We start from the raw sequence: 57,671 nt of genomic DNA on the forward strand, positions 1-57,671 counted from the left end.
GACGAAGACGCTGGCCGCGCCGATGTTGGTGTGCTCGCCGATCGTCGCGTCACCCACATAGCTCAGGTGCGGCACCTTGGTGCCCTCGCCGATGCTGGCGTTCTTGATCTCCACGTACGTGCCGGCCTTCGCACCCCTGCCCAGCCGCGCCCCCGGCCGCAGGTACGCGTACGGGCCGACGTTCGCCCCCGGGCCGATCTCCGCGCTCTCGGCGACCGCGTTAGTCACCCGGGCGCCCTCGCCGACCACGGTGTCGGTCAGCGTGCAGTTCGGGCCGACCTCGGCGCCGGCCGCCACCCGGGTGGCGCCCAGCAGCTGGGTGTGCGGGTGGATCAGGGTGTCGGGCTCCAGCACCACCGCGTGGTCCAGCCAGGTCGAGGCCGGGTCGACGATGGTCGCGCCGTCCAGCATGGCCTGGTGCAGCAGCCGGTCGTTGAGCACCCGGCGCGCCTCGGCCAGCTGCACCCGGTTGTTGACCCCGGCGATCTCCCGGTGGTCGCTCGCGGTGAAGGCGCCCACCCGGTGGCCGGCGTCCCGCAGGATCGCCAGGGTGTCGGTCAGGTACTCCTCGGCCTGGGCGTTGTCGGTGGTGACCTTGGTCAGCGCCTCGGCCAGCAGCACCGCGTCGTAGGCGTACACACCGGAGTTGATCTCGGTGATGGCCTGCTGCGCGGGCGAGGCGTCCTTCTGCTCCACGATCGCGGTGACCTGGCCGTCGGTCACATCCCGGACGATACGGCCGTATCCGGTGGGGTCGGGCACATGCGCGGTCAGCACCGTCACCGCGTTGCCGTCCGCCTGGTGGGCGGCGACCAGCGTCGCGAGGGTGCGGGCCGTCAGCAGCGGCGTGTCGCCGTACGTCACCACGACCGTGCCGTCCAGGACCACGCCGTGCCGGTCGAGCTCGGCCAGGCCGGTGCGGACCGCGTGGCCGGTGCCGAGCTGCTCCTCCTGCACCGCGGTCAGCGCGGCCGGGTCGCTCGCGGCCAGGTGCTCCACGACCTGCTCGCGGCCGTGCCCGACGACCACCAGCAGCTGCTCGGGGTCCAGCTCGCGCGCGGCGGCCACCACATGGCCGAGCAGGCTACGGCCGCACACCGGGTGCAGGACCTTCGGGGTCGCGGACTTCATGCGGGTGCCCTCCCCGGCGGCGAGGACGACGACGGCAGCCGGGCGTGTGGCGCTCACGGGGGAACTCCTGGACTTGGGTGCGGGACCCCCGCAGAATACCGAGCACCGCGGGGGACGGACCCACCACCGCTCCGCCGCCAGGACTCGAACCCGGACTTAAGGCACCAAAAGCCCCAGTGCTGCCATTACACCACGGCGGATCAACTCGGCCTGCCCGTCCCAGGGTCGGCCGCCGGATCCATCATGCCGTACGCGGTGAGGTGAGCGCGACGCGGATCAGGGTAAGCATCGTTGCGAGGCCGCCCGACACGGTCCTGTCGTCCGCGGGGGTGCCGCTGCAATACTTACGGCAGCGTAGGTTACGACGTAACCGCAGATAACAGCCCCCACAACCATCCGTGACGAGGGACAGACATGACCACACAGCCGGACGTGATCACCGAGTCCCGGGAACCGGATCCCGGGACCACAGGACCGCAGCCGCAACCCAGCGCCACCCGAGGTGGCGAGAACAAGCGCTCGATCGAGCAGATCGCGCTGCTGCTGTTCATCTGCATCCCCTTCGTGGCCCTGGTCGCCGCGGTGCCGCTGGCATGGGGACGCGGGATGAGCTGGCTCGACCTCGGCCTGATGGTGGGCATGTACTTCCTGGGCTGTCACGGCATCACCATCGGCTTCCACCGGCACTTCACGCACAGCTCCTTCAAGGCCAAGAGGCCGCTGAAGATCCTGCTGGCCATCGCCGGCTCGATGGCCGTCGAGGGCCCCATCGTGCGCTGGGTCGCCGACCACCGCAGGCACCACCGCTTCAGCGACGCCGAGGGCGACCCGCACAGCCCCTGGCGCTACGGCGAGACGCTGCCCGCGCTGATGAAGGGCCTGTGGTGGGCCCACATGGGCTGGCTCTTCGACGAGGAGCAGACCCCGCAGCAGAAATACGCCCCCGACCTGATCAAGGACCCGGCGATCCGCCGCATCTCCCGCGACTTCTGGCTGTGGACGGCGCTGTCCCTGCTGATCCCGCCGGTCGTCGGCGGCCTGGTCACCATGTCGTGGTACGGCGCGTTCACCGCGTTCTTCTGGGGTTCGCTCGTTCGGGTGGCGCTGCTGCACCACGTCACGTGGTCCATCAACTCCATCTGCCACGCGGTGGGCAACCGCCCGTTCAAGTCCCGCGACCGCTCCGGGAACGTGTGGTGGCTGGCGATCCTGTCCTGCGGCGAGTCCTGGCACAACCTGCACCACGCCGACCCCACCTGCGCCCGGCACGGCGTGCTGCGCGGCCAGGTCGACTCCAGCGCCCGCATCATCCGCTGGTTCGAGATGGCCGGCTGGGCCACCGACGTGCGCTGGCCGTCCCCCGAGCGGATCGCCTCCCGGCGTAAGGAAGACGTAAGTACAGCGGCATGATGGACCGGTGAGCGACGGCAGACAGGTCGACGGCGGACCGGGCGACGGCGGCAGACAGGGCGACGGCAAGCGGGGCGACGGCAGACGGGGCAGGGTCACCAGGACCAGCGGACCCCCGGCCGCGACGGCTTCCGGCCCGGCCGCCCGGCGCCCCCGCCGGGTCCGCATGACCGGCAAGGAGCGCCGCGAGCAGCTGCTCGACGTCGGCCGCGGCCTGTTCGCCGAACGCGGCTACGAGGCCACGTCGGTGGAGGAGATCGCGCACACCGCGGGCGTGTCCAAACCGGTCGTCTACGAGCACTTCGGCGGCAAGGAGGGCCTGTACGCCGTCGTGGTCGACCGGGAGATGCGCCGGCTGCTGGAGATGGTCACCGGCGCGCTCACCGGCGGCCATCCGCGCGAGCTGCTGGAGCAGGCCGCCTTCGCGCTGATGGACTACATCGAGCACTACACCGACGGCTTCCGCATCCTGGTGCGCGACTCGCCCGTCGTCCAGTCCACCGGCACCTTCGCCTCGCTCATCGGCGACATCGCCACCCAGGTCGAGGACATCCTCGGCCACGAGTTCAAGCAGCGCGGCTTCGACCCCCGGCTCGCCCCGATGTACGCCCAGGCGCTCGTCGGGATGGTCGCGCTGACCGGCCAGTGGTGGGTGGAGGTGCAGCGGCCCAAGAAGGCCGATGTCGTCGCGCACCTGGTCAACCTGTCCTGGAACGGCCTGTCGGGGCTGGACCCCAGGCCCCGGCTGATCGGCCACCGCAGGAGCTGACGTTTTACGCGGCGCTGTCCGCCGGACCCGGCCGCGTAACGCCTTGTCCGGTCGGGCAGACGCCGGACCCGGCCGCGTAAGAGAAAGGGCCGCCCCACGGCTTCGCGGGGCGGCCCTGGTACGTCGTGCGTGTCAGCCGGTGTTGCGCAGGCCCGCCGCGACGCCGTTGACGGTCAGCAGCAGCGCCCGCGACAGCAGCGGGTCCGGGGTCTCGCCGCGCTCGGCCGCCTGCCGCTGCCGGGCCAGCAGCGTCACCTGGAGGTAGGAGATCGGGTCCAGGTACTGGTCGCGGATCCGGAACGTCTGCGCCAGCACCGGGCTCGCCGCCAGCAGCTCCGACTCGCCCGTCAGCCGCAGCACCTCGCGCACCGTCAGCTCGTGCTCGGCCTCGATCACGTCGAAGATGTGCCGCAGCTCGTCGGGCACCAGCGTCTCCACGTAGTGCCGGGCGATCCGCAGATCGGTCTTGGCCAGCGTCATCTCGACGTTGGACAGGAAGTTGCGGAAGAAGTGCCACTGGCCGAACGCCTCGTCCAGCACCGAGTCCAGGCCCGCCTCGCGCGCCGCCTTCAGGCCCGAGCCGACACCGAACCAGCCCGGCACGATCTGCCGGGACTGCGTCCAGCCGAACACCCACGGGATCGCCCGCAGCCCGTCCAGGCCCGCCCCGGAGTCCGGGCGGCGCGAGGGGCGCGAGCCCAGGTGCAGCTCGCCGAGCTGGTCCACCGGCGTCGAGGCGAAGAAGTACTTCGGCAGGTCCGGGTCCTCCACCAGCCGGCGGTAGGCGCCGTGCGCGGCCTCCGAGACGATGTCCATCGCCGCGTCCCAGCGCGCCAGCGCCTCGTCCGACTGCCGCGGCGCGGTGTGCAGCGCCGACGCCTGGAGCGTCGCCGCGACCGTCAGCTCCAGGTTCTCCCGGGCCAGCGAGGGGATCAGGTACTTGTCGGAGATGACCTCGCCCTGCTCGGTCACCTTGATCTCGCCCTCCAGGGTGCCCCACGGCTGCGCCAGGATCGCGGTGTGCGACGGGCCGCCGCCGCGGCCGACCGTGCCGCCGCGGCCGTGGAAGAGCCGCAGCCGCACCCCGTGCCGGTGCGCCACGTCACGCAGCCGGCGCTGCGCCCGGTGGATCTCCCACTGCGAGGTGGTGATGCCGCCGAACTTCGAGGAGTCGGAGTAGCCGAGCATGACCTCCTGCACGTCCCCGCGCAGCGACACCAGCCGCCGGTAGGACGGGTCGGACAGCATCTCGTCCAGCAGCTTGTCGGCGATCTTGAGCTCGTCGGTGGTCTCCAGCAGCGGCACGATGCCGATCTTCGCGACCTCGGCGTGCAGGTCGATCAGCCCCGCCTCGCGCGCCAGCACCGCCGCCGCGAACACGTCGTCCGAGCCCAGGCACATCGAGATGATGTACGACTCCACGACCTCGGGCCCGAACCGCTCGAACGCCTGGCTGATGGTGTGGAAGACGCCCAGCGTCTTCGCGCCCGCCTCGTCCAGCGGCGCCGGCGTCGGCGCCAGCGGGCGGCGCGAGCGCAGCTCCTTGGCCAGCAGCTTGCGCCGGTAGTCGCGCGGCATGTCCGCGTACCGCCAGGACTCCTCGCCGAGCCGGTCGAAGAGCTGGCCGAGCGCGTGGTGGTGGGCCTCGGCGTGCTCGCGTACGTCCATCGTCGCCAGCTGCAGGCCGAACGCCGACAGGGTGCGGATCGTGCGGTCCATCCGCCCGTCGGCGATCAGGCCGCCGCGGTGGGCGCGCAGCGAGTCCTGGATGAGCTGCAGGTCCTCCAGCAGGCCCGCGGTGCCCAGGTAGTCCCGGCCCGGCACGTGCGGGGTGCCGGCCGCCAGCCGCTCGCGGGTGTTGAGCAGCTTCTGCCGTACGCAGGTGGCCTTGAGCCGGTAGGGCTCCTCGGCGTTGAGCCGCTTGTAGCGCGGGCTGATCTCGGGCAGTGCGACCAGGTCGGTGGCCAGCGAGTCCAGCAGCTCGTCGCTCGCGCCGGAGTTGCGGATGGAGTTCGACAGCGCGCCGCGCAGGAAGTCCACCAGCTCCAGGGCGTCGCCGATGCCGTGCTCGTGCTGCAGGATCAGCACCTCCCACGTCACCTCCGGGGTGACGTTGGGGTTGCCGTCCCGGTCGCCGCCGATCCAGGTGCCGAACGTCAGCGGGCGGGTGCCCGAGGGCAGCGGCACCCCGACCCGCTCCAGCTCCGCCGCCAGGTCCTCCAGCACGTCGCCGACCGCGCCGGCGTGCAGCTCGTCCAGGTAGTAGATGGCGTTGCGCGCCTCGTCCGCCGGCTCCGGGCGCACCACCCGCAGCTCGTCGGTCTGCCACAGCAGGTCGATGTTCTCCGCCAGCCGCAGGTCGGCGCGCCGCCGGTCGCCGCTGCCGTTGCCGTCCCCGTGGCCGTCCTCCAGCAGCTCGGCGATGCGGCGCAGCTTGTTCAGCACCGAGCGGCGGGCCGCCTCCGTGGGGTGCGCGGTGAACACCGGCCGCACGTTGAGGTTGCGCACCGTCTCGCGCACGTGCTCCGGGTCGCCGTCCTTGAGCAGGTCGGCGGTCTGCGCGAGCAGCCCGCCCTCGGCGGCGCGCTTGGAGCGCAGCTCACGGCCGCGGTGCACCTGCTCGGTGACGTTGGCCAGGTGGAAGTAGGTGGAGAACGCGCGGACCAGCTTGGCCGCGGTCTCCAGGTCGGTGCCGCCCAGCAGCGAGGCCGCGGCCTCGCCGTCGCTGCGGGTCAGGGCGCGGACCTTCTCGACGAGGTCGAGCAAATCCTGGCCCTCCTGGCGCACCAGGGTGCCGCCGAGCAGGTCTCCCAGGCGGCGGATGTCGGCACGGAGGGCGGAACTGCTGGCGGTACTGCTGTCCGGGGCGGTGTCGGCGCTGCTCACAGGTGCGGCTCCTTGTGCAGTGATGGGTGGACGGCGTACTCGCGGACCGCGCTGTCCGGCCGTTCCAGGATAGGTCGCGGGCCGCCCGGCGAGACGGCCAGCCCACCTGCCGGACACGGCGCCGCCTGCGGCGACCTGGCGGCGACCTGGCGGTGGGCGGGTGGGCGGCCCGGCGGGGCCGGGCGGCGACCGGGGGGCAGTCGGCCGGCGGCCGGGCAGCGGTCGGGGGTCGGCCGGGTCGGGGTGGGCCGGCGGTCGGCGGTGCGGTGGCCGGCGGGCGGCCGGGCGGTGGCGCCGCGGTGTGCGGCCGGTATGCGCCAGGTACGGGCCACCGGCTACCGCCTACGCTGGACGCCATGAGTACGACGGGGGCGCACGTACCGGACGACGGCGCCGGAGGAGGTGCGGCGAGCGGTCCCACGGCCGCCGCCGCGGCGCACCGCTCCGGCTGGTGGTGGTGGCCGAGGCGCCGGAGCCTGCTTCTCGACCTGCTGCTGGCCGCGGTCTCCGCGATCGAGTGCGCCTTCGAGGGCGGCACCTTCGCCGACCGCATCGGCGTCCTGCCCGGCATCGGCGCGCTGCTCGGGGTGCTGGTCGGCTCGGTCCTCGTGCTGCGCCGCCGCTGGCCGGTCGCGGTGGTGCTGGTCGGCATAGCCATGACGCCGGCGCAGACCGGCTTCCTGCTCTCGCTCGTCGGCCTCTACACCCTGGCCGCCTCCGAGGTGCCGCGCCGGATCACCGCGGCGCTGGCCGGCATGAACGGCTTCGGCACGATGCTCGTGGCCGTCATCCAGTTCCAGGACAACCTCAAGGACTCGCCCGACGGCAGCGGCCTGCGGATGCCGCTCACGCTCTTCGTCTCCGTCCTGATGGCCCTCGGCCTCACCGGCCCGCCGGTGCTGCTCGGTCTCTACGTACGGGCCAGGCGGCGGCTGGTGGAGAGCCTGCGCGAGCGCGCGGACGGCCTGGAGCGCGAGCTCGAACTGCTCGCCGAGAAGGCCGCGGAGCGGGCCGAGCGGGCCCGGGCGGAGGAGCGCACCCGGATCGCCCGGGACATGCACGACGTCGTCGCGCACCGGGTGAGCCTCATGGTCGTGCACGCCGCCGCGCTCAAGGCGGTGGTCCTCAAGGACCCGGGCAAGGCGTCGGCGTCCGCGGAGATGCTGGGCGACCTCGGCCGCCAGGCCCTCACCGAACTGCGCCAGATGCTCGGCGTGCTCCGCACCTCCGAGGCTCCTGCCGCAGCTCCTTCCGCGGCTCCCGCCCCGGCGCCCGTCGCGCCCGCGCCCGAGCCCGAGGAGGAGGGGCCGACGCTGGCCCGGCTCGCCGCGCTGGTGGAGGAGTCGCAGGCCGCCGGGATGGGCGTCGAACTCACCGTCGAGGGTGCGCAGCGCCCGTGCGGGGCCCGCATCGAGGCGACCGTCTACCGCGTGGTCCAGGAAGCGCTGACCAACGTCCACAAGCACGCCGCCGGCGCGAAAGCCGTCGTCCGGCTGGCCTACCGCGAGGCCGAGGTCGCCGTCCTCATCACCAACGGCCCCTCCGACGGCACCCCCGTCGCCGCCCTCCCCAGCGGCGGCCACGGCCTGCTCGGCATGCGCGAACGCGTCACCTCCCACGGCGGCGGCTTCGCTGCCGGCCCCACCCCCGACGGCGGCTTCCGCGTCTCCGCCATGGTCCCCCTCACCCCCGCCTAACCCTCCGGGGGTACGGAGCAGTCCCTCAGGAATGCGCTGGGGGGTACGGAGGAGTCCGCCAGGGGTGCGTGGGGGCACCCCCAGGCGAAGCGCTGGGGGAGAACGGAGCGCCCAGCCGGAACGGCGGGAAAGACAGCCACGTACGGCAAGGGGCACCCTCTACTCAGAGGCCGGGGGGCGCGGGTCGCGCCCGGTGAGGGAAGCCAACGCCGCGCGGATATGCGCGAGGTGCAACCGAATCTCGTCCCGCCGCTCCTGATGCTCCAAGAGCACCCGCTCACTCTCCCTCCGCACCCTCTCCTCATGCTCTCGCGCCCGCGCCAACAGCGCATCGGCGCGCGCCCGCGCCTCCTCCTCCCTCGCCCGCAAAGCCCCCGCGGCAGCGGCCCGCTCGGACTGCGCGGCGCCCAACCGCCGCCCCGCATCGGCGAGCAACCCGGCGAGCCTGCCGTCGACGCCCTCCTCCCGCGCCGCCAGCTCCCGTTCCGCCGCGGCGGCCCGCTCCCGCCGGGACGCCTCCGCCTCCGCCGCGCCGCGCACCGCCTCCTCGCGCGCCGCCGCCAGCGAACGCTCGGCCTCCCCGCGCACCGCCGCCGCGTCCGCCCGCGCCTCGCCGAGAATCTCGGCCGCCCGCCCGCGCGCCTCGTCCAGCGTCCGCTCGGCCACCTCCTCCGCGGCGGCCAACCGCGCGGACGCCGCCGCCCGCGCCTCGTCCTGGAGCGTGCGCCGCGCGGTCTCCGCGGCGTCCCTCGCATACTGCGCCTCGACCTCGGCCCGTTCCCGTACGGCCGCGGCCTCCTCCTCGACCAGCCGCAGCAGCTCCCGCGCCCCGGCGCCCAGCGCCTCGAAGTCCTGCGGCGCGAGCGCGGCGACCTGCTCGCGCAACTGCGCGCACTCCGCCTCCATCTCGCCGGCCAGCACGGTCAGCCGCGTCGCCCGCTCCCACGCGGCGTCACGGTCCTCGGACAGCTCCTCCAGGAAACGGTCGACCTGCTCCGGGCGGTAACCGAGTCCGAGGCCGCGCACCCGGCCGAAGCCCGGTGCCGATGCGGTCGTGTCGCTGCTCATGCGTCTGCCCCTTCACCGCCGGCGTTCCCTGTGCCGCTGCCGTACCGTCCTCACTTCACATGTATGACGTATGTCCGAATTGTACGAGGAGCGACACTCCGACCACCCGCTCATCCGGACACCCGCTTACCCACTTACCCGACTACCCGGAAAACGACCGGGGGCCGGCAGAAGAGCGCGAACCCTTCCACCGGCCCCCGGCCGCACGCCGGCCGACGCGCCCGCCGCTACAGCAGCCCGTCCCACATCTGCTCGATCAGCACCGACCACCAGTTGTCCGGCGAGGCGATCGCCGCCGGGTCCTGCGCGGCGAGCTGCGCCTGGAAGTCCACCGTCCAGTGCCCCGCCTGCTCGGGCGTGAGCCCGATACGCAGCCGCCACATCCGCCCGAGCAGCGCCATGCAGCGGGCGAACTCCGGCAGGCTGGAGTTCACGAACTGCGGTACCGCCGGCGGCGAACCGACCGGCCCGCCCTCCAGCGGCAGCGCCACGATGTGCGCGGTGCCGTACTGCACGCACAGCTGGCGCCCGAAGTCGTTCCCCATCACCAGGTACGAGCCCGCGTCCGCGGACGGCTGCACGCCCCGGGACGCCGCCAGCTCCGCGAGCGTCGGCACCGGCTGGCCCGGCTGGGCCTGCGCCCAGAAGAACGGCCCGAAGTCCACCGGCAGCCCCGCCCACACCAGCGTCTGCGCCACGATGTCCGGCACGCCCTGCCGGGAGACCGCCCGCTGGTCAAAGCGGAAGACACCCTGCGGCCCGAACGCGCCCGCCAGCTCCTGGCCTATGACGTCCAGGCCGACCGGCGGCACCCGCAGCACCGTGTGCGGGTCCGGCATCGGCACCCGCTGCGGCTGCGGACGGGCCGGCGCGCCCGCCACCTGGTGCAGCTCGCCCTGATGCGTCAGCAGATGCTGCACGCCCTGCCGCCGGCTCGCGTGGTCCCGGCCGTAGGGAGCGGTGTGGCTGATCCGCACCTGCGGCCAGCTCTCCCGGATCATCCGGGTGCAGTAACCGCCGGGCAGGTCGCAGGACTCCAGTTCGGTGTGCAGCTCCAGCACCTGCTCGGCCGGCACGCCGGAGGCCCGCAGCTCGTGCAGTATCTGCCACTCCGGGTGCGGCGTACCCGGCGCCGACCGCCGGATCATCTGCTGCTCACTGCCGTCCGGACCGCGGTAGCGCAGCACCGCCATATAGCCGGGCCCCACCGTCGGCACCCCGCCCGCCGGCTGCGGATACCCGTACCCCGGCGGCGGCGCCCCCACCCCCGCGGCAAACGGCGCCGGCGGCGGCGTGCCCCCCACCCCGGGCCCACCGACAGCGGGTCCGGCGAGCATGGTCGCGGCGTAGTGCGGGTCGTTGCTGTTGGGCGGCGGCGTCCCCTGCCCGCCCGCGAACGGTCCGGGCGGCGGGGCCCCTTGCCCTCCGGCGAACGGCGGCGGTGTGCCCTGCCCCGCGGCCGGCGGGGGAGTCCCCTGCCCACCCGCATACGGCGGTGGAGGCGGCGGTCCGCCCGCGGCCCCGGCGAACGGCGCCGGCGGCGGCGTGCCCCCCACCCCGGGCCCACCGACAGCGGGTCCGGCGAGCATGGTGGCCGCGTAGTGCGGGTCGTTGCTGTTGGGCGGCGGCGTTCCCTGCCCGCCCGCGAACGGTCCGGGCGGCGGCGTCCCTTGCCCTGCGGCGAACGGCGGCGGTGTGCCCTGCCCCGCGGCCGGCGGGGGAGTCCCCTGCCCACCTGCGTACGGCGGTGGAGGCGGCGGTGTGCCCTGTCCGGCGGCCGGCGGGGGCGTGCTCTGGCCACCCGCGTACGGCGGCGGTGGCGGCGGTCCGCCCGCGGCTCCGGCAAATGGTGCGGGCGGCGGTGTGCCTCCCGCCCCGGGCCCACCGACGGCGGGTCCGGCGAGCATGGTCGCGGCGTAGTGCGGGTCATTGCTCGCGGGCGGCGGCGTCCCCTGGCCCGCGAACGGTCCGGGCGGCGGCGTCCCTTGACCCCCGGCGAACGGCGTCCCCGGCCCCCCGGCGTACGGGGGCGGCGTCCCCTGCCCGGCGCCCGCGGCCGGCGCCTGCCCTCCGGCGGCCGGCGGCGGTGTGCCCTGGCCGCCCGCGTACGGCGGTGGTGGCGGCGGTCCGCCCGCAGCGCCGGCGAAGGGCGCCGGCGGGGTGCCACCTGCGGCGGGGACGAGCGGGACGTTGCCGCGGACGGCCTTCGCCGTCTCCATCGCCGCGATGTCCGCGGCCCCGGCTCCGGCTCCGGCCCCGGGTCCGCCCGCGAGGGCGGGCGGCGGGGGGAGCGGTACCGGGGGGCCGTCCGGCGCGGGGTAGGGGGAGCCGCCCATGGTGTGCGGAACCCCGCCGGCGACCGGCGGCGGAGTCGGCGGACCGGACTGCTCCGGGGGCGCGATCATCGTCGGGGGCAGCCCGCTGCCGGCGGGCAGCAGCTTGGTCTTCGCCTCCGAGGCGTCCGGCGCCGGCGGCTCCTCCGGCAGGTCCGCCCCGCTGATCGGCGGCGCGAAGACCGTCGCCGGCACCGGCACCGACTGGCCCTCGCCGGTGTCGCTGACCGTCTTGCCCGCCCAACTGCCGCCGTCCTGCGGCTCCTGGGGCTCCTGCGGTTCCTGCGGCCGGTCCTGCGCGGGCACCGCGGGCCGCCGGACGTAGTCGACACCGGCCGCGCCGTCCTGCGGCTCCGCGTCGGCGACCTCCTGCGCGCCGGCGGCAGCCGGGGCGGCGTCCTGCTCCTCGGCGGCCGGACGCCGTACGTAGTCGATCCGGCCCGAGGACTCCGACGCCCCCGCCGACGCCCTTCCTGGCTCCGGCTCCGCATCGGCCTCTGCCGCCGCGGGCTGCGCGGCCCCCGACGCCGGACCGGACCCGTCAGCCGGCGCGTCCTGCGCCGCCCGCTCCCCGCCCGGCGACGAGGACGCCGTGGACGACGAGGACGAGGACCGCCGGTCCGGGATGCCCATCCGGTCCGCCGCCTCCTGCAACCACTCCGGCGGGCTCAGCAGGAACGACGTCGCCTCCAGGTCCAGGCGCTGCGGCGGTTCCGGCGCGACGTCCTGCGGCACGGCTCCGTACTCCTCCTCGTAACGGCGGATCAGCTCGCCGACGGGCAGCGCCGGCCACAGCGTGGCCTCACCGCTGTCCCGGGCGATGACCACGCGCATGCCGGCGTCCTCGTCCGCGTTGGGCGCGTCCTCGCGCGGCTCCGACCAGACGACGAAGCCGAGGTCGAACTCCCGGACCCGGATCTCGCGGTGCTGGTACGGCGGCACGTCGCCGTTGATCCAGCGCTCGGCGCGCTCCTGTGCCTGAGCGAAAGTCACCATCGCCGGCTCACCCCTCCACCGCGACGGCGGTGGCGAAACCGCCGTCCACCATCAGATTGGCCACCGTCTCCAGCTCCGGCGGGTTGCCCGCGAGCCGCAGCAGGAAGGCGTCGACCGACTCGCCGCAGGGCAGCAGCAGTTCGGCGACCCGGTCGGCGGGGCTGTCCCAGCGGTCGCCGTCGCGCACGTCGTCGTACGCGCAGAACCACACCGAGCCGGTCGCCTCGCCCTTCACCTTCACCGCGAGCAGGCCGCCCTGGACGTAGCCGATCGCCAGGTAGTCCTTGGTCAGGTGGTCGCGAAGGCACTTGTTGACGTAGACGAGGTCGTTGACCGCGGCGGCGTCGCGCACCGTGAAGAACGGCTGGTCCAGCAGCAGGCCCAGCTCCTGGTCGAGCGCCACCCCGCGCGGCGCGCAGCCGCCCGCCGCCTTCAGGAAGGCGCGGTAGGAGCCGGGCAGCCGGTAGCCCAGCTCCTCCTCGACGTCCCGGACCTGGGCCTCGGTCACCGCGACGGCGTCGATGGGCAGCTCGAAGTGCACCGGCCGGGTCTCCTGCAACGGGCGCGTGCCGTGCTTGGCGTGGTCGGCGACCGAGCCCGCGAGCCCGCCGTGGTGCCGCAGCAGCGCCTTGACCTCGGCGGGCACCAGCTCCATGCGGCGGCTGCCTGCCACGTGATGCCACGTCCAGCCGTGCGGCGTCGCCACCGGCGGCAGGCTGGCCCACAGCTCATGGCCGGCGGCGTGCAGCGCGGCGTTCGCCGAGACGTAGTCGGTGAGCCGCAACTCGTCGATGCCGAAGCCCTCCGGCGGCTCGGCGATCTCCGCGGCGGCCCGCGCGTACGGCGAGAAGTCCGGGCGGCCCTCCGCGTCGATCCACACGCCCTGCGGGTGCTTGGCCGCCCGCACCGGGTCGGGGAAGTGCACGACCTGCCCGGCATAGGCCACGTTGGGCGGCGCGTCCCCTGCTCCCGCTCCGGAGCCGGGTGGCGCTGCCCCCAGCCCTTGCCGACCTGTCGTCATGACTGCTGCCCCCTGATGCGTACCGGCTGATGACGACAGCCTAGGGCCTCAGGCACCTGCGCCGAGCTGGCAGTCGCGCTGCTTGTGGATAACTCCGCGCCGCCCGCCCCGAAGCCCCCGCACCCCCGACCTCCAGCCGCCCGCCAACCGCCCCCCGGCAGACGCTCAACCGGCCGCTCAACCGCCCTTCGGCCGCCGCCCAACCGGCCGTTCAACCGCCCCTCAGCCGTCCTTCTTCGCCGCGTCCCGCAGCTTCGCCGCCTGCTTCTGCGGGATCGCCGGCCGCAGCTGCGCCGGCTTGTGGTCGGCCCGCACCGTCTCGTACGCCGCCGTCGTGTCGCCGACCCGCAGCACCGTGACCAGCACCTCGCCCGCCGCGCCCTTCGCGGTGTCGCCGATGACGTAGCTCACCGCCTGGTCGCCCAGGCCCGGCGCGGCCGTCGCGGGCCGCACCGTGAAGTGCGAGGTGACCCCGCCGCGTACCAGCGCGTACGTCCGGCACGTCTTCAGCGCCGCCGACAGCTCGTCCAGCACCTTCACCGCGTCGCCGACCTTGTAGGAGGCGATGACGGTCAGCGAGATCGCCTTGGCGCCCTTGTCCGGGTCCGTCGTGTCGGTGACCATCGCGCCGGTGTAGACCTGCCGCGGGTGCGCGGGCTGGCTGCTCCACTGGTCGACGACCGGCTGGCAGGCGGCCACGTCCGCCTTCTGCGCGTCGCCGAGCAGCTGCTGCTTGCTGCCGGCCGGCAGCACCTGCACATGCGGCACGTCCTTCGACGTCAGCAGCGCCGCGGTCAGCTTGGCGGTGCTGACCGCGCCCGACGCCTTGATCGGCCCCGGCTCCTTCTTGCCGTCCCCGTCCCCGCTGCCGCCCCCGCCGCAGCCGGCCGCGAGCGCGAGGACGGGCAGCAGTGCGGCGGCGGCCACGACGGCGCGGCTACCGGCCGGTAGGCGATGGTGTGCACGTATCGGCATCGATGCGTTCCCCTGGTGTCGTGATCCGGCCCGTCCGGCGCCCGGCCCCCGTGCCGGCCCGGCCCCGGCGTCCCTGCGGGCGGCCCCGGCCGCGCGGGCGGCGGCCCGTTGCCGCGCGACTTTACGGCACCCGGACCGCCCCTTCCGCTGTGGGGCTGCTCACACGCTCGCCCACGCCGGCTCGCAGCCGGCTCACGACCACCCCCTCAGCAGCCCACCCGCAGCGCTACTTACGGGCCGCCAGCGCCGCCTTCAGCTTGTCGTTCTGCTTGCGCGCCACCTCGACCGGCAGCGGCCCCGCCCCGCCCGCGGACTTCACCGACACGTACGCCGTCACCGTGTCGCCGGTCTGCACCACGGTCAGCAGCGCCGCGCCCGTCTTCTTGTCGGCGGTGTCCGTCATCACCCACGACACCGCGTCGTCGCCCACCGGCACCGCCGGCCCCTTGGCGACGCTGAAAGGCGTCTTCGTGCCCGTGCTGTCGGTCGCCGTGAAGGCGGTGCAGCCGGCGACCGCGGACTTCACCGACGCGATGACCTTCTTCGCGTCACCGGGCGCGTGGCTGGCCACCAGCATCTGGTTGATGACGTCCGGCGTCGCGCCCGCCGTCGCCGTCGTCTTGGCGAAGGCCGCGCCGACGAACGCCATGCGGTGGATCCTCGGGTTGCTGCTGGTCATGTCGGCGAGCGGCTGGCAGGCCGGCTTGTCCGCGGTGAGCGTCGAGGTGTCGGAGGTGTCCGCGGTCTGCGACGGCTGGACCGTCCAGCCGGGTACGTCGGTGTCGGTGACCAGTGCCTTGCTGAGCTGCTCGGTGGTCAGCGGGGCCTTGCCGGACAGCACGTTGGGCGTCCCGGAGTCGGGCTCGGGGGAGCCGCCGCCCGAGGAGCAGGCGGCGACGAGCAGCAGGGCGGGCAGCACGGCGGCTGCCAGGCGTAGCCGGGCGGTGTGCATCGAGGTCACGAGGTCACATTCCCTGGTTCGGCGGTGTGGGGGGACCCGCGTCGCTCCGCGGGCCGACTGCCGATCCTCCCCGCCGGGACGGCCCCGCGTCCATGCCGCACCTGACGCTGTGTGCACCCTGTGCCCCACCTTCGCACGGTCCGGCCCGCTCCGTATGCGGCCGTATGCGGCGGTCGTGTGTTCGGTGTGTACGCACTGTGTTTCCCATGTCCGCATTCGGTCACCGGACGGTGACATGGCCCACACACAATGGGCACGCGGACGCGTATCGCTTCCCCATCACGCGACCCGTTTGGCACTCTGATCGGCAACGGGGGGATCGCCCGCGCTCGCGCGGGCGGACGGAGGGACGCACGTAGAACATGACAACTCACTTCCGGGCGACCGGAACCGCCGACCCCAGGGTGAACTGGGGAGCGCCGCGGCACACCGAGGGGCCGCCGCGGCTGCGGCACCGCAGGGACGGCATCCTGCCCGCGGTCGCCGCCGCACTGTCCATCCGGGACGAGGTCCTGACCTGCACCGGAGCCAAGGGCGACCAGCCGCCCGCGCTGCACCCCATCGTGCAGGAGTTCCTCGACGCGCTGCCCGCCGTGCAGCGCGAGCGCTTCACCGGCCGGTGCGCGGAGCCGGTGCTGATCTCCCGCCACCTGGCCACCGTCGAGGCGCAGCGCGGCAAGCGGGCCGCCCGCCGCCCGCTGACCCAGGGCGAGGCGCGCAAGGCGCTGCGCGGCGCGAAACTGACGGCCCGCCGGATACGCGAGGACGGCGACCCGGCGCACGGCTCGTACGTACCGCCGTGCCGCTCGTGCGCGCCGCTGCTCGCGCACTTCGGGGTACGGGCGGTGGACCCGGCGGCGGGCGGCGAATGAGCACCCCCGCGGCGGCCAGCGCCCGCTTCCCCGCCCACGTCGACGCCGCGCTGCGGGCCGGCGGCTGGCAGCCGGGACGCTGGGACATCAAGCAGGCCGAGGAATGGGCCGACCTGCTGCGCGGCCATGTGTCGCCCGGCGGGCACCGCCACCGGGTCTTCCCCGCGGCCGTCGAGGCGTGGGCGGAGTTCGGGGGCCTGGCGTTCCCGGCCGCCGCCGGGCCCGGCCGGCACGCCGCGCCCAGCGCGGTGACCGTCGACCCGATGCTGGGCCTGCACATGGCCCGTACGTTCGGCGACCTCGGGCGGGCGCTGGAGACCGAGGTGAGCCCGCTCGGCGAGGAGCCCGGCTCCGGGGCGCTGCTCGCCATCGACGCCGAGGGCCGGGTCTACACCGTCGACCACGCCGGCGACTGGTACGCCGGCCCCGACGTCGACCTCGCGCTCACCGCGCTGCTCGGCGGCGGGCGCACCGTACGCCTCACCCTCGCGACGGACTGAGCCCCGCGGGGCCGAGCCCTGCGTGCCGGCGGGCCTCGCGTGCCGGCGGGCCTCGCGTGCCGGCGGGCCTCGCGTGCCGCCGAGGTCCGCCGTGCCGCCCCTGACTCCGGTATGACCCGAGGCCCCGGGTCCCCTAGGGGGCGGCACCTACTTTTGGGGTGCCGCGGTTCGTACCGGCGGATGACGTTCCCGCCTTACCCGTTCCCTACCTTCGTAGTGCGGGGTGGGGATAGCCCCACCCGCGAGACGGAGACCTTCCCCATCGTGCGACGCGGCGGGTTCCCGCAGGCTGGTGTACACACAGCAGCCCGACACACGACGACGCAGGAGTGACAGTGACAACGGCAGTGACGATTCCCAGGTCCGGGGGCAACGGAGAACGGTCGGCTGTTGCCGCTGCGGGGCGCTCGGTGACGAAGGCGTACGGCTCGGGCGAGACCCGGGTGGTGGCCCTGGACGCGGTCGACGTGGACATCGCCCGCGGCAAGTTCACCGCGATCATGGGGCCCTCCGGCTCCGGCAAGTCCACCCTCATGCACTGCCTGGCCGGTCTGGACACCGTGACCTCGGGCCGCATCTGGGTCGGCGACAGCGAGATCACCGGGATGAAGGACAAGAAGCTCACCCAGCTGCGCCGGGACAAGATCGGCTTCATCTTCCAGTCCTTCAACCTGCTGCCCACCCTCAACGCGGCGGAGAACATCACGCTCCCGATGGACATCGCGGGCCGCAAGGTCGACCGCGACTGGTTCGAGCGGGTCGTGGAGACCGTCGGCCTCGGCGGTCGGCTCAAGCACCGCCCGACCCAGCTGTCCGGCGGCCAGCAGCAGCGGGTCGCGGTCGCCCGGGCGCTCGCCGCCCGCCCCGAGATCATCTTCGGCGACGAGCCGACCGGAAACCTCGACTCGCGCGCCGGCGCCGAAGTCCTCGGCTTCCTGCGCCGCTCGGTCGACGAGCTCGGCCAGACCATCGTCATGGTCACCCACGACCCGGTCGCCGCCTCCTACGCCGACCGCGTCCTCTACCTCGCCGACGGCCGGATCGTCGACGAGATGGCCAACCCCACCGCCGACTCCGTGCTGGAGCGCATGAAGTCCTTCGACGGCCGCGGGAGGACGTCGTGACCGTCCTGAAGACCTCCGCGCGCAACTTCTTCGCGCACAAGGGCAGAATGGCCCTCTCGGCGATCGCCGTGCTGCTGTCGGTCGCCTTCGTCTGCGGCACCCTGGTGTTCACCGACACCATGACCGCCACCTTCGACAAGCTCTTCGGCTCCACCGCCTCCGACGTCACCATCAGCGCCAAGAAGGTCGACGACCGGCAGGCCACCGGCATCCCGGACACCGTCCCGGCCTCGCTGCAGGGCAAGTTGCTGAAGGTCCCCGGCGTCGCCAAGTCCGACCCCGACGTCACCAGCCAGGACGTCACCGTCGCCGACTCCCACAACGAGAAGATCGGCTCGTCCTCCGGCGCCCCGACCATCGTCAGCAACTGGGACCCGACCGAGACCAAGGCCGTCGAGCTGTCGTCCGGCCACCTGCCGCAGACCGCCACCGAGGCCGTCGTCGACGCGGACACCGCCAAGAAGAAGCACCTGGAGATCGGCCAGACGCTGCGCGTCATCGCCGCGCCCGGCGACTTCAACGTGACCATCTCCGGCATCGTCACCTTCAAGACCACCAACCCGGGCGCGGCCGTCGTCTACATCGACACCGCCACCGCCCAGGCCAAGCTGCTCGGCCGGACCGACGCGTACACCGGCTACGGCCTGACCGCCACCTCCGGCACCACCGACGACCAGCTCAAGCAGAACGTGCGGGCGGCCATCGGCACCGGCTACACCGTCGACACCGCCGCCGAGACCAAGAAGAAGGACCAGGACGACCTCGGCGGGTTCCTGAACTTCATGAAGTACGCGATGCTCGGCTTCGCCGGGATCGCCGTCCTGGTCGGCATCTTCCTGATCGTCAACACCTTCTCCATGCTGGTCGCCCAGCGCACCCGGGAGATCGGCCTGATGCGGGCCCTCGGCTCCAGCCGCGGGCAGGTCAACCGGTCGGTGCTGGTCGAGGCGGTGCTGCTCGGCGTGACCGGCTCGGTGCTCGGCATCGGCGGCGGCATCGGACTGGCCGTCGGGCTCATGCACCTCATGGGCAAGGTCGGCATGAAGCTCGACACCTCCGAGCTCACCATCAAGGCCAGCACCCCGCTGGTGGGCCTGGCCATCGGCGTCATCGTCACGGTGGTCTCCGCCTACATCCCGGCCCGCCGGGCCGGCAAGATCTCCCCGATGGCGGCGCTGCGCGACGCCGGCACCCCCGCCGACGCCCGGGCCGGCCGCATCCGCGCCGCGATCGGCGTCCTGGTCAGCGCCGCCGGCGTGCTCGCGCTGCTGGGCGCCTCGCAGGCCGACAAGGCGTCCTCGGGCGGCGGGCTGCTGGGCCTGGGCGTGCTGCTCACCCTGGTCGGCTTCGTGATCGTCGGCCCGCTGCTGGCCGGTGTGATCGTACGGGCGGTGAGCGCGGTCGTCCTGCGCTTCTTCGGCCCGATGGGACGCCTGGCCGAGCGCAACGCGCTGCGCAACCCGCGGCGTACCGGCGCGACCGCCTCCGCGCTGATGATCGGCCTGGCGCTGGTGGCCGGGATGTCGGTGGTCGGCTCCTCGATGGTCGCCTCCGCCGACGACCAGCTCGACTCCTCCGTCGGCGCGGACTTCATCGTCCAGGTCGGCAGCAACGGCGGGCAGCCGCTCACGCCGGCCGCGGAGAAGGCGCTCACCACGACCAAGGACATCGACCACTTCACGCACTACACGATCGTCAACGCCAAGCTCACCACCGCCTCCGGGGAGACGGTCAAGACGGACTTCAGCGCCGCCGACCCCACCTACCCGCAGGACCTGCGGCTGAAGACCACGCAGGGCAAGCTCGCGGACGCCTACGGCAAGGACGCGATCTCGGTGCCCGAGGGCTTCGCCAAGGACCACAAGCTGGCGCTCGGCGACGAGGTCACCGTCACGATGACCGGCGGCCGGCCCGCGCACCTGAAGATCGCCGCGATCACCAGTGACGACACGACGATCGAGCACGGGTCGATGTTCATGAACATCGCGACCGCCCGCACGTACCTCCCGGCCGACAAGATGCCCGGCGACTTCATGATGTTCGCCAAGGCGGTCGACGGCAAGGAGAAGGAGGCGTACGCCGGGCTCAAGGCATCGGTCAAGGACTACCCGCAGATCGACGTCCGCGACCAGACCGACTACAAGAAGCTGGTCCACGACCAGGTCAACCAGCTGCTCTACCTCATCTACGCGCTGCTGGGCCTGGCGATCATCGTGGCCGTCCTCGGCGTGGTCAACACGCTCGCCCTCTCCGTGGTCGAGCGCACCCGGGAGATCGGCCTCATGCGGGCCATCGGCACCTCGCGGCGCCAGCTGCGCCGGATGATCCGCCTGGAGTCGGTCGTCATCGCCCTCTTCGGCGCGCTGATCGGCCTCGCCCTCGGCCTCGGCTGGGGCGCCACGGGCCAGCGCGTCCTCGCCTCCGAGGGCCTGGGCGTCCTCCAGATCCCCTGGGCGACGATCGTCACGGTCTTCATCGGCTCCGCGGTCGTCGGCCTCCTCGCCGCACTTCTGCCCGCCCTGCGGGCAGGCAGGATGAACGTCCTGAACGCGATCGCCACGGATTAGTCAGCGCCTATGCGCCCCTCCGGCGCCCCCGTGCCCTCCTACCCGGGCGCGGGGGCGCCCTGCTGCCCGGACCTCGGGCCGCGGCGCGGAAAAGTGCCCCGCGGCGCAGCCGTGGCTCGGGTCGCGCGGAGCGGGAAGCGGTGTCGGAGCAGCCCGCGGCCGGAGGCCGTACGCTGGAGGAGCCCCGGCACGTGCGACGTGTCGGGCGATTGCGTTGCCCCGTGCGGCGGCGGCGCGCCCCCTCCTACGTACCCTCCGGGACGGAACCCTCATGAGTCTGAACGGTCTGGTCGACGCCGCCGTCGCCGACAGCGCCCTCGCCGAGGCGGTCCAGGCCGCGGTCTCCGGCGCACGCCCCCACGTGGACCTGGTCGGCCCGCCGGCCGCCCGGCCCCTGGCCATCGCCGCCCTCGCGGCGAAAGCGCACCGCACGGTGCTCGCCGTCACCGCCACCGGCCGCGAGGCCGAGGACCTGGCCGCGGCGCTGCGCTCCATGCTGCCGCCCGACGCCGTCGCGGAGTACCCGGCGTGGGAGACGCTGCCGCACGAGCGGCTCTCGCCGCGCAGCGACACCGTCGGCCGCCGGCTCGCCGTCCTGCGTCGGCTCGCGCACCCGCGGGCCGACGACCCGACCGCCGGCCCCGTCCAGGTCGTCGTCGCCCCCATCCGCTCGGTGCTGCAACCGCAGGTCAGGGGCCTGAGCGAGCTGGAACCCGTCGCGCTGGCCACCGGGCAGACCGCGGACCTCGGGACGGTCGTCGACGGCCTGGCGGCAGCCGCGTACGCCCGGGTGGAGCTCGTGGAGAAGCGCGGCGAGTTCGCGGTGCGCGGCGGCATCCTGGACGTCTTCCCGCCGACCGAGGAGCACCCGCTGCGGGTGGAGTTCTGGGGCGACGAGGTCGAGGAGATCCGTTACTTCAAGGTCGCCGACCAGCGCTCCCTTGAGGTCGCCGAGCACGGCCTGTGGGCGCCGCCCTGCCGTGAGCTGCTGCTGACCGCCGACGTACGGGCGCGGGCGGCGCAGCTCGCCGCCGAGCACCCGGAGCTCGGCGAGATGCTGGACAAGATCGCCGAGGGCATCGCGGTGGAGGGCATGGAGTCGCTGGCGCCCGCGCTGGTGGACTCCATGGAGATGCTGCTGGACGTGCTGCCGGCCGGCTCGATGGCCGTGGTGTGCGACCCGGAGCGGGTACGGACCCGGGCCGCGGACCTGGTGGCGACCTCGCAGGAGTTCCTGGAGGCGTCCTGGGCGGCGACCGCGGGCGGCGGCGAGGCGCCGGTCGACCTCGGCGCGGCCTCGCTGTGGCCCATCGCCGACGTCCGCGAGCACGCCCGGCAGCTCGGTGTGCCGTGGTGGTCGGTGAGCCCGTTCGCCGCGGACGAGGCCGACGACCTCGACGGCGACGTGCTCGTGCTCGGCATGCGCGCCCCCGAGCTCTACCGCGGCGACACCGCCCGGGCCCTCGCCGACACCAAGGGCTGGCTCGCCGACGGCTGGCGTACGGTCTACGTCACCGAGGGCCACGGCCCGGCCGCCCGGGTCGCCGAGGTGCTGGCCGGCGAGGGCATCGCCGCCCGCCTGGACACCGAGCTCGCCGATGTCGCCCCGTCCGTCGTGCATGTCGCGACCGGCTCCCTGGAACACGGCTTCGTCCACCCGCAGCTGCGCCTGGCGGTGCTGACCGAGACCGACCTGTCGGGCCAGAAGTCGTCCACCAAGGACATGGGGCGCATGCCGTCCCGGCGCCGCAAGACCATCGACCCGCTCACCCTGACCAGCGGCGACTACATCGTGCACGAGCAGCACGGCGTCGGCCGCTACGTCGAGATGGTGCAGCGCACCGTCCAGGGCGCCACCCGCGAGTACCTGGTCGTCGAGTACGCCCCCGCCAAGCGCGGCCAGCCCGGTGACCGGCTGTTCGTGCCGACCGACCAGCTGGAGCAGATCACCAAGTACGTCGGCGGCGAGGCCCCCACGCTGCACCGCCTGGGCGGCGCGGACTGGACGAAGACCAAGGCGCGGGCGAAGAAGGCCGTCAAGGAGATCGCCGCCGACCTCATCCGGCTGTACTCCGCGCGGATGGCCGCCCCCGGCCACACCTTCGGACCCGACACCCCCTGGCAGCGCGAGCTGGAGGACGCCTTCCCGTACGTGGAGACGCCCGACCAGCTCACCACCATCGCCGAGGTCAAGTCGGACATGGAGAAGTCCGTGCCGATGGACCGGCTGATCTGCGGCGACGTCGGCTACGGCAAGACCGAGATCGCGGTGCGGGCCGCCTTCAAGGCAGTGCAGGACGGCAAGCAGGTCGCCGTCCTGGTGCCGACCACGCTGCTGGTGCAGCAGCACTTCGGCACCTTCTCCGAGCGCTACGCGCAGTTCCCGGTCAACGTACGGGCCCTGTCCCGCTTCCAGACCGACACCGAGGCCAAGGCGGTGCTGGAGGGCTTGCGCGACGGCTCGGTGGACGTCGTCATCGGCACCCACCGGCTGTTCTCGTCCGAGACCCGCTTCAAGGACCTGGGCCTGGTCATCGTCGACGAGGAGCAGCGCTTCGGCGTCGAGCACAAGGAGCAGCTGAAGAAGCTGCGGGCCAACGTGGACGTGCTCACCATGTCCGCGACGCCGATCCCGCGCACCCTGGAGATGGCGGTCACCGGCATCCGCGAGATGTCCACCATCACCACCCCGCCGGAGGAGCGGCACCCGGTGCTGACCTTCGTCGGCCCCTACGAGGAGAAGCAGATCGGCGCGGCCATCCGGCGTGAACTGCTGCGCGAGGGCCAGGTCTTCTACATCCACAACCGGGTCGAGTCGATCGACCGGGCGGCGGCGCGGCTGCGCGCCATCGTGCCCGAGGCCCGGATCGCCACCGCGCACGGGCAGATGAGCGAGGCGGCGCTGGAGTCGGTCGTGGTCGACTTCTGGGAGAAGCGTTTCGACGTGCTGGTCTCCACGACGATCGTCGAGTCCGGTATCGACATCTCCAACGCCAACACCCTCATCGTGGAGCGCGGCGACACCTTCGGCCTGTCGCAGCTGCACCAGCTGCGCGGGCGGGTCGGCCGCTCGCGCGAACGCGGCTACGCCTACTTCCTCTACCCGCCGGAGAAGCCGCTCACCGAGACCGCGCACGAACGGCTCGCGACGATCGCCCAGCACACCGAGATGGGCGCCGGCATGTACGTCGCCATGAAGGACCTGGAGATCCGCGGCGCCGGCAATCTGCTGGGCGGCGAGCAGTCCGGCCACATCGCGGGCGTCGGGTTTGACCTGTACGTGCGGATGGTGGGCGAGGCGGTCGCCGACTACCGCTCGGCGCTGGAGGCGGGCGGCGAGCCGGAGGAGACGCTGCTGGAGGTCAAGATCGAGCTGCCGGTCGACGCGCACGTCCCGCACGACTACGCGCCGGGCGAGCGGCTGCGCCTCCAGGCGTACCGGGCGATCGCCGCGGCGACCTCCGAGGAGGACATCACGGCGGTGCGCGAGGAACTCGCCGACCGGTACGGGCCGCTGCCCGAGCCGGTGGAGAACCTGCTGCTGGTGGCGGGCCTGCGGATGCTGGCCCGCAAGGTGGGCGTCACCGACATCACCCTGCAGGGCTCCAACGTCCGCTTTGGCCCCGTCGAGCTGCGCGAGTCGCAGGAGCTGCGGCTGAGCCGCCTGCACCCGCGCTCGGTGCTCAAGCCCGCCACCCGCCAGGTGCTCGTGCCGCGGCCGACGACCGCCAAGATCGGCGGCAAGCCGGTCGTGGGGCGCGAGCTGCTCCAGTGGACGGCCGAGTTCCTGACGACGGTCCTGGGCGGCTGAGCGCTCCCGCGGGCCTCGTCCGTACGCGGGCGGTACGTCCCCGGCCGGCGGGCCGGGGGCGGCGCGCGGATACAGTGCGGGCGTGACGATCACCGATGCGGGAACGAACGTACGGCCGCTGGCCCCCGGGCAGCGCGCCAGGCTGTGGGTCGGCGACATCGACGGCGGCCCGCCGCGGCTGGTGTACGAGACCGCGCACAGCGCCCTGGAGGCGCCGAACTGGTCCCCGGACGGCCGGTGGCTGGTCGTCAACCAGGACGGCCTGCTGCTGCGGCTGCCCGCCGGGGCGTCGTACGGCGACGGGACAGTCCCCGAGGCCATCGACACCGGCGGCATCACCGACGCCAACAACGACCACGTCCTTTCCCCGGACGGCGGCACCGTCTACCTCTCCGCCGGCGACGGGCACATCCACGCCGTGCCCTTCACCGGCGGCCCGGCCCGGCGCGTCACCAACGACCGCGGCCCCGGGCCCTTCCGGCACTTCCTGCACGGCGTCTCACCGGACGGGCTGACGCTGTCGTACGTCGGCGTCGAGCCGTACGGCGGCGACGAGTGGGGCTACCGCAACATCTTCACGCTGCCCTCGGCCGGCGGCCCGGACACCCGGCTGACCGACACCCCGGCTCCGGCGGACGGCCCGGAGTTCACCCCGGACGGCGAGTGGATCGTCTTCAACTCCGAGCACGGCGCCACCCTCCCCGGGCACGCCCAGGTCTTCCGGATGCGCCCCGACGGCTCCGAGCTCACACCGCTGACCTCGGACGACCGCGTCAACTGGTTCCCGCACCCCTCACCCGACGGCCGGCACCTGCTCTACATCAGCTTCCCGCCCGGCACCGAGGGCCACCCCGCCGACCGTGACGTCGTCCTGCGCCTGCTGCCCCGGTCCGGCGGCACCCCGTGCGACCTCTACGCCTTCTTCGGCGGCCAGGGCAGCCTCAACGTCAACAGCTGGGCACCGGACAGCCGGCACTTCGCGTACGTGGACTACCCGCTGGGGTGAGCGGGGGCTGCGGCAGCCCCCGCGCCGTGCCCGCGGCCCCCCGGTCAGTTGCGCCGGAGGATCACATAGCCCTCCGCACTGGCTATCTGCGTGTACGTCGCCCCGGGGTGCAGCTGCGACCCGTAGGTGACCGGATCCGGCACCCACCCGCTGGAGTTGTCGATCGCGATGTACTGCGGCACCACGCCCTTCGTCCCGCCCACCCAGTACACCGTCGTGCGGTGCACCAGCCGGCTGATCGGCCCGACGTTCGCCTCCACCGTCGCCCCGTCGGGTATCTGGTCCAGCAGCTTCTCGATCGACTTGGTCCGCGCGTCGACCTTGTACGTGTCCCCGTGGCCGAGTGACGCCAGCGGCAGCGACAACGTCAGCGCCATCGCCGCCCCCACCGCCGCGGCCGGCACCCCGGAGGCGTACGACCGCAGCCACGGCGTCCGGCTGCGCCGCGACCGGTCGGCCGCGTCCACCAGCGCCAGGAACACCACCGGCATCAGCACCGCGCTGTAGTGCCACGCCGTGCCCCAGTTCTCCGGGTAGTGCGACACGAAGCGCCAGCCGATCGTCGGCAGCGCCGCCACGATGAGCGGCGACCGCAGCGCCAGCAGCCCCGTCGTGGGCAGCAGGATCCACAGCAGCGTCCGCAGCGCCGTCCCGAACGGGATGTGCCCGGTCAGCGTCCCGTCGCCGTTGATGTGGTTGAACGCGTCATAACCCGGCCCGTAGAACGCGGGGATCAGCACGGTGATGGCCAGCGCGGACGCCGCCACGCCGAACCCGATCAGCCCGATCGCCCACGGCCCGTACCGCTCGCCGTCACTCAGCGGCCTCTCCACCTGCCCACCCCCTTCCGTCTGCGTCCCCGCGTCACCCGCGGCATCAGCCGCACCATCTCCGGCCGCGCCGTCGTCCGGCCCGGCCGCCTTCGTACCCGCACCCGCCCCGGCGCCGCCCGTACCCGCAGCGGCCTGCGCCGTCCCCGAGCCGGCCCCGGCTCCAGCCGTGGCCCCGGCGGGCGTGCCCTGCTCCGGACCGGCGCCCGGCGCCGCCGCCTGCGCCGGGACCCGCGCCGCGGACCGCTCGCCCTGCTCGCCCTCCCGGGTGCGCCACCAGACGATCGCGCCGATCACCGCGGCCGTGACGCCCAGGTCCTCCTTGACCAGCACCAGCGGCACCGCCCACCACAGCGCCGCCGCCCACCGCCGGCGGACGATCGCCTCCATCGAGAACGCGAGCAGCGGCATCGCGAAGGCGATCTCGTGGAAGTCGAAGTCGACCGCCCGCTGCACCCCCCACGACAGCCCGTACGCCGCCCCGATCGCCAGCCCGCGGCCCCGGCCCAGCAGCAGCCCGGCGCCGCGGGTGACCGGGACCACCGACAGCGCGAACAGCAGCGCCTGCGCCACCAGCAGCGTCACCGGAGTGGGAAAGACCCGGTAGAAGGGCGCGATCAGCGCGGTGATCGGGCTGAAGTGGTCGCCCAGCGCGTTGAACCCCGGGCCCTTCAGCGTCGTGACCGGCGCGTGCAGATGCGCGTACCCCTTGACGGCCTGCTCGAAGATGCCCAGGTCCCAGGACATCGTGAGCATCCTGCGGTACCTGACCAGCGACAGCAGCAGGTACGCCACGAAGAACACGACGCCCAGCACATAGGGGTCGAAGCGGCGTCCCGGTATCCGCAGCGGTCCCAGCCCCGCCGCGCCGGTCGTTTCCGGCTCGGCGGCCGGTTGTGCCGCCTTGCCGCCGGGCTGCGGTATGACGGCCTCGGCCCTGTCCATCGTCGTCCTCCCGAGGAAGCGGGGTCGGGGTCTGCCGGAAAAGATACGGGACGACGCTGTCCGCGGGGGACCCGTGCGACGGACGGGTCTTCCGCACCCGTCAGCCGGTCTTGGTCCAGGTGCCGCAGTCGGCCGTCTTGAAGTAGGCGTCCTTGGCGGTGATGGTCACCACGGCCTGGCCCGTCACGTTGTCGTTCGCCGCGATCGAGTCCACGTCGTGCAGCGCGTCCTTGTCACGCTCCCAGTAGCAGGTCTCGCCGCCCTTGGCCTTGTACGTACCGGCGGCTATGTCCGTGCCCACCTTGTACATCCCGTCCGCCATCGACGTCTTCGGCGCCGCGGGCTTGTCCGTCCCGGCCGGGAACCAGTCCTTGCAGTCCGTCGAGGTGAAGATCTTGTCGGTCGGCTTGATCGTCACGTAGCTGCTGCCCGCGACGGTGTCGTTGGCCAGGATCGAGTCGGTGTCGCCCTTGGCGTCCTTGTCGCGCTCCCAGTAGCACATGCCGTCCGAGTTGCCGGTCGTCCGGTACGTGCCGGGCTGGAGGTCCTTGCCGACCTCGAAGGTGCCGTCCCCCTTGAAGGCGGGCTTGGCGGCCGGCTTGTCGGCGGGCTTGTCCTCTTTCTTCTTGTCCCCCGCGGACGCAGGCGCGGACGCGGGCGCGGAGGAAGGGGCCGTGCTCGCAGAGCCGCCCGAGCCGGACGAGCCGGCGGAGTCGTCGTCGGGACCGCAGGCCGCGAGCCCGAGCGCGAGGAGCGCGCTGACGGTGCCCGCGGTGGCGAGCCGGACCAGAGACGTCTTGGACATGGGAATCCCCCCTGTTGCTCGGCGGGCCCCGACGGGCCCTGTGAACCGTTGCCACCATGAGAGCATCGAACTGTGAACCGAGTCAACAGCATTTCTCGAAAGAGTGAAGTTCACGCCGTGAAGGGGTCTGATCGTGATCGCTGGGTATGCTCGACATCACACACGCGAGATCGCGGACGACCGGGGGAAGGAGAGGAACGTGCCCGAGCACGCGAGCGAGGTGACAGCCGCGGGGATCGCCAGGCTGGCCGGTGTCGGCAGGGCCGCGGTCAGCAACTGGCGCCGGCGCCACGACGACTTCCCCAAACCCGTCGGCGGGTCCGACACCAGCCCGACCTACGAGCTGTCCGCCGTCGAGCGGTGGCTGCGCGAGCAGGGCAAGCTCCCCTCCGTCCCGCTGTACGAACGGCTCTGGCAGCGCGCGGACAGCCATCCCGCCGGTGTGCCCGCGGCCCTGCGCGTCGCGGGCTCGATGCTGATGCTCCTGCGCGAGGACCCGCGCCTGGCGATCAGCTACAGCGCGGCGTCCGACGACGAGCTGGCCAGACGCCTGCCGGCCGAGCTGGAGTCGGCGCTCGCCGCCCGCTTCGGCCCCGGCCACCCCGTGCGGCTGCCCGAGCGGCTGGACGACGCGGTGCCGCTGCTGCGCACGACCGCCAAGTTCGCCGAGGACGTCGGTCCGGCCCAGACCTACGAATTCCTCTTCGGCCGCTATCTGGACGCCAACCCGCGGCAGTTCGTCCTGACCCCGCCCGGCCCCGCCGAGCTGATGGCCGCGCTGGCCGGCGAGCTTCCCGGCAGCGTCCTGGACCCGGCGTGCGGCAGCGGGGCGCTGCTGCGCGCCAGCCCCGCCCGGCGTTCCGTCTACGCGCAGGAGATCGACCCCGAGCTGGCGTCGCTGACGGCGCTGCGGCTGGCGATGGCCGCCGATCCCGGTGTCGGCATCCGCGTGCGCACCGGTGACGCGCTGCGCGAGGACGCCTTCGGCGAGCTGACCGTCGACACCGTGCTGTGCCACCCGCCGTTCAACGACCGCAACTGGGGCCATGACGAGCTGGGCTACGACGCCCGCTGGGAGTACGGCTTCCCGGCCCGCACCGAATCCGAGCTGGCCTGGCTCCAGCACGCGCTGGCGCACGTACGCGAGGGCGGCTCGGTGGTGATGCTCATGCCGCCGGCCGTCGCGTCCCGCAGATCCGGCCGCCGGGTGCGGGCCGACCTGCTGCGCCGGGGCGCGCTGCGCGCGGTCGTGGCACTGCCCGCCGGGGCGGCGCCGCCGCACGGGCTGCCGCTGCATCTGTGGGTGCTGCGCAAACCCGACCCCGAGCACCGGCCGCCCGCCGACCTGCTGCTGTTCGACGCCGCCGGGATGCCGGGCGCGGGTCCGGACAAGGCGCCCTGGTTCGCCGTCAGCACCGCCGTGCTCGACGCGTGGACTGCCTTCGACCGGCACGGTGCGCCGGCGAACCAGCCCGGTGTCAGCCGCGTCCTGCCCGTCATCGAACTGCTCGACGACGACGTGGACGTGACGCCCGCGCGGCATCTGCCGCCGGCCGCCGCCGAGGGCGGGGCCGCGGCGCTGGAGTCGGTGCGGGAGCAGCTGACGCACACCCTGCGCCGCACCGCCGACATAGCCCCGGCCCCTTCGGCGACCGGCGAACCCGCCCGCTGGCCTACCACCACCGTGGGCGAACTGGCCCGGGCCGGTGCGCTGCTGATGCGCGCCGGTGGCGGTGGCAGTGCGCCGGCGGAGGAGTCGGCGGGCCCGCGGGCGGTGCTGACGGAGCATGACGTGATCGCCGGCGGCGGACCGACGGGTGTGCTGCCGCCGGCCCGGCCGGAGGGCCCCGCCGAGGAGCCGGTGCTGGTGGAGGAGGGGGATGTGGTGGTGCCGGTTCTCGGCGGCGGGGCGGTGGCCCGGGTGGTCGACGCGACCGCGGCCGGCGCCGCGCTCGGGCGGAACGTGTATCTGCTCAGGCCGGACACCGCCGCGCTCGACCCGTGGTTCCTGGCCGGTTTCCTGCGCGGGACGGCCAACAACCGCCAGGCCAGTAGCTTCGCGACCACCTCCACCCGGCTGGACGTGCGGCGCCTCCAGGTGCCGCGGCTGCCGCTGGCCGACCAGAAACGGTACGGCGACCGCTTCCGCACGCTGGCCGCCTTCGAGGGCACCCTGCGCCAGGCGACCCAGCTCGGCGAACAGCTCGTCCAGGGCCTCTACGACGGGCTGACCGACGGGACGGTGCGCCCCGGATAGTTATCCACAGGGCGTCGACGAACCCGCGCCGCCTGCCCGTTGTGGCCGATACGCTCTCGACTAGGGCCTGTTTTAAAAGTAGCGTCGTCCCGCCCGTTAGGGCGGGGGCTGGCGGGGCTGGGTGCGTGCGATTGCAAGGCGGAGGGAGGAGAGCGCAGCGGGCTGCGCCGACGACTGACAACGCGGCAAGCGTGCGTGCCCAACCCCGCCAGGCAGACGGGACTTTTAAAACAGGCCCTAGTCATCCGCTTCGACGACCAGGAGCACAGATGTACGGCCCCGGCATCACCCAGCCGCCGCCTCGACCCGCCGGTCGCGGCGCGGTGGTCGGCATGCGTGTGCTCTTCACCGCCCTGCCGGTGCTGTCGATCGGGTTCCTCGCCTGGGGCTCGATGCTGCGGCTGGCGATCGTGCGGCACAAGGCGCAGGACTGGGCGCTGATGGTGGTCGACATCGTGGCCGTCGTCATCGGCTACACCCTGGTCGGGCTGGCCCATGACAACACCGACACCTGGCAGTCCAACGTCGGCACGCTGACGATCCTGGCCTGCATGCTGGGCACCCCGGCGTATTTCCTGGTCGTGGACCTCCGCCGCAAGGAGGTGCAGCCCGCGGGGTATGCGATGCCCGCCGGCTACGGCATGCCCCACCCGTATGCCACCGGGTACGGCCCGATGGGTCCGGCGCAGGCGCAGGCCCAGGGCGTCATACCCGGCCCCGCGCAGGCCGGCCACCAGCCGCCGGCCGCCGGTCACACGCCCTACCCGCACCAGGCCCCGCCGGTGCAGGTGCAGACGCCGATGCCGCAGCAGACTCCGCAGCCCCGGCAGGGCCCGATGACGGCGCAGGGCCCGGCGCCGGCGCAGGGTGCCGGGTCGGGCGGGGCGCAGCCGCCGCGGATCAGTCAGGTACGTGCGGAGCTGGACGAGTTGAGCGACTACCTCCGCAAGGAGGAGGGGAGGTGATCGGCCGGCTCATCGCCGGCCGGTACGAACTGTCCACGGTGATCGGCCAGGGCGGCATGGGCCAGGTGTGGACGGCCTACGACCGCCGGCTGGACCGCCGGGTCGCGGTGAAGCTGCTGCGGCCCGACAAGGTGGCCGGCGGTGACGAGGCCGACGAGCTGCGGCAGCGCTTCGACCGGGAGTGCCGGGTCACCGCCCAGGTCGACCACCCGGGGCTGGTGACGGTGCATGACGCCGGCGCGGACGGCGACGACCTGTATCTGGTGATGCAGTACGTGGAGGGCGCCGACCTCGGCGACCACCTCGCCGAGCACGAGCCCTATCCGTGGCCGTGGGCGGTCGCGGTGGGGGCGCAGCTGTGCGCGGTGCTGGCGGCGGTGCACGCGGTGCCGATCGTGCACCGCGACCTCAAGCCGCGCAATGTGATGGTGCGCCCGGACGGCACCGTCACGGTGCTCGACCTGGGCGTGGCGTCGGTGATGGACACCGACACGACCCGGCTGACGCACACCGGCTCGCCGATCGGCAGCCCGGCGTACATGGCGCCGGAGCAGGCGATGGGCGGCGCGGTCGGGCCGCGTACCGACCTGTACGCGCTCGGTGTGCTGCTGCACGAACTGCTCAGCGGCAATGTGCCGTTCGCCGGTACGACGGCCCTCGGGGTGCTGCACCGGCATCTGTACGAGGCGCCGGTGCGGCTGCGCCAGTTGCGGCCGGAGGTGCCGGAGCCGCTGGAGTCCCTGGTGCTGCGGCTGCTCGCCAAGGACCCGCAGCACCGCCCAGCGGGTGCCCAGGAGGTCTACCAGGAGCTGGCGGCGCTGCTGCCGCCGTCCGGTGCCGGGCAGCGGGCGCTCGGGCCGATGGACCCGACCCGGCCGTTCCTGCGACCGCAGGCGCCCTGGCCGGAGCGGTCCGCGGCGGCGATGCCGGCCCGGCCCGTGGTGCCGCCGCGCCCTGCGGCACCGCCGCCGAAGGACACCGACCTCGCGGGGGCGGTCGACGAGGTGAAGCGGCTGCTGGACGCGGGCCGGATCACCCAGGCCGTGGATCTGCTCGGCGGCATCATCCCGGCCGCGGCCGAGAAGCACGGCGAGCACTCGCCGGTCCTGCGGGCGCTGCGCAAGCAGTATGCGGCGACGCTGATGGAGGACGGCCAGTACCGCCGGGCGCTGCCCGAACTGCGGCGGCTGTCGGATGAGTTCGCCTCGCAGTACGGCGGGGCCGACCGGCAGGCGCTGCAGTTCCGCTACGAGGCGGCGCAGTGCCTGGAGCACCTCGGCGACCCGAGGGCGGCGCTCGGCGAATACCGGGTGCTGCTGCCGTACTTCGAGCGGTACTCGGCCACCAGCCCCGGCACGCCGCTGGACATCCGCCGGCGGACGGCGCATCTGCTGCTGTCCATAGGCGACCGCGCCGCGGCCCGCGACGTGCTGACCCGGCTGCTCTACGACGCCGAGCGGGTGCACGGCCCGCACCACCCGTTCCCCGCCGAGATCCGCAGGACGCTGGCCTGGCTCGGCCAGGTGCATGTGTGAGCGGCGGCGCCCGGCGGGGTCACTCCCGGCGCAGCACGACATAGCCGCCGGCGTCGGCGACCGTCACATAGCGGGCCCGCGGGTGCAGTTGGCGGGCGTAGCCGGCCGGGTCCTGGAGCCAGCCCGACAGGTTCTCGAAGGCCATGTAGTCCGGCGCCCGGCCGCCGGTCTGGCCGACCCAGTAGACGGTGGTGCGGCGCACCAGGCGGCTGAGCGGGCCGACGTTGGCCTCCACCGTGGCGCCGTCCGGGATGCGGTCGAGGGCCTTCTTCGCGGCCCGCGTGCCGGCGTCCACCCGGTAGGCGTCCCGGTGGGTGAGCCCGGCGGCCGGGAGTTGGGTGCACAGCGCGAGCGCCGCCCCGAGCATGGCGGCGGGCACCGCGCGGACCGGTGAGCGCAGCCACCGCGGCGCCCGCCGGCGGCCCGGCGCACCCGCGCCGACGAGGGCGGCGCAGTCCACCGTGGCGAGGAAGACCACCGGCATGAGCACCGCGTTGTAGTGCCAGGCGGTGCCCCAGTTCTCCGGGTAGTGGGAGGCGAAACGCCAGCCGAGCGTCGGCAGCGCGACCAGCAGCAGCGGTGAGCGCAGCGCCAGCAGGCCGCCGGCCGGCAGCAGCAGCCACAGCACCGTACGCAGCGCGGTGACCGGCGGGACGTGGCCGGTGAGCGAGCCGTCGCCGTTGATGTGGTTGAACGCGTCGTAACCGGGCCCGTGGAAGGACGGGATGAGCCAGCCGATCTCCCACGCCGACATCACGACGCCGAAGACCATCAGCCGCACGGCCCACCGGCGGACCTCGCCGCCGCCCGCCGCGCCGCGCACGGTGTCCTTGCCGGCCCGCAGCCACACGACCGCGCCGATCATCGCCGCCGCCACCCCCAGGTCCTCCTTGACCAGCACCAGCGGCAGCGCCCACAGCATCGCTGCCGTCCAGCGCCGCCGCAGGACGGCGGCGAGCGAGAAGCCCAGCAGCGGCATCGCGAAGGCGATCTCGTGGAAGTCGAAGTCGACCGCCCGCTGCACCCCCCACGACAGCCCGTAGGCCGCGCCGACCGCGAGCCCGCGGCCCCGCCCCAGCAGCAGCCCCGCGGTCCGGGTGACCGGCACCACCGACAGCGCGAACAGCAGCGCCTGCGCCACCAGCAGCGTCACCGGGGTGGGGAACAACCGGTAGGCGGGGGCGATCAGCGCGAGGACCGGGCTGAAGTGGTCGCCCAGCTCGTCGAAGCCCGGCCCCTTCAGGTCGGCGACCGGCGCGTGCAGATGCGCGTAGCCCTTGACGGCCTGCTCGAAGATGCCGAGGTCCCACGACATCGTCTCCATCCGGCGGTACCGCGACAGGGACAGCGCCGCGTAGAGCGCCGAGAACGCCGCGGCGAGCAGCCATGCGTCGAGCCGGGCCGGCAGCACCCCGGGGCGCCCGGGCCGCCAGGACCGTACGTTCCACCAGGGCGCCTTCGTGCGCGTGCCCGCCCCGGCGGGCGCGCCTGCCGCCGGGCCGCGCGCGGGCGCGGGAATTTCCCGCGGCCCGGACTCCTGCGCCGGCAGTACCGCCTCCGCACGCTCCCGCTCGCCGTCCATGCCCCGAGTGCTCCCTTCGCCTCGGCCGCCCGCCCATTGCCACGCGGTGACCGTTTTGCCCCGTTAAGGGATGAGTCCAGCTTGGCGACGGGACGGCGGACGCCCGCCGCGGCACGCCGTGCGGTGACCAGGTAGCCGGATCCGGTGGCGGCCCGTCACGGCGGCAGCCGTAGTCTGCGCCGGCGGGGGAAGACATCTGACGTACCGTTCCTCCGCTCGGCGCACCGGTTCGGGGCACCGGCCGGCACCCCAGGGAAGGCGCAGATGGCATCCACGCTCACCCCGTCCGACGGTCCGAGGCGACCGTCAGGGCCGAAGGCAACGACGGCACCCACCCCAGCGACCCGACCGCCCGCACCGACCGCACCGACTGCACCGACCGAACCGCCCGCACCCGTCGGCCGCGCCGGCACGACCGGCCCCGCCCGCACCCGTACGGCCCCCGCCCGTACCGCCCCCGCGTGGTCCCGTACGCCCGCCCGGGCCCTGCTGTGCGCCACGGCCCTCACCGTCGCGCTCGGCGGCGGCCTCGCCGGCTGCAAGGGCACCACCGTCGGCGGCGCCACCGGCAGCGCCTCGCCGCCCGCCGCGGGCGCGCCCGGCGACACGGCCGGCGCCCATGGCAGCGCCCTGGCCGCCGTCGACGGCCTCGCGGTCAAGGGCCGGGCGCCCAAGACCGGTTACTCGCGCGAGAAGTTCGGCCCGGAGTGGGCCGACACCGACCACAACGGCTGCGACACCCGCGACGACATACTCAAGCGCGACCTGAAGAAGACCGTCTTCCGCGCCGGCACCAAGGGATGCATCGTGACCGCCGGCGTCCTGGCCGACCCGTACACGGGCACGTCGATCACGTACAAGCGCGGCGCCAGCAAGGTCGACATCGACCACTCGGTGGCCCTGTCGGACGCGTGGCAGAAGGGCGCGCAGCAGTGGACCGCCGACAAGCGGCGGGACTTCGCCAACGACCCGCTCAACCTGCTGGCCGTCGACGCGTCCACCAACCGCCGCAAGAGCGACGGCGACACCGCCACCTGGCTGCCGCCCAACAGCGCCTTCCGCTGCTCCTATGTCGCGCGGCAGGTCGCGGTGAAGAAGAAGTACGGCCTGTGGGTGACGGCCGCCGAGCGCGACGCCATGCGCAAGGTGCTGGGCGGCTGCCCGAACCAGCCGCTGCCCGCGGGCTGACGGTCGCCCGCCGTGTTCCGGCGTTCCGGCGATCCGGCGTCCCGGACCGGGTTGTGCGGATCCTGTGCGGCGGAGTGCTGGATATCGGCGGGCCCGGATCAATATCCTCGTGCGAGATCATCACATCAGCATCGTGAGGCTTGTTGCCCTGCCGGGAGGCACCCATGGTCCGCCGCCGCACCGCCGTCTCGACCGCCGCAGTCGCGCTGCTGCTGGCCGCCCCCGCCCTCACCGCCTGCGGGTCGTCGGGACCGGACCGCACCGGCGCCGCGGCCGTCGTCGGTGACCAGCGGATCACCGTCGCGCAGCTCCAGCACCAGGTCAACCAGGTGCGGTCGGCGCAAGCCGCGTCGCAGCAGAGTGCCCAGCTGATCGCGGCGAGCGGCAAGCTGTCGTCGCAGACGCTGAGCATGCTCGTGCAGAACACCGTCATCGAGCGGGCCGCCGCCGACGCCGGGGTGTCCGTCACCGACGACGAGGCCCAGCAGGACCACGCGGCGGCGCTCCAGCAGTTCGGCGGCAGCGAGGAGGCCCTGGACGCCACCCTGCTCCAGCAGTACGGCGTCGCCCCTTCCCAGGCCGACGACTTCTTCCGGACCAACGCGCTGGTCGGCAAGCTGATCACCAGCCTCGGCTTCCAGCCGGGCAGCGACGGCGGCCAGACCGCCGTGGTCGACGCGATCTCCAAGACCGCCGACAAGCTCGGCGTGACGATCAACCCGCGCTACGGCACGTGGGACCGCAAGAAGGCCGTCATCGGCGACACCACCGACCCGTGGGTCGTCGTCAAGACGCCCACCGGCCAGTCGCCGGCGGCGTGACGCCGCTGTCGGACCCGCGCGGTACGTTCGAGGGGTGAACAACGACGACTCCGCGACCGGCCCCGGCCGGCTGGTCCTGCTCACCACCAGCCACCGCGTGGCGCCCGGGCAGCTGTCCTGGCCCGCGTGGCGGGCGCTGCAGGACGCCGACCGGGTGCTGTGCCCCGACCCCGGGCACCCGCAGCTGCCCTTCCTGCGGGACGCCGGGCTCGCCGTGGAGATCGCCGCGCCCACCGGCCGCGAGCTGGTCGAGGCGGCGGCCGGTGGCCGCACGGTGGTGTACCTGCCGGCGGACGGCGGCGAGGGCGATCGCGAGGTGACGGCGGAGCTGGCCGCGCTCGGCGGCTCGGGCCTGGTCGCGATGCCCGACCTGGAGCTGCTGCCCGGCTCGTACGACCTGCCGGGCGCCCGGCTGCTGGACCTGGTCCAGGTGATGGACCGGATCAGGGCCGAGTGCCCGTGGAGCAGCCTGCGCACCCACGAGGACCTCGCCAAGTACGGCATCGAGGAGATGTACGAGCTGGTCGAGGCGATCGAGGAGGGCGACCGCACGGCGGTGCGCGAGGAGCTGGGGGACGTCCTGCTTCAGGTGGTCTTCCACGCGGCCATCGCCGAGGGCGACCCGGACGAGCCCTTCGACATCGACGACGTGGCGGCCGGCCTGGTGGCCAAGCTGGTGCACCGCCACCCGCACATCTTCGGCGACGAGGTCGCCGAGACCCCCGAGCAGGTGCAGGCCAACTGGATACGGCTCAAGGGCGTCGAGAAGGCCCGCGAGTCGGTCACCGAAGGCGTCCCGCTCGCGTCCCCCGCGCTGGCGCTGGCGGCCAAGCTCGCCGGCCGGGCCCGCCAGGCCGGGCTGCCGCTGCCGGTCACCCCGCCGGCCCCGCTCTACGACGACGAGGCCGCGCTCGGCGACCACCTGCTGGCCGAGGCCGCCGCCGCCCAGTCCGCCGGCATCGACCCCGAGGCGGCGCTCCGGCACGCCGCCCGCCGCTACCGCACCGCCATACGGCAGGCCGAGGAGCAGGCCGGGACCGGACAGCAGGCCGAGCAGCATGCCGGGGCCGGGCGGGAAGCGGCGCCGGGCGGGCAGTAGGCGTACGGCGCGGTCGCGTACGGTCGGGGGATGACCGACCGCGCCGCCATGCCCGAGCTGTTCACCTGGGAGTTCGCCACCGACCCCTACCCGGCCTACGCCTGGCTGCGCGAGCACTCCCCGGTCCACCGCACGACGCTGCCCAGCGGCGTCGAGGCATGGCTGGTCACCCGGTACGCCGACGCCCGGGAGGCGCTGGCGGACCCGCGGCTGAGCAAGAACCCGCTGCACCACGCCGAGCCGCCGGGCGCCCGCGGCAAGACCGGCATCCCCGGCGAGCGCAGCGCGGACCTGATGACGCATCTGCTCAACATCGACCCGCCCGACCACACCCGGCTGCGCCGCCTGGTCTCCACCGCCTTCACCCCGCGCCGGGTGGCCCGCTTCGGGCCGCGCGTGCAGCAGCTGACGGACCGTTTCGTCGACGGCTTCGCTGCCCGCGGCCAGGCGGACCTCATCCACGAGTTCGCCTTCCCGCTGCCCATCTACGCCATCTGCGACCTGCTGGGCGTACCGGCCGAGGACCAGGACGACTTCCGGGACTGGGCCGGGATGATGATCCGGCACGGCGGCGGCCCGCGCGGCGGCGTGGCGCGCTCGGTCAAGCGGATGCGGGCGTATCTGACGGAGCTGATCCACCGCAAGCGCGCCGAACTCGCCGCCGGCCCGGCCGGTTCGGCCGCCCCGGCCGGCGACGGGCCCGACGACCTGATCTCCGGTCTGATCAGGGCCAGCGACCACGGCGAGCACCTGACGGAGAACGAGGCCGCGGCAATGGCCTTCATCCTGCTGTTCGCCGGCTTCGAGACGACCGTCAACCTGATCGGGAACGGCATGCACACGCTGCTGACGCACCCCGGCCCGCGCGCCGACCTCCAGGACTCGCTCGCCCGCGGCGAGACCGGCCTGCTGGAGACCGCCGTCGAGGAACTGCTGCGGCACGACGGGCCGGTGGAGCTGGCGACCTGGCGCTACGCCACCACGCCGCTGACCATCGGCGGCCGGCCGATCGCCGCCGGCGACCCGGTCCTGGTGGTGCTCGCCGCCGCCGACCGCGACCCCGCGCGCTTCCGCGCGCCCGACACCGTGGACCTGACACGCAGTGACAACCCGCACCTCGGCTACGGCCACGGCATCCACTACTGCCTGGGCGCCCCGCTGGCCCGGCTGGAGGCCAGAACCGCCCTTGCGACGCTGCTCACCCGGCTGCCGGACCTGCGGCTCGCCGCCGACCCCGCGGACCTGCGGTGGCGCGGCGGGCTCATCATGCGGGGCCTGCGCACCCTCCCGGTCGCCTTCACCCCCGAGGTGCCGCAGGCGGGTTGACGCAGCGTCACGGCCGTGACCGCCACGTGACGAGCGCTACATCGACTTGTGATCCACTGGCCAACCCCGCTACGTTCTGCGGTCAACGAGGGGCGACCAACGCCCCGCGGGCCCTCGGCGGGCGCCGACCGGGCCCACGGCAGGCATGAAAGGCGACTCCCATGCTCTCGTCCGCGAACGGCAGGCACCGACGCCCCCGCCAGGCCCCCGCGGCCATGGTCACGGTCGCGGCGACCGGGGCGGGGCTCGCACTGCCCCTCCTCGGCGCCGGCGCCGCACACGCCGCCGACGGCAGCACCTGGGACAAGGTCGCCATCTGCGAGAGCGGCGGTCAGTGGGACGCCGCCTCGCACAACGGCGTCTACGGCGGCCTCGGGCTCACCGAGGACACCTGGAGCCGCTACGGCGGCCTGGTCTACGCCCCGCGGCCCGACCTGGCCTCCCGGTCCCAGCAGATAGCCGTGGCCGAGAAGATCCTGGCCGACCTCGGCCCCGACGCCTGGCCCGGCTGCGAACTGGGCACCGGCCTGCTCACGGACACCGGCGGCCAGGGCACCGGCGGCCAGGGCAGTGGCAACGGGAACGGGAGCGGCGGCGGGAACGCGGACGGCGGCTTCGGCGCCACCGCCACCCCCGCGCCCACCACCCCGAGCGACCCCGGCACCCCCACGACGGCCCCCGCCGACCCGGCCGCCCCCACCACCCCGGCCACGCCCGCGCCGCCTACCGCGCCCGCCGACCCGGGCACCCCCTCCGCCGGCACCCCCACCGTCCCCGTCACGCCCCCGGCGACCACCGCCCCCACCACGCCGGCCACGCCGCCCGTGACGACCCCGCCGACCGCCCCGGCCGACCCCGCGGCCCCCACCGCGCCCACGACCGGCGGTGGCCGCCACGCGCGCCCGTACAGCCCCACCGACGAGGCGCTGGCCGCGGCCGACCGCGCGACCCGTACCGAGACCAGCGCCGTCACGGAGAACACCCCGGACGGCAACACCACCGCCGGTGACGGCAATTCGGACACCGCGGCGGATAAGGCGGCGGACACCTACAAGGTCGGCGCGGGTGACAGCCTTTCCGGGATCGCCGCCTCGCAGGACGTGGCCGGCGGCTGGCAGCACCTCTACGACGCGAACCACCAGCTCATCGGCGACAATCCAAACCTCATCAAACCCGGACAGATTCTCGACCTCGGCTGAGCGCCGGTGTCCCGGAGGGCCGAACGGCCGTGCCGTAGGCGCCTGCTGGCAAATCGGACGTAAGGTATTTCCGCGGCGTACGGCAATGTGACAAGCCTCTCTCCGAACCTGTGAGCGCCTGTGCGCCCATGAGCGGAATCCGGGCTTCCGACCTGCGGATTCGTCCACTGTGTGCACCTCCGGCGGCAGTTGGCGCCCGAAACGCGAGTGTTTGTTCAACGGGGTCCGGTGTGCTTAACGTCTAAGCGCTCGCCACAGCGGGCCCCGCCGGAGCGGAACGCCGAGTCCTGCCGCCGCACCCACGGGAACAGTCGACGCGAGAGCGCCGCAGGCAGGAGCGGGGGACCCACGGTCTTTCCGCCGGATCCGGGAGGCCGGACGCCGCGCAGCCACTGCGCCGCCGTCCCGTCGCCACCCGGACCGGCTCGGGGTGAAGCAGGGTGCCGCCCACCGCGGCACCGGCCGGGCAACTCACGTCCGAACCCGACAGCTGACCTCGCAGGCGTCGGTGAGGGACACAGATACATGGGTAAGCACCGTCGTGCCTCGAAGATGGTCCGATTCGCCACGTTCGCCGGTGTCGCCGGCACCGCCATCGCCGCTCCGCTGATCGGCGCCACCTCCTCCTCCGCCGCGTCGGTGGCCACCTGGGACGCCGTCGCGCAGTGCGAGTCCGGCGGCAACTGGCACATCAACACCGGCAACGGCTACTACGGCGGCCTGCAGTTCTCGCAGTCCAGCTGGGAGGCCGCCGGCGGCCTGAAGTACGCCGCCCGCGCCGACCTCGCCACCAAGGACCAGCAGATAGCCGTCGCCGAGAAGCTGCTCGCGCTCCAGGGCCCCGGCGCCTGGTCCTGCGCCTCCGCGGGCGGCCTGACCGCCGGCGGCCCGGCCCCGGACATCAACCCCGGCGGCTCCGGCTCGTCCTCCTCCGGCTCCACCGCGGCCAAGAGCAGCACCCCGGCCAAGCCGGCCGCGAAGACCACGGCCAAGCCCGCCGCCAAGCCCGCCAAGAAGGCCAAGCCCGCCAAGCACTCGGCCACCGACTGGCAGCGCAAGGGCGCCAAGGGCTCCTACACCGTCGTCAGCGGCGACACCCTTTCCGGTATCGCCGCGAGCCACCACGTCGAGGGCGGCTGGCACAAGCTCTTCGCGCTCAACAAGGACGTCGTCAAGGACGCCGACCTGATCTACCCGGGCGAGCACCTGCGCCTGGGCTGATCCGTCGGCACCTCACCGGCCGGCCGGGTGCGCGGCACGCCTGCGGGCGGCGCCGCGCACCCGGCCGGTTTTCCGTCTCAGGGGCCGGGCCGACGACCGGCCGGGGCACCCGCGCCGGTTAGGCTCGTCCCGGAAAAACGAGAAGACATCTCAGAAGGAGACAACGTGCCGTCCATCGACGTCGTCGTAGCCCGGGAAATCCTCGACTCGCGAGGCAACCCCACCGTCGAGGTCGAGGTCGGCCTTGACGACGGCAGCACGGGCCGCGCCGCAGTGCCCTCCGGCGCTTCCACCGGTGCCTTCGAGGCCCTCGAACTGCGTGACGGCGACAAGAGCCGCTACCAGGGCAAGGGCGTCGAGAAGGCGGTCCTCGCCGTGATCGAGCAGATCGGCCCGGAGCTGGTCGGCTACGACGCCACCGAGCAGCGGCTGATCGACCAGGCGATGTTCGACCTGGACGCCACCCCCGACAAGTCCTCGCTCGGCGCCAACGCCATCCTCGGCGTCTCGCTGGCCGTCGCGCACGCCGCCTCCGAGGCGTCCGACCTGCCGCTCTTCCGCTACCTCGGCGGCCCGAACGCGCACGTCCTGCCGGTGCCGATGATGAACATCCTCAACGGCGGCTCGCACGCGGACTCCAACGTCGACATCCAGGAGTTCATGATCGCGCCGATCGGCGCCGAGTCCTTCTCCGAGGCGCTGCGCTGGGGCGCCGAGGTCTACCACACCCTCAAGGCCGTGCTGAAGTCCCGCGGCCTGTCCACGGGCCTGGGCGACGAAGGCGGTTTCGCGCCGAATCTCGGCTCCAACCGCGAGGCGCTCGACCTCATCATCGAGGCGATCAAGCAGGCCGGCTACACCCCCGGCCAGGACATCGCGCTCGCCCTGGACGTGGCCGCCTCCGAGTTCTACAAGGAGGGCGCCTACGACTTCGAGGGCAAGTCGCGCACCGCGGCCGAGATGACCGACTACTACGCCGAGCTCGTCGAGGCGTACCCGCTGGTCTCCATCGAGGACCCGCTGTTCGAGGACGACTGGGACGGCTGGAAGACCATCACCGACAAGCTCGGCGCCAAGGTGCAGCTGGTCGGCGACGACCTGTTCGTCACCAACCCCGAGCGGCTGCAGAAGGGCATCGACAACGCCACGGCGAACGCGCTGCTGGTGAAGGTCAACCAGATCGGCTCGCTCACCGAGACGCTGGACGCCGTCGAGCTCGCCCAGCGCAACGGCTACAAGTGCATGATGTCGCACCGCTCCGGCGAGACCGAGGACGTCACCATCGCCGACCTCGCCGTCGCCACCAACTGCGGCCAGATCAAGACCGGCGCCCCGGCCCGCTCCGAGCGCGTCGCCAAGTACAACCAGCTGCTGCGCATCGAGGAGATCCTGGACGACGCCGCGGTCTACGCCGGCCGCAGCGCCTTCCCGCGCTTCAAGGGCTGACCCGGCGGGCCACGGCCCCGCGTACGACCCGCCCTTGCGTACGGCGCCGCGCCGTACGGACGCCGCCGGCCGTCCGGCCCCCGCTCCCGTCCCCGCACCCGGTCCCGTACCGCGCGCGGGGACGTTCCGCCGTACGGACCCGGGCGCGCACCGGCCCGCGGGCCGGGGACGTACCCGCTTGACCGCTGGGCGGCACCCGGGGCAGGTATGTTCGTCCTGCGGGACGCACAGGTGTCCGGCAGGACGTACGAGGGGAGCGACGGCGTGGGCTCGGATCGGTTCAGCACCACGGCCCGGCTCAAGGCCATGGGGCAGGAGGCCGGGGCGCGCGTCTACCGCGCCGCCGCGGCCCGCAGACCCGGCCGGCGCAACCGGCTGACCGGCCGCGCGGCCCTGCTCGCGCTCGTGCTGTGCGCCCTGGTCATCGCCCTGGCCTACCCCACCCGGCAGTACATTGCGCAGCGGTCCGACATCGCCGACCAGCGCCGCGAGGCGCAGCAGGCGAAGCAGAAGGTCGAGCAGCTGCGCGAGCAGAAGGCGCGCTGGCAGGACCCGGAGTACGTCCGCACGCAGGCGCGCGAGCAACTGCACTATGTGATGCCGGGCGAGGACGGCTACTCCGTGGCCGGCCCCACGCCCACCGCGAGCGGCGGGCACGGACCGTCCGGCAGCCCCGGCGACGGAGGCAGCCAGGCCGCCGCCGCGGCGCACCGCCCGTGGTACGCGAACCTGTGGGACGGCGTGGACCACGCCGACGCCGCGGGACCCGCCCCCGCCCCGGCCGCCGCCGGACGCTGACGCCCCGCCGGCAGCCCCGCCCTCCCCGCCCCTCCCGGCTCCGGGCGCGGCCCGCGCACACGCCCGGCGCACCGCCCGCGAACGGCCCACGACACAGAACGGCACATGAACTCCTCCCAGTCCCCCCACACGCCCGCCACCGCCGCGGACGCCGCCGCCGTCGAGGCGCAGCTCGGCCGCCCGCCGCGCGGCCTGCGCGCGGTCGCCCACCGCTGCCCGTGCGGCAACCCCGACGTCGTCGAGACCCAGCCGAGGCTGGAGGACGGCACGCCCTTCCCAACGCTGTACTACCTGACGTGCCCGCGGGCGGCCTCCGCGATCGGCACGCTGGAGGCCGACGGCGTCATGAAGGACATGACCGCGCGGCTGGCCGCCGATCCGGAGCTCGCCGCGGCCTACCGCGCCGCCCACGAGGACTACCTCGCCCGCCGGGACGCCATCGAGGTGCTCCAGGGCTTCCCGAGCGCGGGCGGCATGCCGGACCGGGTCAAGTGCCTGCACGTCCTGGTCGGCCACTCCCTGGCCGCGGGGCCCGGCGTCAACCCGCTGGGCGACGAGGCGCTGGCGATGCTTCCCGAGTGGTGGGCGAAGGGCCCGTGTGTCCCGCTGCAGCAGGACGGCGCGGCAGGACAGCAGGACGGCGCGGCAGGACAGGAGGAGACCCCGTGACGACGACCCGGGTCGCCGCGATCGACTGCGGCACCAACTCGATCAGGCTGCTGGTCGCCGACGTGGACCCGGAGACGGGCGCGCTGGCGGACCTGGACCGGCGGATGCGGATCGTCCGGCTCGGCCAGGGCGTGGACCGCACCGGACGCCTCGCGCCCGAGGCGCTGGAGCGCACCTTCGCCGCCTGCCGGGAGTACGCCGGCGTGATCGGCGAACTCGGCGTGCCGGCCGGCCGCGTCCGCTTCGTCGCCACCTCCGCCTCCCGTGACGCGGAGAACCGCGCGGACTTCGTACGCGGTGTGCGCGACCTGCTGGGCGTGGAACCGGTGGTGATCACCGGCGACCAGGAGGCGGCGCTGTCCTTCACCGGCGCCACCCGCGAACTGACCGGCGACGACGGCCTGCTGACGCCGTATCTGGTGGTCGACATCGGCGGCGGCTCCACCGAGTTCGTCCTCGGCGCCGACCGGGTCGAGGCCGCCCGTTCGGTCGACATCGGCTGCGTACGGTTGACGGAGCGTCACGTCGTGCGCGACGGGCGCCCGGTGGACCCGCCGACGCCGGAGATCGTCGCCGCGCTGACCGCCGACATCGACGCGGCACTCGACGAGGCGTCACGGACCGTCCCGCTGGAGCGCGCCGGCACCCTGGTGGGGCTGGCCGGCTCGGTGACCACGGTCGCCGGGATGGCGCTGGGCCTGGCCGCCTACGACCCTGCCGCGATCCACCACTCCAGGATCGGCGTGGACCAGGTCAGGGCGGTCACCCGGCGGCTGCTGGAGGCCACGCACGCCGAGCGCGCGGCCGTCCCGGTGATGCACGAGGGCCGGGTCGACGTGATCGGCGCGGGCGCCCTGGTGCTGCTGCGGATCATGGAGCGGGTGGGCGCCGCGGAGGTCGTGGTGAGCGAGCACGACATCCTCGACGGCATCGCTTTCGCCGCCGCCGAGGCGGCCGGGGAAAATCCTTTGTGAAACTCTTCACATGAAGTTCCCGCCCGGTGGCCCGATTTTCCAAGGCGTGGGCGCCCCGGACCCCGGGAATCGTTGGCGGCGGCGTGTTTCAGCGGTGTGACAGCGGCCGGGCGGGCGGTTGAACGCCGCGCGATCCGTGCTGATCAGCGCCCGGGGCAAGGATGCCGGGTGCCGTGCGGGGGTCGCGGGGTGCGTCGCCCCTGGTCGCGAAACCGCGCAGGGTAGCACAGGGTGTCCAGACCCTTGTGAAGGGGCGCACGAAGTACCCCCCCGACAGTGCTGGATACTCGATGCCATGAGCACCACGGAGCGTCCACGGATCCTCGTAGTAGGCGGCGGTTACGTCGGCCTGTACGCGGCGCGCCGCATCCTGAAGAAGATGCGGTACGGCGAGGCGACCGTCACGGTCGTCGACCCGCGCTCGTACATGACGTACCAGCCCTTCCTTCCCGAGACGGCAGCAGGCAGCATCTCCCCGCGTCACGTCGTCGTCCCGCTGCGGCGCGTGCTGCCCGGGGCCGAGGTGCTGACCGGGCGGGTCGTCGACATCGACCAGGACCGCAAGGTCGCCTCGGTCGAGCCGCTCGTGGGCGAGTCCTACGAGCTGCCCTTCGACTACCTGGTGATGGCGCTCGGCGCGGTCTCCCGGACCTTCCCGATCCCGGGCCTGGCCGAGAACGGCATCGGCATGAAGGGTGTCGAGGAGGCGATCGGGCTGCGCAACCACGTGCTGGAGCAGCTGGACAAGGCCGACTCCACCACCGACGAGGAGATCCGCCGCAAGGCGCTCACCTTCGTCTTCGTCGGCGGCGGCTTCGCCGGCGCGGAGACCATCGGCGAGGTCGAGGACATGGCCCGCGACGCGGCCAAGTACTACCCCAACGTCAAGCGCGAGGACATGCGCTTCATCCTGGTCGACGCCGCCGACAAGATCCTCCCCGAGGTCGGCCCGCAGCTCGGCAAATGGGGCCTGGAGCACCTCCAGGAGCGCGGTATCGAGGTCTACCTCAAGACGTCGATGTCCTCCTGCGTCGACAAGCACGTGGTGCTCGCCAACGGCCTGGAGGTCGACGCCTCCACCATCGTGTGGACCGCCGGCGTCAAGCCCAACCCGGCGCTGGCGAAGTTCGGCCTGCCGCTCGGCCCGCGCGGCCACGTGGACACCGCCCCGACGCTCCAGGTGCGCGGCACCGACTACATCTGGGCCGCGGGCGACAACGCCCAGATCCCGGACCTCGCCGCGGGCGAGGGCGCCTGGTGCCCGCCGAACGCGCAGCACGCCCTGCGCCAGGCCAAGGTACTCGGCGACAACGTGGTGTCGGGCATGCGCGGCTTCCCGCAGCAGGAGTACAAGCACGCCAACAAGGGCGCGGTCGCCGGTCTGGGGCTGCACAAGGGCGTCGCGATGATCGTCTTCGGCAAGGCCAGGATCAAGGTCAAGGGCCGGCTGGCCTGGTACATGCACCGCGGCTACCACGGCATGGCGGTGCCGACCTGGAACCGCAAGATCCGGGTCTTCGCCGACTGGACCCTCGGGATGTTCCTCAAGCGCGAGGTCGTCTCGCTCGGCGCCATCGAGAACCCCCGCGAGGAGTTCTACGAGGCCGCGCGCCCGGCCGCGGTGCCCGCCGCCAGGGCCGAGCAGCCGAAGGCCGCCGCGGGCGCGACCGCCGAGAAGGCCGGCGCGGCCTGACCGGCTCGGCATATTGCCGAGCCTGCGCACATTGCAACGCCGAAGGGCGCCCGCCATCCGTGGTGCGGGCGCCCTTCGGCGTTGTGCGGCGCCCCTTTGCGTCGTCTTTGTCCGTCCGCAACCGCCGTCCGGGCGAAGTGCGTGTATGCGCAAGGTAAATCTACGGGCCAAGGGCGATTTTCAGTCGTACGCTCAGATGCATGGCTGACGCGGCTCCTCGCATCCTCGCACTCGCCGAACACGCCCTCTCCCGCCCGTTCCCGCTGCGCGTGCGTGCCTGGGACGGCAGCGAGGCCGGGCCCGCCGGAGCGCCCACGCTGGTCCTGCGCCATCGGCGCGCCCTGCGCCGGCTGCTGTGGCGGCCGGGCGAACTGGGCCTGACCCGCGCCTGGGTGGCCGGCGACCTCGCGGTCGACGGCGACCTCTACGACGCCCTGGACCGGCTCTCCGGCGTGGTCTGGGAGCGCGGCGAGCCGGACGTCCCGGCCGCCCGCAGCGGCGTGGCCGCCGCCCGCCGCGCGCTGGACCTGCTGCGCGACCGCGCCAATTACCGGCTCGCGGGGGAGATCCTGTCCCTGGCCGGGCCCGGCCTGCCGCCCGCACCGCCGCCCGAGGAGGTGCGCCGCCGCACCGGCATCGCGCACACCAGGCGCCGCGACCAGGCCGCGATCGCCCACCACTACGACGTGGGCAACGACTTCTACGCGCTGGTGCTCGGCCCGAGCATGGTCTACTCGTGCGCGGTGTGGCCGGACGAGGGCACCACCCTGGAGCAGGCGCAGGCCGCCAAGCTCGACCTGGTGTGCCGCAAGCTGGGCCTGCGCGAGGGGCAGCGGCTGCTGGACGTCGGCTGCGGGTGGGGCTCGATGGTGCTGCACGCCGTCGAGCACTACGGGGTGCGCGCAACCGGCATCACGCTGTCGGTGGAGCAGGCCGCATTTGCCCGTGAACGGGTCGCGGAGGCCGGTCTGGCGGACAGGATCGACATCCGGGTCCAGGACTACCGGGACGTCGCCGACGGCCCGTACGACGCCGTCTCGTCGATCGGCATGGCCGAGCACGTCGGCAGCGAGAAGTACCTGGAGTACGCGCGCACCCTGTACGCGCTGCTGCGGCCCGGCGGCCGGCTGCTCAACCACCAGATCGCCCGCCGCCCGCTGCGCGACGAGGAGGCGTACCGCATCGACGAGTTCATCGACCGCTACGTCTTCCCCGACGGCGAGCTCGCCCCGGTCGGCGCGACCGTCTCCCGGCTGGAGGAGGCCGGCTTCGAGGTGCGGGACGTGGAGGCGCTGCGGGAGCACTACGCGCGCACGCTGCGCGCCTGGGTGGCCAATCTGGAGGCCCACTGGCAGGAGGCGGCCCGCGCCACCTCACCGGGCCGGGCCAGGGTCTGGCGGCTGTACATGGCGGCCTCCGCGCTGTCCTTCGAGCGCAACCGGATCGGCGTCAACCAGGTGCTCGCGGTGCGTACGGACCCTGACGGGGCCTCGGGCATGCCGCGCACCCGCACCGCCTGGCTGTCGTAGCGCGTTCACCGCCGGGACGCCTCCGCCCGCGCGGCGGACGGCGATTTCGCGTCACTTGTGCGGGGCAACCGTGACCGGGCCGGGAGTCGCCTGTCCTGCCGATGTGTCCCTCGGGAGCCGGTGATGCACCGTCAGTAACGCCTAAAATAAGACAACATGACGACTTAGGCGCCCTGTTCGGATCCGGCGTCCCCGATACCCTTTTCACTGCGCCCCGCCCGCCCGGATGGTGGAACGCAGACACGGCGAGCTTAAACCTCGCTGCCCCTGGTGGGCGTGCCGGTTCAAGTCCGGCTCCGGGCACTCCGCGCACCAACTCGCGTGTCACTGAACAACTTTCGCGCCGGTGAAGCGGAGGTTCCCCTTACTGCCGCGACACGCGCGGAACGATCACGCGTAACGCCGCACTGTCAAAGTCCCCTGCGCCAGCAGCGAAAGGGGACTTTGCAGATGACCCAGCTCGATCGACGTGCGTTTCTGCGGGCCGTGGGCGCCACGGGCGGAGCCGGCGCCATGCTCGCCACCATGGGCGCGCTCGGCCTGACACCCACCGCGCAGGCCGCCGCGGCGCACGAGGCGTCCTTCCGGTCACCCCGCCCCGGCGATTTCAGCCTCACCGGAAGAGCCGCGGCCTCGGTGGTCGTGCTCGGCGGCGGCATAGCCGGCCTCACCACCGCCTACGAACTCGGCAAGGCGGGCTACCGCTGTACGGTCCTGGAGGCCCGCGACCGGCCCGGCGGGCGCAACTTCACCGTCCGGGGCGGCGACAGCACCGTCGACCTCTACGGGCACCGGCAGACCGCCCGCTTCTCCGACGGCCAGTACATGAACGCCGGGCCGGCGCGTATTGCCCAGTGGATGATCACCCTGGACTACTGCCGCGAGCTCGGCGTGCCCATCGAGGTCTTCACCAACGTCAACGCCGACACCTACCTCTACAACGAGTCGGCCGGCATGACCGCGCCGATGCGCTACCGCGCCGCCAAGGCCGACGTCTTCGGCTACGTCACCGAACTGCTCGCCAAGGCCTCCGACCAGGGCGCACTCGACCAGGCCCTCACCGCCGAGGACCGCGAACGGCTGACGGAATTCCTCAAGGACTACGGGGACCTCGGAAAGACCCTGGAATACACCGGCAGTTCGCGCCGGGGCTACTCGGTGTGGCCGGGCGCGGCCGGCACACCCGGAGTGATCGAGTCCGACGTGCCCACCGCTTCGGAGATCTTCGCCAGCGGAGTGGGCCGGTACTTTTCCTTCGAATTCGAATTCGACCAGGCCATGCTCATGTTCCAGCCGGTCGGCGGTATGGACCGGATTCCGCACGCACTGGCCCAGGCGATCGGCACCCGCAAGATCCGCACCGGCTGCGCCGTCACCCAGGTCACCGACAAGGCCGACGGCGTCCGCGTCACCTACACCCAGGGCGGGCGCACCAAGGTCCTCGACGCCGACTACTGCGTCGCCGCGATGCCGCCGAACATCCTCGCCAAGGTCCCGCACAACCTCGGCACCGGCGTCCAGGCGGCGCTGGAGGCCATCACGCCCTCCTCCGCGGGCAAGATCGGCCTGGAGTACCGCTCGCGCTGGTGGGAGACCGACCACCGCATCTACGGCGGCATCACCGAGACCGACCTCGACGTCACGCACATATGGCACCCCTCCTACGGCTTCCACGGCAAGCGCGGGCTGATCATCGGCTACTACAACACCGGCTCCAGGGCCGACTCCTACGCCCCGCTCACCCCCAAGGAGCGCGAGGTGCGAGCGGTGGCCGCGGGCGTGAAGATCTACGGCGACAAATACCGCAGCGAACTGGCCACGTCCTTCTCCCACCACTGGCGCCAGTTCCCCTACCAGGAGGCCGCCTGGCACAGCACCCCCGGCGGCCCCGACCACGTCCGCTACCAGCCGCTCAACGAGCCCACCGGCCACGTCTACTTCGCCGGCGACTGGCTGAGCTACATGGACGCCTGGCAGCACGGGGCGTTCAGCTCGGCCCGCAAGGCGGTCACGGCGCTCCACCGGCGCGTGCTGGCCTGACGCGCCGGCCGTGCGCCGCCCCGGGCCCGTCATGGGTGCGGGGCGGCGCGCAGCCGGCCGGCCGAGGCGACCGTGGCGGCGGCCTCGCGCTCGCCGAGGCCGGTGTGCACCGCCGCCGTCACCAGCGCCGGCGCGAGCGCGTCGCCGATACCGGCGTCGTAGGCGCGGCAGGCGGCCCAGAAGAGCCGTCCGTTGCGCTCTCCTTCGTGTGAATCCAGCACGAAGCGCACCAGGGCCGCGGCCCGCTTCTCGGCGGGGTGCCGCGGCCCCGCCGCGTGCCGGGGCTGCCGCTCCCCGGGCGGTACGGGTGGCGCGGCCAGCCGCAGCAGGGCGGCGGGCGCGGCGGCCAGCGGGGCGTCGGCGGAGCCGGGCGCGAGCAGGTAGCGGCCGGCCAGGGTGCGCGAGCCGGGGCCGACGACGTAGCCGCCCTCGCCGCGTATGTCGATGCCGGGTGCGAGCCGGCCCACCGAGTTGGGCACCGGCCCCGGCGCCGTCATCCACAGGTGCCGCCCGCCGCTGGGGGTCAGCACGGTGACGGTCTCCGGCAGCGTGAAGCCGTGCTCGGCGGCCAGGGAGCGCAGCGCGCCGACGCCGTCCCGCCCGTGCTTGACGTCGAGGTCCACCCCGATCAGGTGGTGCGGCCCCCGGCCGCAGGCCACCCCGTAGCCGGTGGCCCAGGGCGCGACGGCGAACAGCGCCCGTATCCGGGCGGGATCGGTCGTCGCGTCGTGGACGCCGTGGCCGGGGCCGCCGCACTCGCCGCGGCACACTCCCGCCGAGCGGGGCTCGTCGCGGTGCGGGGAGCGCACCGCGGGCAGCTTGGTGCGCGAGAGCGGGATGACGGGCAGGCCGCGGGCGGCGGTGAGCAGGGCCGCGTGCAGTGCCCGGGTGTGGTCGGGGCGTGGCATGGCCTGCTCCCTGGGGTTCGAACGCGTGTTCGTCTGCACTCCTCAGTGATACCGCGCCCAGGCCCGGCCGTCCACCACGTATCGCCGCCGCGTTCGAACGGGCCGTGCGCGGGAAGGCTGGTTTTTTGCCAAGCCATTACTCTTGACGCAGAGCCGCGCACGCGGCCTTGGAGGAGTGACATGAGGAGCAGCAACCCGGTCTTCTCCCGGCGGGGGTTCACCCGCGGGAACGACTACGCCGGCTTCGAGACGGCCGGCGCGCGTGGCGGGACCCCGTACGGCGGCGCCGGCGGCAACCCCTACGCGCAGGCGCCGCGCAATCCGTACGACGACCCGCGGTCCCGCTCCGACCAGCAACTGGAGGAGATGTACGCGGCGCCGGCCGCGAGTCCCGCGCAGACCGGCCGGATGACGATCGACGACGTCGTGACGCGCACCGGCATCACGCTCACCACCGTGGCCGTCGGCGCGGTCCTGGGCTGGGTCGCACTGCCCGACAACTACGGCCTGGCAGTGGGCGCGGCGCTGATCGCGTTCGTGCTGGCCATGGTGCAGGCGTTCAAGCGCACCCCCGTACCCGCGCTGATCCTCGGCTACGCCGCCTTCGAGGGCGTCTTCCTCGGGGTGCTCAGCCGGATCTACAACGAGGCGTGGCAGGGCGCCCCGGTGCAGGCGGTGCTGGGCACGATGGCGGTCTTCGCCGGCATGCTCGTCGCCTACCGGGCGCGCATCATCCGGGTGACGGCCCGCTACCAGCGCATCGGCATGGCCGTCGCGATCGGCTTCGTGCTGGCGATGGTGGTCAACCTGCTCTTCGCCGCCTTCGGCGGCTCCGACACCCTGGGCCTGCGCACCGGCGCCCTCGGCATCGTCTTCTGCCTGCTGGGCATCGGGCTCGGCGCGTTCTTCCTCTCCCTGGACTTCAAGCGGGTCGAGGACGGCATCCGGGGCGGGGCCCCGCGCCAGGAGTCGTGGCTGGCCGCCTTCGGGCTGACGCTGTCGCTGGTGTGGATCTACCTGGAGCTGCTGCGGCTGATCGCGATCCTGCGCGACTGACGCGACTGAGCGACTGCCGCGGCTGACGCGCCTTATGCGCCGACGGGCTGCCCGGAAGCACCGCTTCCCGGCAGCCCGTCGGCGTCGTGCGGGGCGGTGCGGTGGTCAGAGCAGATTGCGCGCGGCCCGGCGCAGGTCGTACTCGTGGGCGATGGCCTTGGCGTGGCCATAGGAGAGGTCGTGCTCGCTGCGCAGCCAGCTGACCTTCTCGTCGAAGCGGAAGAATGCGGGGCCGTCGGCGAGGGCGCTCATCCATTCGCTGACCTCGCGGCCGGTGCAGTGCGGGATGCGGTCGAGCAGTTGCCGGTGGGTTTCCTCGGAGAAGTGCGTAGCGGACATCGGCGCCTCCGGTATGTGGTCCGGTCACCCCACCGTGCCCCAGTGGTGGTGCGTTGGCAACCATCGCGAGGCTCCGGATACGGGTGCGATGCCGACTCCGGTACCCCGGTAGGGTCGGGACATGGCCGAGCGCACCGAAAAGGACGAACTGAGCGCGGCGGTGGAGCGCCTGGCCGGGCGGCTGCGGTCGCTGTCGCAGCGCAGGCTCCAGGCGGGTGCGGCGGCCACCGGGCTCGAACTGGCCCGCTGGCTGGACCGCGAGGCCCAACTGCGGGAATTCCCGGGGCGTGAGCCCCATGTCATGCCGGACGAGGGCGTCTTCGTGGTCGGCGACCAACTCTCCCTGGCCGGGCGGGAAGTGGTCGCCGCGGCGGCCGAGGACCGCGGGCTGCTGGCCGAGGCGCGGCAGCGGGTGGCGGAGGCGGCCCGCGCGGTCGGCTGAACCATGGGCCGAGCCTTCGGGCTGCGCGGCGGGGCGTGCCCGGCGGGGCGCCCGGGCTCAGGCGCTCGGCGGCTCGGCGGCTCGCCGGCTCAGAGGGAGGCGACGACCCGGTCGGCCAGCACGTACACGCTCTCCTCGCCGAAGGCGAAGGTCAGCGCGTACGCCCCGGCTATCGCGGAGCCGCCGCGCAGGACGGGTACGTCACCGCGGTCCAGCGCGTCCGACAGCCGCAGCGCGGTTTCGCGGTGGCCCGGCGTCATGCACAGCGTCGTGCCGTCGGCGAAGACGTAGACGTCCAGGGTGCCCAGCGGACCGGGCCGGACGTCGGAGAGCGGGATACGGCCGTCGGCGAGGTCGGCGAGCCGGTCGGCGGTCTGGTCCGGCGAGGCCACGACCGGCGAGGGTGCGAAGTCCGGGCCGGACGGGTGCGGGATGGTGCCGGGCGCGGGCAGCGCCGCCTCGGGCGCCTCGGCGGCCTCGGTCTCCCGCCCCTCCCGGCCGGCCTCGACACCCGCGTCCAGGCCGTCGTACGCGGCGTCCAGGCCCGCGAAGTCGGCCTGCCGGGGCAGGAAGGGCAGCACGGGCGGCACCTCGTAGTCGCCGCCCGCGGGCGGGCCGTCGGCGGCGCCGTACAGGCCGCGCAGCAGAGGGCTGTCACCGGCGGTCTCGCGGGCCTCCTGCTCGGCCCAGAAGGCACGGGCCTCGGCCAGTTCCCGCTCGCGCTCGTCGGCCAGGGCGCCGGCCACGGCGGCCCGCAGCTCGGACGCGTCGCGCTGGCCCGGGAGGCGCAGTCCCGCCAGGTCCTCGCGCAGCGCGGCCAGTTCGCGCCGCACACCGCGGGCGGAGGCGAAGGCGGCGGAACCGGCCACCACGGCGAAACCTGCGGCGACCAGCAGGACGGTGAAGTTGGCACTCACTGACGTTCTCCCGACTGACGCGACCCGAGCATTGCCCACGAGAGCAGTGGACGAAACTTTCCCCTCACATCACTGTGCCGGTAAACCCCTGGCCCCCGCAGTACGGAAAGTCATGACTTGGGTGGGTACGGAAGTCTGCCGGGAATACGCGAGGGCGCCCTGACCTGGGTAAATGCAGAGCCCCCGGGAGAAAACCACATCCCGGGGGCAATGTGGTTGCGACATACGTCACAACCGCGCGTCAGGAAACCGGCCGGCGCCGGGGCGTCACGAGAGCCGTTCGAGCACCATGGCCATGCCCTGGCCGCCGCCCACGCACATGGTCTCCAGGCCGAACTGCTTGTCGTGGAACTGCAGGCTGTTGATGAGCGTGCCGGTGATGCGCGCGCCGGTCATCCCGAAGGGGTGGCCCACCGCGATGGCGCCGCCGTTCACGTTCAGCCGGTCCAGGTCGATGCCGAGGTCGCGGTAGGACGGGATGACCTGCGCGGCGAAGGCCTCGTTGATCTCGACCAGGTCGATGTCGCCGATCGCCATCCCGGCCCGCCGCAGCGCCTGCCGCGAGGCCTCCACCGGGCCGTAGCCCATGATCTCGGGGGACAGGCCGGAGACCCCGGTGGACACGACCCGGGCCAGCGGTGTGACGCCGAGCTCGCGCGCCTTGGTGTCGGACATGACCACCAGTGCGGCGGCACCGTCGTTGAGCGGGCAGCAGTTCCCGGCGGTCACCGTGCCGTCGGGCCTGAAGACCGGCTTGAGCGCCTCGACGCCCTCCAGGGTCACTCCCGGCCGCGGGCCGTCGTCCGCGGCCACCACGGTGCCGTCAGGCAGCGTCACGGGGGTGATCTCGCGCTCCCAGAAGCCGTTCTTGAGCGCCTGCTCGGCCAGGTTCTGCGACCGCACGCCGAACTCGTCCTGCTCGCGCCGCGTCACGCCCTTGAGCGCCGCCAGGTTCTCGGCCGTCTGCCCCATCGCGATGTACGCGTCCGGCACCTGGCCGTCCTCGCGCGGGTCGTGCCAGTCCGCGCCGCTGGTCTCGGCCCGCGCGGCGGTGCGCGCGACGGCCTCGTCGAAGAACGGGTTCGCCGTGTCCGGCAGGGTGTCGGAGTTGCCCTTGACGAAGCGGGAGACCATCTCCACGCCGGCCGAGATGAACACGTCGCCCTCGCCGGCCCTGATCGCGTGCAGCGCCATCCGGGTGGTCTGCAGCGACGAGGAGCAGTAGCGGGTGATGGTGCAGCCCGGCAGGTGGTCCATGCCCATCCGCACCGCGACGACCCGGCCCAGGTTGAAGCCCTGCTCGCCGCCGGGCAGGCCGCAGCCCAGCATGAGGTCGTCGATGTCGCGCGGGTCGAGCTGCGGGATCTTGTCCAGCGCGGTCCTGATGACCGTGGCGGCCAGGTCGTCGGGGCGCAGGTCCTTCAGCGACCCCTTGAAGGCGCGTCCGATGGGGGAACGGGCGGCAGAGACGATGACGGCTTCGGGCATCGCGGCACTCCTCGGCGGGCTGCTGGCTGCTGGCTGCTGGCGGCTGGTCTGCGGACGGCGGGCGGGCCCGGCCGGCGGGTTGCGGCGGCGGGACCCGCTGGAAAGTTACCTGCGCGTAGCGCGGTGCGTCACGCGGCGGGCGCTGTGATGCGGGCTACTTTCTGAGCGCTTGCTTACCCTCCGATGGTACGCCCGTACCCCGCCACGGCCGCCGGTACACCGGCCGCCGCTACGCCGTCCGGTGCGCGGCGCTCTCCTCCTCGCCGGCCCCGCCCGGGGCGACCGCCGCGCCCTCCCCGTCGTCCAGGGGCCGCCGCCTGCGCCGCTTGATGAGCGCCCAGCGGCCCCGCGGGCCCGTGGCGGTGTCCCGGGCCGCGGTGACCTCGGTACCGCCCTCGGCTGCCGCCTCCGCGGCGGCCTGCGCCACCGGCAGGAAGCCCTCGCCGCGGCGCGCGTCGGGCCGCTCGTCGGCCAGCGGCCACAGGCCCAGCGCCGCGCACAGCGTCGGCAGCACCGCCATCGCGGCCGTCGCGTAGCCCTCCGCCGACGGGTGGTAGTTGTCCGGGCCGAACAGCTCGCGCGGACGCGCCTCGAACTCCGGGCCCAGCAGATCGCCCAGCGACACCGTGCGCCCGCCCGCCTCCACCACGGCGATGGTCTGCGCCGCCGCCAGCTGCCGGCTCATCCGGCGGGCCAGCCAGCGCAGCGGCTGGTAGACCGGCTCGACCGACCCCAGGTCGGGACAGGTGCCCACGACCACCTCCACGCCCGCCGCGCGCAGCCGCCGTACCGCGTCCGACAGCAGCCGTACCGAGGTCGCCGGCGGCATGCGGTGGGTGACGTCGTTGGCGCCGATCATGATCACCGCGACGTCCGGCGGCGGCGCCACGGGGTCCAGCACCAGCTCCACCTGGCGCGGCAGGTCGTCGGACTGCGCCCCCGGCTGTGCCACGTTGACCAGCTGCACCGGCCGCTCCGCGACCGCCGCCAGGCCCGAGGCGAGCAGCGCCCCCGGGGTCTCCCTGGCCCGGTGCACTCCCTGGCCGGCGGCCGTGGAGTCACCGAGGAAGACCAGCCGCAGCGGCGGCTCGCCCGCCAGGCGCGCGAACGCCGAGCCGTACCGGCCGTCGGCCCGCGGCGGCACGTCTCCCGAGCCGCCGACCACGCGCTTGGCCAGCCGTACCTCCGTCAGCACCAGACCGACCGCCGCCCCGCCCAGCAGGCTGATCCCGCCCCCGCCGAACGCCGCCGCGGTCGCGATCCGCCGTGCCACCCTCGCCCTCGACATCGAGCCGGCTCACCTCCTGTCCACTCGTCGGTACATTCTCGTCGTGCCCCACGCGGCGCCTCCGGCAACGTCGGCGGTGCCCGCGACGTCCGTGTTTCACCCTCCCGAGGGCCCCGCACCCTAGGCTGGCCCCCACCACCACGGAGAACCCGGAGACACTACGGTGCAGTTTCACGACTCGATGATCAGCCTCGTCGGCAACACCCCGCTGGTGAGGCTCGGCAGCGTGACCGAGGGCATCAGGGCTACCGTCCTGGCCAAGGTCGAGTACTTCAACCCCGGCGGCTCGGTCAAGGACCGTATCGCCCTGCGCATGATCGAGGCCGCCGAGCGCAGCGGCGAACTCAAGCCCGGCGGCACGATCGTGGAGCCCACCTCCGGCAACACCGGCGTGGGCCTGGCCCTGGTCGCCCAGCGCAAGGGCTACCGCTGCATCTTCGTGTGCCCCGACAAGGTGTCCACCGACAAGATCAATGTACTGCGGGCGTACGGCGCCGAGGTCGTCGTGTGCCCGACGGCCGTCGACCCCGAGCACCCCGACTCGTACTACAACGTGTCCGACCGCCTGGTGCGCGAGACGCCCAACGCCTGGAAGCCGGACCAGTACAGCAACCCCAACAACCCGCTGTCCCATTACGAGTCCACCGGGCCGGAGCTGTGGAAGCAGACCGACGGGCGGATCACCCACTTCGTGGCCGGCGTCGGCACCGGCGGCACCATTTCCGGCACCGGGCGCTACCTCAAGGAGGTCAGCGACGGCCGGGTGCAGGTGGTCGGCGCGGACCCGGAGGGCTCGGTCTACAGCGGCGGCTCCGGGCGGCCGTACCTGGTGGAGGGTGTCGGCGAGGACTTCTGGCCCGAGGCGTACGACCGGGGTGTCGCCGACGAGATCGTGGCCGTCTCCGACAAGGACTCCTTCCAGATGACCCGGCGGCTGGCCCGCGAGGAGGGCCTGCTGGTCGGCGGGTCGTGCGGGATGGCGGTCGTGGCGGCGCTGAAGGTCGCCGAGCGGCTCGGCCCGGACGACGTGGTCGTGGTGCTGCTGCCCGACAGCGGGCGTGGCTACATGTCGAAGATCTTCAGCGACGAGTGGATGAGCTCGCACGGCTTCCTCGACGAGGGGGAGGGCGAGGCGCGCGTCGCGGACGTCCTCGCGCACAAGGAGGGCGACCTGCCGCAACTGG

43 protein-coding genes and 2 tRNA genes (2 of these 45 only partly in view) are annotated in these 57,671 nt (G+C 73.5%); 29 read left to right on the plus strand and 16 right to left on the minus strand.

Annotated elements, in window-relative coordinates; translation table 11 throughout:
• Together glmU and HCN08_RS22895 are read right to left on the minus strand one after the other, a co-directional pair.
• A protein-coding gene (glmU, locus tag HCN08_RS22890) for a bifunctional UDP-N-acetylglucosamine diphosphorylase/glucosamine-1-phosphate N-acetyltransferase GlmU (RefSeq protein WP_167985081.1) crosses the window boundary here: on the minus strand, window positions 1–1,188 show its 5' portion. It extends 264 nt beyond the left edge of the window; 1,188 of the gene's 1,452 nt are visible here — the first part of the coding sequence; the start codon lies at window positions 1,186–1,188; its stop codon lies off the left edge, out of view.
• A 72-nt stretch (window positions 1,189–1,260) separates the two neighbouring features.
• Window positions 1,261–1,331, minus strand: a tRNA-Gln gene (locus HCN08_RS22895).
• Window positions 1,332–1,545: 214 nt separating this feature from the next.
• Between HCN08_RS22895 and HCN08_RS22900 the strand changes: the two genes are divergently transcribed.
• Together HCN08_RS22900 and HCN08_RS22905 are read left to right on the plus strand one after the other, a co-directional pair.
• Window positions 1,546–2,541, plus strand: coding sequence for an acyl-CoA desaturase (locus tag HCN08_RS22900; RefSeq protein ID WP_167985082.1), 996 nt, complete (start codon window positions 1,546–1,548; stop codon window positions 2,539–2,541).
• 166 nt (window positions 2,542–2,707) lie between these two features.
• Complete coding sequence (locus HCN08_RS22905) at window positions 2,708–3,310, plus strand: TetR/AcrR family transcriptional regulator (protein WP_167985174.1); 603 nt, start codon at window positions 2,708–2,710, stop codon at window positions 3,308–3,310.
• 132 nt (window positions 3,311–3,442) lie between these two features.
• Here HCN08_RS22905 and ppc read toward each other — a convergent pair whose 3' ends face one another.
• Entirely contained in the window at window positions 3,443–6,196 is a 2,754-nt protein-coding gene (ppc, locus tag HCN08_RS22910; protein ID WP_167985083.1) for a phosphoenolpyruvate carboxylase, read from the minus strand.
• Window positions 6,197–6,552: 356 nt separating this feature from the next.
• Here ppc and HCN08_RS22915 point away from each other — a divergent pair, with 356 nt between their 5' ends.
• Complete coding sequence (locus HCN08_RS22915) at window positions 6,553–7,893, plus strand: sensor histidine kinase (RefSeq protein WP_167985084.1); 1,341 nt, start codon at window positions 6,553–6,555, stop codon at window positions 7,891–7,893.
• 159 nt (window positions 7,894–8,052) lie between these two features.
• Here HCN08_RS22915 and HCN08_RS22920 read toward each other — a convergent pair whose 3' ends face one another.
• From HCN08_RS22920 to HCN08_RS22940, 5 genes are all read right to left on the minus strand, one after another.
• Window positions 8,053–8,961, minus strand: coding sequence for a cellulose-binding protein (locus tag HCN08_RS22920; protein WP_167985085.1), 909 nt, complete (start codon window positions 8,959–8,961; stop codon window positions 8,053–8,055).
• A gap of 227 nt (window positions 8,962–9,188) precedes the next feature.
• A complete protein-coding gene (locus tag HCN08_RS22925; RefSeq protein WP_167985086.1) occupies window positions 9,189–12,290 on the minus strand; it encodes an SUKH-4 family immunity protein in 3,102 nt (1,033 codons plus the stop codon).
• 7 nt (window positions 12,291–12,297) lie between these two features.
• Window positions 12,298–13,311, minus strand: a complete 1,014-nt coding sequence (locus tag HCN08_RS22930; RefSeq protein ID WP_167985087.1) for an SMI1/KNR4 family protein — start codon at window positions 13,309–13,311, stop codon at window positions 12,298–12,300.
• A 222-nt stretch (window positions 13,312–13,533) separates the two neighbouring features.
• Window positions 13,534–14,238: a hypothetical protein gene (locus HCN08_RS22935; RefSeq protein ID WP_167985088.1), complete on the minus strand. Its 705-nt coding sequence runs from the start codon at window positions 14,236–14,238 to the stop codon at window positions 13,534–13,536.
• A 274-nt stretch (window positions 14,239–14,512) separates the two neighbouring features.
• The gene (locus HCN08_RS22940) at window positions 14,513–15,238 is read right to left on the minus strand and encodes a sensor domain-containing protein (RefSeq protein ID WP_407648864.1); all 726 of its coding nucleotides are present in this window, start codon (window positions 15,236–15,238) and stop codon (window positions 14,513–14,515) included.
• Window positions 15,239–15,609: 371 nt separating this feature from the next.
• Here HCN08_RS22940 and HCN08_RS22945 point away from each other — a divergent pair, with 371 nt between their 5' ends.
• The 6 genes from HCN08_RS22945 to HCN08_RS22970 all read left to right on the plus strand — a co-directional run bounded on the left by HCN08_RS22945 (window position 15,610) and on the right by HCN08_RS22970 (window position 25,127).
• Window positions 15,610–16,119, plus strand: coding sequence for a YwqJ-related putative deaminase (locus HCN08_RS22945; protein WP_167985090.1), 510 nt, complete (start codon window positions 15,610–15,612; stop codon window positions 16,117–16,119).
• Window positions 16,116–16,619, plus strand: coding sequence for an SUKH-3 domain-containing protein (locus tag HCN08_RS22950; RefSeq protein ID WP_167985091.1), 504 nt, complete (start codon window positions 16,116–16,118; stop codon window positions 16,617–16,619). The genes HCN08_RS22945 and HCN08_RS22950 overlap by 4 nt, the downstream gene beginning before the upstream one ends.
• Before the next feature lie 335 nt (window positions 16,620–16,954).
• Window positions 16,955–17,743 carry an ABC transporter ATP-binding protein gene (locus HCN08_RS22955; RefSeq protein ID WP_167985092.1) on the plus strand — a complete coding sequence of 263 codons (789 nt, stop codon included), beginning with the start codon at window positions 16,955–16,957 and terminating at the stop codon, window positions 17,741–17,743.
• Window positions 17,740–20,310 (plus strand): ABC transporter permease, encoded by a 2,571-nt coding sequence (locus tag HCN08_RS22960; protein ID WP_167985093.1) that lies wholly within the window; start codon window positions 17,740–17,742, stop codon window positions 20,308–20,310. The genes HCN08_RS22955 and HCN08_RS22960 overlap by 4 nt, the downstream gene beginning before the upstream one ends.
• A gap of 271 nt (window positions 20,311–20,581) precedes the next feature.
• Window positions 20,582–24,121, plus strand: a complete 3,540-nt coding sequence (gene mfd, locus HCN08_RS22965) for a transcription-repair coupling factor (RefSeq protein ID WP_167985094.1) — start codon at window positions 20,582–20,584, stop codon at window positions 24,119–24,121.
• An 82-nt stretch (window positions 24,122–24,203) separates the two neighbouring features.
• Window positions 24,204–25,127: a TolB family protein gene (locus HCN08_RS22970; RefSeq protein ID WP_206319120.1), complete on the plus strand. Its 924-nt coding sequence runs from the start codon at window positions 24,204–24,206 to the stop codon at window positions 25,125–25,127.
• Between the two features lie 44 nt (window positions 25,128–25,171).
• Here HCN08_RS22970 and HCN08_RS22975 read toward each other — a convergent pair whose 3' ends face one another.
• Together HCN08_RS22975 and HCN08_RS22980 are read right to left on the minus strand one after the other, a co-directional pair.
• Window positions 25,172–26,902 (minus strand): DUF2079 domain-containing protein, encoded by a 1,731-nt coding sequence (locus HCN08_RS22975; protein ID WP_167985095.1) that lies wholly within the window; start codon window positions 26,900–26,902, stop codon window positions 25,172–25,174.
• 100 nt (window positions 26,903–27,002) lie between these two features.
• On the minus strand, window positions 27,003–27,707 hold the full coding sequence (locus tag HCN08_RS22980) for a hypothetical protein (protein ID WP_167985096.1): 705 nt from the start codon (window positions 27,705–27,707) through the stop codon (window positions 27,003–27,005).
• Window positions 27,708–27,906: 199 nt separating this feature from the next.
• Between HCN08_RS22980 and HCN08_RS22985 the strand changes: the two genes are divergently transcribed.
• The 3 genes from HCN08_RS22985 (at window position 27,907) to HCN08_RS22995 (ending at window position 32,464) form a co-directional block, all read left to right on the plus strand.
• Entirely contained in the window at window positions 27,907–29,964 is a 2,058-nt protein-coding gene (locus HCN08_RS22985; protein ID WP_322974625.1) for an N-6 DNA methylase, read from the plus strand.
• A 269-nt stretch (window positions 29,965–30,233) separates the two neighbouring features.
• Window positions 30,234–30,929, plus strand: coding sequence for a hypothetical protein (locus HCN08_RS22990; RefSeq protein ID WP_167985097.1), 696 nt, complete (start codon window positions 30,234–30,236; stop codon window positions 30,927–30,929).
• A complete protein-coding gene (locus tag HCN08_RS22995; RefSeq protein ID WP_167985098.1) occupies window positions 30,926–32,464 on the plus strand; it encodes a serine/threonine-protein kinase in 1,539 nt (512 codons plus the stop codon). Before HCN08_RS22990 ends, HCN08_RS22995 begins: the two co-directional genes overlap by 4 nt.
• A 19-nt stretch (window positions 32,465–32,483) precedes the next feature.
• On the opposite strand, the gene HCN08_RS23000 is transcribed toward HCN08_RS22995, so the two are convergent.
• Complete coding sequence (locus tag HCN08_RS23000; protein ID WP_167985099.1) at window positions 32,484–34,046, minus strand: DUF2079 domain-containing protein; 1,563 nt, start codon at window positions 34,044–34,046, stop codon at window positions 32,484–32,486.
• 486 nt (window positions 34,047–34,532) lie between these two features.
• Between HCN08_RS23000 and HCN08_RS23005 the strand changes: the two genes are divergently transcribed.
• The 14 genes from HCN08_RS23005 (at window position 34,533) to HCN08_RS23070 (ending at window position 50,049) form a co-directional block, all read left to right on the plus strand.
• A complete protein-coding gene (locus HCN08_RS23005) occupies window positions 34,533–35,234 on the plus strand; it encodes an HNH endonuclease family protein (protein WP_407648865.1) in 702 nt (233 codons plus the stop codon).
• Window positions 35,235–35,398: 164 nt separating this feature from the next.
• Window positions 35,399–36,055 (plus strand): SurA N-terminal domain-containing protein, encoded by a 657-nt coding sequence (locus HCN08_RS23010; RefSeq protein WP_167985100.1) that lies wholly within the window; start codon window positions 35,399–35,401, stop codon window positions 36,053–36,055.
• A gap of 34 nt (window positions 36,056–36,089) precedes the next feature.
• Window positions 36,090–37,154 carry a nucleoside triphosphate pyrophosphohydrolase gene (locus HCN08_RS23015; protein ID WP_167985101.1) on the plus strand — a complete coding sequence of 355 codons (1,065 nt, stop codon included), beginning with the start codon at window positions 36,090–36,092 and terminating at the stop codon, window positions 37,152–37,154.
• Between the two features lie 30 nt (window positions 37,155–37,184).
• Window positions 37,185–38,480, plus strand: coding sequence for a cytochrome P450 family protein (locus HCN08_RS23020; protein WP_167985102.1), 1,296 nt, complete (start codon window positions 37,185–37,187; stop codon window positions 38,478–38,480).
• Window positions 38,481–38,641: 161 nt separating this feature from the next.
• Complete coding sequence (locus HCN08_RS36695) at window positions 38,642–39,679, plus strand: transglycosylase family protein (protein WP_167985103.1); 1,038 nt, start codon at window positions 38,642–38,644, stop codon at window positions 39,677–39,679.
• 525 nt (window positions 39,680–40,204) lie between these two features.
• Window positions 40,205–40,900, plus strand: coding sequence for a LysM peptidoglycan-binding domain-containing protein (locus HCN08_RS23030; protein WP_167985104.1), 696 nt, complete (start codon window positions 40,205–40,207; stop codon window positions 40,898–40,900).
• A 165-nt stretch (window positions 40,901–41,065) separates the two neighbouring features.
• Window positions 41,066–42,346 (plus strand): phosphopyruvate hydratase, encoded by a 1,281-nt coding sequence (gene eno, locus HCN08_RS23035; RefSeq protein ID WP_167985105.1) that lies wholly within the window; start codon window positions 41,066–41,068, stop codon window positions 42,344–42,346.
• A 264-nt stretch (window positions 42,347–42,610) separates the two neighbouring features.
• Window positions 42,611–43,144 carry an FtsB family cell division protein gene (locus tag HCN08_RS23040; RefSeq protein WP_167985178.1) on the plus strand — a complete coding sequence of 178 codons (534 nt, stop codon included), beginning with the start codon at window positions 42,611–42,613 and terminating at the stop codon, window positions 43,142–43,144.
• Window positions 43,145–43,249: 105 nt separating this feature from the next.
• On the plus strand, window positions 43,250–43,813 hold the full coding sequence (locus tag HCN08_RS23045) for a DUF501 domain-containing protein (protein WP_167985106.1): 564 nt from the start codon (window positions 43,250–43,252) through the stop codon (window positions 43,811–43,813).
• The gene (locus HCN08_RS23050) at window positions 43,810–44,787 is read left to right on the plus strand and encodes a Ppx/GppA phosphatase family protein (RefSeq protein WP_167985107.1); all 978 of its coding nucleotides are present in this window, start codon (window positions 43,810–43,812) and stop codon (window positions 44,785–44,787) included. Before HCN08_RS23045 ends, HCN08_RS23050 begins: the two co-directional genes overlap by 4 nt.
• A 295-nt stretch (window positions 44,788–45,082) precedes the next feature.
• On the plus strand, window positions 45,083–46,480 hold the full coding sequence (locus tag HCN08_RS23055; RefSeq protein WP_167985108.1) for an NAD(P)/FAD-dependent oxidoreductase: 1,398 nt from the start codon (window positions 45,083–45,085) through the stop codon (window positions 46,478–46,480).
• 200 nt (window positions 46,481–46,680) lie between these two features.
• Window positions 46,681–48,009: an SAM-dependent methyltransferase gene (locus tag HCN08_RS23060; protein WP_167985109.1), complete on the plus strand. Its 1,329-nt coding sequence runs from the start codon at window positions 46,681–46,683 to the stop codon at window positions 48,007–48,009.
• 220 nt (window positions 48,010–48,229) lie between these two features.
• Window positions 48,230–48,312 (plus strand) — tRNA-Leu (locus HCN08_RS23065).
• A 210-nt stretch (window positions 48,313–48,522) separates the two neighbouring features.
• Window positions 48,523–50,049, plus strand: a complete 1,527-nt coding sequence (locus tag HCN08_RS23070; RefSeq protein ID WP_167985179.1) for a flavin monoamine oxidase family protein — start codon at window positions 48,523–48,525, stop codon at window positions 50,047–50,049.
• 29 nt (window positions 50,050–50,078) lie between these two features.
• Here the strand turns inward: HCN08_RS23070 and HCN08_RS23075 are convergent, their stop codons facing one another.
• Complete coding sequence (locus tag HCN08_RS23075; protein WP_167985110.1) at window positions 50,079–50,957, minus strand: bifunctional DNA primase/polymerase; 879 nt, start codon at window positions 50,955–50,957, stop codon at window positions 50,079–50,081.
• A 180-nt stretch (window positions 50,958–51,137) separates the two neighbouring features.
• On the opposite strand from HCN08_RS23075, the gene HCN08_RS23080 reads away from it, so the two are divergent.
• On the plus strand, window positions 51,138–52,013 hold the full coding sequence (locus HCN08_RS23080) for a Bax inhibitor-1/YccA family protein (RefSeq protein ID WP_167985111.1): 876 nt from the start codon (window positions 51,138–51,140) through the stop codon (window positions 52,011–52,013).
• 105 nt (window positions 52,014–52,118) lie between these two features.
• On the opposite strand, the gene HCN08_RS23085 is transcribed toward HCN08_RS23080, so the two are convergent.
• A complete protein-coding gene (locus HCN08_RS23085; protein ID WP_167985112.1) occupies window positions 52,119–52,352 on the minus strand; it encodes a DUF4287 domain-containing protein in 234 nt (77 codons plus the stop codon).
• Window positions 52,353–52,473: 121 nt separating this feature from the next.
• Between HCN08_RS23085 and HCN08_RS23090 the strand changes: the two genes are divergently transcribed.
• On the plus strand, window positions 52,474–52,794 hold the full coding sequence (locus HCN08_RS23090; protein ID WP_167985113.1) for a hypothetical protein: 321 nt from the start codon (window positions 52,474–52,476) through the stop codon (window positions 52,792–52,794).
• A gap of 89 nt (window positions 52,795–52,883) precedes the next feature.
• Here HCN08_RS23090 and HCN08_RS23095 read toward each other — a convergent pair whose 3' ends face one another.
• From HCN08_RS23095 to HCN08_RS23105, 3 genes are all read right to left on the minus strand, one after another.
• The gene (locus tag HCN08_RS23095) at window positions 52,884–53,711 is read right to left on the minus strand and encodes a serine/threonine-protein kinase (RefSeq protein WP_167985114.1); all 828 of its coding nucleotides are present in this window, start codon (window positions 53,709–53,711) and stop codon (window positions 52,884–52,886) included.
• A 267-nt stretch (window positions 53,712–53,978) separates the two neighbouring features.
• Window positions 53,979–55,199, minus strand: coding sequence for an acetyl-CoA C-acetyltransferase (locus HCN08_RS23100; RefSeq protein ID WP_167985115.1), 1,221 nt, complete (start codon window positions 55,197–55,199; stop codon window positions 53,979–53,981).
• A 229-nt stretch (window positions 55,200–55,428) separates the two neighbouring features.
• The gene (locus HCN08_RS23105) at window positions 55,429–56,487 is read right to left on the minus strand and encodes an SGNH/GDSL hydrolase family protein (protein WP_206319123.1); all 1,059 of its coding nucleotides are present in this window, start codon (window positions 56,485–56,487) and stop codon (window positions 55,429–55,431) included.
• 163 nt (window positions 56,488–56,650) lie between these two features.
• Here HCN08_RS23105 and HCN08_RS23110 point away from each other — a divergent pair, with 163 nt between their 5' ends.
• Window positions 56,651–57,671 carry the 5' portion of a cystathionine beta-synthase gene (locus HCN08_RS23110; protein ID WP_167985116.1) on the plus strand. The gene runs 368 nt beyond the window's last position, so the window shows 1,021 of its 1,389 coding nt (coding positions 1–1,021); its start codon is at window positions 56,651–56,653; its stop codon lies off the right edge, out of view.

This window comes from Actinacidiphila epipremni, from assembly GCF_012034175.1.
GTDB lineage: Bacteria > Actinomycetota > Actinomycetes > Streptomycetales > Streptomycetaceae > Actinacidiphila > Actinacidiphila epipremni.

Excerpts from the sequence above, each read along its gene's own strand:
- HCN08_RS22900 (WP_167985082.1), top strand. The coding sequence starts at position 1,546 with ATGACCACACAGCCGGACGTGATCACCGAGTCCCGGGAACCGGATCCC.
- HCN08_RS22905 (WP_167985174.1), top strand. The coding sequence starts at position 2,708 with ATGACCGGCAAGGAGCGCCGCGAGCAGCTGCTCGACGTCGGCCGCGGC.
- HCN08_RS22915 (WP_167985084.1), top strand. The coding sequence starts at position 6,553 with ATGAGTACGACGGGGGCGCACGTACCGGACGACGGCGCCGGAGGAGGT.
- HCN08_RS22920 (WP_167985085.1), bottom strand. The coding sequence starts at position 8,961 with ATGAGCAGCGACACGACCGCATCGGCACCGGGCTTCGGCCGGGTGCGC.
- HCN08_RS22925 (WP_167985086.1), bottom strand. The coding sequence starts at position 12,290 with ATGGTGACTTTCGCTCAGGCACAGGAGCGCGCCGAGCGCTGGATCAAC.
- HCN08_RS22930 (WP_167985087.1), bottom strand. The coding sequence starts at position 13,311 with ATGACGACAGGTCGGCAAGGGCTGGGGGCAGCGCCACCCGGCTCCGGA.
- HCN08_RS22940 (WP_407648864.1), bottom strand. The coding sequence starts at position 15,238 with ATGCACACCGCCCGGCTACGCCTGGCAGCCGCCGTGCTGCCCGCCCTG.
- HCN08_RS22945 (WP_167985090.1), top strand. The coding sequence starts at position 15,610 with ATGACAACTCACTTCCGGGCGACCGGAACCGCCGACCCCAGGGTGAAC.
- HCN08_RS22950 (WP_167985091.1), top strand. The coding sequence starts at position 16,116 with ATGAGCACCCCCGCGGCGGCCAGCGCCCGCTTCCCCGCCCACGTCGAC.
- mfd (WP_167985094.1), top strand. The coding sequence starts at position 20,582 with ATGAGTCTGAACGGTCTGGTCGACGCCGCCGTCGCCGACAGCGCCCTC.
- HCN08_RS22975 (WP_167985095.1), bottom strand. The coding sequence starts at position 26,902 with ATGGACAGGGCCGAGGCCGTCATACCGCAGCCCGGCGGCAAGGCGGCA.
- HCN08_RS22980 (WP_167985096.1), bottom strand. The coding sequence starts at position 27,707 with ATGTCCAAGACGTCTCTGGTCCGGCTCGCCACCGCGGGCACCGTCAGC.
- HCN08_RS22990 (WP_167985097.1), top strand. The coding sequence starts at position 30,234 with ATGTACGGCCCCGGCATCACCCAGCCGCCGCCTCGACCCGCCGGTCGC.
- HCN08_RS23000 (WP_167985099.1), bottom strand. The coding sequence starts at position 34,046 with ATGGACGGCGAGCGGGAGCGTGCGGAGGCGGTACTGCCGGCGCAGGAG.
- HCN08_RS23010 (WP_167985100.1), top strand. The coding sequence starts at position 35,399 with ATGGTCCGCCGCCGCACCGCCGTCTCGACCGCCGCAGTCGCGCTGCTG.
- HCN08_RS23020 (WP_167985102.1), top strand. The coding sequence starts at position 37,185 with ATGACCGACCGCGCCGCCATGCCCGAGCTGTTCACCTGGGAGTTCGCC.
- HCN08_RS36695 (WP_167985103.1), top strand. The coding sequence starts at position 38,642 with ATGCTCTCGTCCGCGAACGGCAGGCACCGACGCCCCCGCCAGGCCCCC.
- HCN08_RS23030 (WP_167985104.1), top strand. The coding sequence starts at position 40,205 with ATGGGTAAGCACCGTCGTGCCTCGAAGATGGTCCGATTCGCCACGTTC.
- HCN08_RS23045 (WP_167985106.1), top strand. The coding sequence starts at position 43,250 with ATGAACTCCTCCCAGTCCCCCCACACGCCCGCCACCGCCGCGGACGCC.
- HCN08_RS23055 (WP_167985108.1), top strand. The coding sequence starts at position 45,083 with ATGAGCACCACGGAGCGTCCACGGATCCTCGTAGTAGGCGGCGGTTAC.
- HCN08_RS23060 (WP_167985109.1), top strand. The coding sequence starts at position 46,681 with ATGGCTGACGCGGCTCCTCGCATCCTCGCACTCGCCGAACACGCCCTC.
- HCN08_RS23070 (WP_167985179.1), top strand. The coding sequence starts at position 48,523 with ATGCTCGCCACCATGGGCGCGCTCGGCCTGACACCCACCGCGCAGGCC.
- HCN08_RS23075 (WP_167985110.1), bottom strand. The coding sequence starts at position 50,957 with ATGCCACGCCCCGACCACACCCGGGCACTGCACGCGGCCCTGCTCACC.
- HCN08_RS23080 (WP_167985111.1), top strand. The coding sequence starts at position 51,138 with ATGAGGAGCAGCAACCCGGTCTTCTCCCGGCGGGGGTTCACCCGCGGG.
- HCN08_RS23085 (WP_167985112.1), bottom strand. The coding sequence starts at position 52,352 with ATGTCCGCTACGCACTTCTCCGAGGAAACCCACCGGCAACTGCTCGAC.
- HCN08_RS23090 (WP_167985113.1), top strand. The coding sequence starts at position 52,474 with ATGGCCGAGCGCACCGAAAAGGACGAACTGAGCGCGGCGGTGGAGCGC.
- HCN08_RS23100 (WP_167985115.1), bottom strand. The coding sequence starts at position 55,199 with ATGCCCGAAGCCGTCATCGTCTCTGCCGCCCGTTCCCCCATCGGACGC.
- HCN08_RS23105 (WP_206319123.1), bottom strand. The coding sequence starts at position 56,487 with ATGTCGAGGGCGAGGGTGGCACGGCGGATCGCGACCGCGGCGGCGTTC.